This window comes from Methylophaga thalassica (genome assembly GCF_030159795.1).
GTDB classification, from domain to species: Bacteria; Pseudomonadota; Gammaproteobacteria; order Nitrosococcales; family Methylophagaceae; genus Methylophaga; species Methylophaga thalassica.
Genome location: NZ_BSND01000005.1, coordinates 692,059 through 749,729, shown reverse-complemented (window position 1 = coordinate 749,729; position 57,671 = coordinate 692,059). Strand labels below are relative to the sequence as shown.

Here is a 57,671-nt window from a genome sequence, read left to right as displayed (position 1 = left end):
GGTGAAACCTATTACTTCCGGATCGCGACTGGCAAGCTTCGTCTCGGGATGCGTTTGGATGCCTGGATTCCAGAAAATAGTGATCCTGATTCTGGTTTCCATATTCCGGATGAAGCGATCGTCTGGTATTCAGGACAACCATGGGCGTATATCCAACTGGATGACACCAGCTATAAACGCATTCCTTTGAGTGATGGCAAGCTGGTCGCTGGAGGCATTTTTATTCAGGATGAGTTTGAAGAAGGAAATCAACTGGTGATTTCAGGCGCACAAATGTTGTTATCCGAAGAGTTCCGCTGGCAGATTCATGATGAGGACGATGATGATTAAACACGCCTTCTGTAATTGTCTGCTGACTGAGGTGTTGCTGTATGTTGTCTAAAGTCGTTGCTTTCTCAGTGCGCTTTCGGGGGGTGGTCGTGGCGTTAGCCTCCATGCTGTTGATCTATGGCATATATAAGCTATCTAATTCCAGCCTGGATATCTTTCCAGAATTTGCACCCAAACAAGTCATTATTCAAACAGAAGCGCAGGGGCTGACGGCTGAGCAAGTCGAAGTGTTGGTGACCCAGCCTTTAGAAAATGCCCTGGGTGGGCTGGTGGGTATGGAGTCTATCCGCTCACAATCTATCCCAAGCCTTTCGGTACTGATTCTGACGTTTTACGACAGTACAGATATTTATCTGGACAGACAGTTAGTGTCTGAACGCTTGTTAGGCTTGAAAGATGCTCTGCCTGCAGGTGTTGGGTCGCCATTAATGGTGCCGTTAGAGTCCTCGTCGGGCACGATTATGACCATTGGTCTGACCTCGGACTCACAAGACTTAATGACACTGCGCTCACTTGTTGACTGGACGCTTGCTCCGCGGTTATTGAGTGTAGATGGTGTGGCAGATATTAATGTATTTGGTGGTCATGAACGCCAATTACAAATTCAAATTGACCCCAGCAAATTAGCGAAATATGGCATTTCACTCGATGAAGTGATGACTGTGGCCCAGCAAGCCACCGGCATTATGGGAACGGGTTTTATTGAAAATCGGAATCAGCGGATGACCATTCAAGTCAGTGGACAACCGCTTAATGCCAAGCAATTAGCCAAAGTTGTTGTCAGAAAACAGGACAATACTGTTTTACGGCTAGGCGATATTGCAGCAGTGAAAGAAGCACCTGCGCCAACTATTGGTGGTGCGGCTATTGGCGGTAAACCCGCTGTTGTTCTGATGGTGATCGGGCAATACAAAGCGAACACTTTGGCGGTGACCGAAGGTATTGAAGCGGCTTTAGATGAATTCAAAGATGGCTTTGCTGCGGAAGGTGTGGTCTTGCATGATGACTTATTCCGGCCTGCAAATTACATCCAGACCTCCTTGCATAATATTCAAGAGCATCTGATGGTCGGTGGTGGGCTGGTCATGCTGGTGCTGATTTTGTTTTTATTTAATATCCGTACCGCTGTTATTTCGATGACCGCCATTCCTCTGTCATTATTTACGGCCATGATTGTGCTGTTAGAGTTTGGCATCAACATCAATATTATGGTGTTGGGTGGCCTGGCGATTGCGCTGGGTGAAGTGGTGGATGACGCCATCATTGATACTGAGAATATCTTTCGTCGCTTACGACAAAACGCGCTACTCGCGAAGCCAAAACCTGCGATGGAAGTGGTGTATCAAGCGTCGATGGAGGTACGGAGTTCCGTCGTCTATGCCAGCTTTATTGTGATGCTGGTATTTGTGCCCTTATTGACCTTGAGTGGGGTTGCCGGACGAATGTTTGAGCCGTTGGGTGAAGCCTATATTCTGGCTATTTTTGCCTCATTAGCGGTGGCATTAACGGTAACCCCGGCGCTTTGCCATATCTTGCTGACCCGGGCGGGAGATGTCAGTCATGACGAGCCACCATTGGTGAGGATGATTAAACCTGTTTATGGCCGTCTTTTATCATCGATAAGCCGTTTTCCAAGAGTGACATTATTGGGTGTGCTTGGGTTTTGTTTAGCGGGCTTAGCAATACTGCCTTTTTTAGGAGGAAGTTTTTTACCCGAGTTACGCGAAGGTCATTACATTATTCATACTGCCAGTGTGCCTGGGACATCCATTGAAGAATCCTTGCGAATCGGCGGCCGTATTGAGCAACGTGTGGCGGAAATACCCGGTGTTCGTTCAACGTCACAATGGGCGGGGCGTGCTGAGCGTGGTGCGGATACCTTTGGTACCCACTACAGCGAGTATGAAGTGGATCTGGAACCGATGGATGGTCCATCACAACAGCGGGTTCTGGATGAAATTCGTGAGATCTTAGAAGCGTTTCCCGGTGTGAATTCAGAAGTGAATACGTTTTTAACCGAACGTATTGATGAAACGATTTCTGGTTATACCTCACCGATTGTGGTGAATATTTATGGCAAAGATCTGGATGCTTTAGATCAGACAGCACAAGAAGTTGCCAAAGTTATCAGGGACATTGATGGCGCGGCAGATGTACAGTTGCGTGCGCCACCTGGCGAGCCTCAGCTCGAGGTTAGGCTGGATTTAGACAAACTGGCCTATTGGGGCTTACGTCCTGCTCAGGTGATGCAGGCTGTTAAAACAGGCTTTGATGGTGCTGTAGTCGGCCAGGTCTATGAAGGCAATCAGGTGTTTGATGTGGTTGTGGTTCTGCCCGAAAGATTGCGTCGACAACCCCAACAATTAAGAAATTTACCCATTCAGACACCTGATGGGGTGATGTTGCGCTTGCAGGATATTGCGACCATTCAACAGGTCTCTGGACGTCATATGATTCAGCATCGCGGATCACAGCGTTTACAGACCGTCACTGCCAATGTCACCGATCGTGATTTAAGCTCTTTCTTCGCTGAGCTTAAGCAACGGGTTCATGAGGAAGTGGCATTTACAGCGGATATTTATCCCGAATTTACGGGCGCAGCGGTAGCACAAGCACAATCGCGAGAGGATTTAATTGTGCATTCCACCTTGGCGGGTGTAGCGGTGTTATTGTTACTTTTTGTGGCATTACAAAGCTTTCGTAATATGTTGCTGGTGTTAATCAACTTACCGTTTTCTTTAGTCGGCGGCGTGCTGGCCGTAGTATTAACGAATGGCGTCTTGTCTATCGGTTCATTAGTCGGTTTTGTCACTCTTTTTGGGATTACCTTGCGTAATGCGATTATGTTGGTGTCACATTATCAATATATGGTGAAAGAAGAAGGGGCCGAATGGAATTTGGATACCGCCATTCGTGGTGCTCAGGAGCGTTTACCATCGATTCTGATTACCGCTTTAGTGACGGCGCTGGCGATGTTACCGATTGCAATGAACTCAGATAGCCCCGGCCGTGAAATCATGGGACCCATGGCCAGTATTATCATTGGCGGCTTGATCTCATCGACGATATTGAATTTACTAGTGCTGCCAAGCGTGATGTTGCGCTATGGACGATTTAACGCTGACAAGGAAAGCGAGTCAGGTGTAAACACCATTTAATCAAACGGGATTAAAAAGGCCACACCAATAATCAGCAACACAACAACAAAAAAGGCGATTTCTAAAATCATCAGTGAATAGCAAACGTTTCTGCTTGTTCGTTTCGTTGATCAGCAAAGAATTGATAGATTTGTTTTAACTCATCATTGGAGAAGTGAATCAAAATCAGTTGCTGTCCAGGATAGATAAGATCCGGATTATGCCCCATCGTGCTGGTGGTGTAGTTATAGATGTAGCTGGATTCCACTTTATTATTCAGTATCTTGCCAAGAAATGAGCTTAGGCCGGTGGGTAAAGGTTCATCGGCATCAGCAGGAATGGTGACTCGGACCAAATCTTTATTAATGCCTATGCCTTCAAGGGTTAGGCCCTGGCGAAAACGCTGAATCAAACCTGACTGAATAATGCCCCATAATCCCTGACGATCGGCTTCGGTAACGCGATGCAGGTAAAACAATGCGTTGTCATCCAAACCTCCGGATTTGACAATATCATTCACTGACAACTCGATAGAGCCGCGATCGATTTCTGCGTGAATGGCCTGCTTGGGGGAGAGTTCGGATTGTGATAATTGACCAATCGTGGTTTTTTTCTGAATGGGCTGTTTGTTAATCACGGTAATTTGTGCATTTTTATCGACATTATTATCGTTTATTAAATCTATCAATGGGCTTTGTTGCTGGCTGCCGTCAGCTTTTTCTATGGTGACAATCGTGTTTTTATCTTCAGTGCTGTCATCAAGTGCCTGTATGGTCGTCTGTTGTTTTTCGGTCTCGGTGTATTCGATGGTGACAGGGGTGTCAGGACTAAGGCTTTTATCGGCTAGTAGCTGACCGATAGTTGTGTCACGTTTTTCTACTTTTGGAATCACAATCGTACCGTCTTTACGGACGAACTCACCCTGTTTGCCATCCAGCGTGACAGCTTTACTACCCAGGTGGTCAACAAATTGTTCAGCTTCTTTCTCAGTAATCGCTTGTTGATCTTCGGGAGGTGCAACAGGTTCGATGGTGACTTCTTCTATTTGCGGATCTTCAATTTCAATCGGGGGCGAAACGGTGTGCTCGGTGCGGGAGGGTTGTAAGTCAGCAAAAAGTAAATACGCCAATCCGACCAGTACGATTAAGGCAAGAATAGCCGGGACAAGGGATGGGGCTGAACGAGCAGACTTAGCCATAATAGTTCTCTCTGAAGTTATGTCATTATTATGAAGATGAGAATAAGCCAGTCAGTAAGCTGGGATCAAGTTTACGATAGCACTGTGTTTTTTCAATGCTATTACTGAGTACCTGTTCGATAATCGGTTTTGCCTGTTCAAGGTTATGGATCGGATTATCCGGTATTAAGCGTATCAGTTCATCGGTGATTAACGCGTCACTATCGCTGCTTTTGTCATCGAGTATTGCTGCTAAGCGGCTAACTAAATCAGGCAAGGCGACTTGCGATAAAAGAAATGGAATACGTTTAATTGTCAGCGAAGTGTCATCCACTTCAAACTCAATGCCATAAGAAGATAAACGGGTTTTAAAATTCTGGAATTTATTGATGTCTGAGACGGACAGCGGAAAACAAAGAGGGACTAGAATCGGCCTGGAGCTCACAGTGTTGTTGTGAATAGCTTGCTTAAACTGTTGTTGGCGAATACGTTTGTCCGCTTGTTGCAGATCAATCAGCGCCGGTTCTGGAGCATGAACAACAATAAAACGGTTATGTAAAATCGATGCGGCTGACCAGTCAGCTCGAACCGTCATCTTATTTTTAAGACTGGCCGATTTTTCTATCGTTGTTGTTTCTGCCTGATATGTCGACGCCTGCTCATTGATGTGTATATTTTCTGGCAGCGTTAATTCCGTCTGACGACTATTTTCTTCTTTAGTTTCTTGTAGTGCTTCCTGAATTGCCTTGTTGATAAGCCCATGGATTAAACGTGCATCTCTGAAACGGACTTCATGCTTGGTTGGATGAACATTGACATCAACACGGTCTAACGGCATGGTCAGGTATAAAACATAAGCTGCCTGGCGACCAGATGGCAGCAATTCGCCATAGGCTTGACGAATGGCATGATTAATCACCCGGTCCTTGATCACACGGCCATTGATGAAGAAATATTGCACATCGGTTTGAGCTCGGTGGGCAGAGGCTTTGCTGACCCAACCAGATAAATGAATGTCTTCAAAAGACTGTTCCAGGTAGTTGGCATCACGAACAAAGGCCTGACCACAGATTTTTACCAGTCTTTGTGAGTACGTATCAGCTGACTTGAGTGCAGGTAATTTAATCGAAGTCTGTTCATCAAAACGGGCACTGAAACCAATATCAAAGCGACTTAATGCGAGTCGATAGAAGGTGGTAATAAGATGGTGAAGCTCGGTTTTATTGCTTCGCAGAAAACGACGACGTGCCGGTAAATTAAAAAACAGTTCCGCGACACTAACGGTGGTGCCATCTGGATGAGCTGCTGGCTCTGGCTGTAACTGATCTGAACGCACTTGCCAGGCACAGTCTTGTTCGGCTTGCTTGGATGTGAGGCTTAAACGCGTCACTGAAGCGATACTGGGTAATGCTTCACCACGAAAGCCTAAGCTACCGATCACGCTGAGTTGTTCGCTGCTATGTAATTTACTGGTGGCATGACGACTTAAGGCTAAAGCTAAGTCTTCAGGGTGAATGCCACTGCCATTATCGGTGACTTTAATCAGTTGGCTTCCCGCGCCTTCAATGACGATATCAATTTGGCTTGCATCGGCATCAATACTGTTTTCAACAAGCTCTTTGAGTACGGAAGCGGGACGCTCAACGACTTCACCAGCCGCAATCTGATTGGCTAAATGAAGTGGGAGAGCGTGAATTCTGGTTTCGTTCATACGCTAGAGTTTAACGTATGGATTCAAAGAGGTTTAGGGGATTTTTAACACATCACCAATTTGAATTTCGGATGAGGCCAGATTATTGACTGATTTAATGTCTGCCATTTTGACCTGATAGCGCTGAGCAATCATGCTTAGAGTATCACCACGGCTCACAATATGTTGCTGCGGCATACTGGTTCCTGGCAGGGGGTTTTTTTGAAAATAATTACGAATGCCGACCATCATCGCATGTGCCAGTTTATTTTGATGGTTAGCATTTTTCAGTTTCTGCTCTTCTTCCGGATTAGAAATAAACGCTGTTTCAACCAGAATAGAAGGGATATCAGGCGATTTGAGCACCACAAAGGCTGCGGACTCTACATGCTTTTTGTGTACATGCCCTACGCGTTTTAGACCGGATAATACGGTTTCAGCGACTTCCAGACTGCCTTCCAAACTCGCCGTTTGAGAAAGGTCGAGTAACACCGACGCTAATAAATCGTCTTTATCTTCCAGACTGATCCCACCTGCTAAGTCAGCCGCATTCTCGCGGTCAGCAAGGATTTGAGCAGCCTCACTACTGGCACCGCGGCTGGATAGCACATAAACCGAAGAACCTCTGGCATTGCGGTTAGTGAAGGCGTCAGCATGGATAGAAATAAACATATCGGCGCCATTTTCGCGGGCACGACGAATACGTTGTCTTAAGCTGATAAATACATCACTGTCTCGTGTCAGGTAAGAACGCATTCCCGGTTCTTTATCCACCAGGTAGGCAAGCTTTTTGGCAATAGACAGGACAACGTCTTTTTCTTTGGTGCCATGAGGACCTAATGCGCCTGAATCCTGGCCGCCATGGCCGGGGTCGATGGCAATAATGATGTCCCTTCGCGGCAGAATTTTATTGGTTTTAATGATTTTTTGTTGTTGTTCAACTTTATTTGTCACGGTGGCAGCAGGCTTATTCAACGCTTCATCTTTGACTGCAGCAATGGATTGTTTGAGCTGGGCGTTTGTATAGCTTAAATCGACGACTAAACGGTTCGGATAATCTTTTTGTGGCGGTAAGGACTGAACCTGATATTGCACTTCATGTGCTAAATCCAAGACGACGCGCAGTGTGTTTTGATCATATGCGGCATAACGCACGGCTTTAATCGGTGTATTAATTAACGATGGTATGGTTAATTTGTCGCGTTGCTGAAAGCCTTTCAAATCGATGACCAGACGATCAGGATTAGCTAATGTAAACGCTTTGTAGCTGACTTTATTATCAAGATCAAAGACTAAACGGGCACTCTGGTTATCAGCAGATACACGAAGACCTTGAATCGCATCAGCCAAAGCAGGCACTGAAACATATAGTAGAAAAAAACTTAGCAGGAGACGGACCATCTCAACACCCTTATGATCACTTGGGGGTTATTTTCTCTTTGCTTAAAATTAAAATCAAGTTTTCTTTCTAAATAAATGAGATACAAAGGAAAGTTGAACTATTTGTGAAGTTTTCCACAGACTTCTTCACCCAAAGCTGTCATCGCTTGAATATCGACCTGTCTTCCTTTGGATTGATACGTCAATTGAATCATCAGATCGGGTGGCGGTAAAAAATCCTGACCCCGTTGAGCCCACTCGATCAGTGAAATGGCATTTGTGTGGAAATAGTCATCGATGCCCATAAACTCGAGTTCACCTGGGTCACTCAGCCGGTATAAATCAAAATGATAAATATCACGGTTATTGAGCTGATAATGCTCAACCAGGGTATAGGTCGGGCTTTTGACATTGCCCTGATGACCTAAAGCCTGCACAAAGCCGCGGGTAAAGGTGGTTTTCCCGGCGCCGAGTTCACCTTCAAGATGGATAGTAAAAAGCTGGGCAGGCGCAACTAAGGCGAGTTCTCTGCCTAAATCAAGCGTAGCTTGTTCGTTGTCGAGGTATCTATGCACGTTATTTTCTTATTTTGAGTTCAACAGGTGGCGGAGGTGAGGTAATAAGTCTAATGCCAGTAATCCTCGCTCTCCATGTTCTTTAGCCGCTCTGTCGGCTGCCATACCGTGAAGTATGACACCAAGGCTGGCGGCGTCAAAGAGTGACATTTTCTGCGCGAGTAATCCGCCGATAATGCCGGTCAAGGCATCTCCCATACCACCACTTGCCATACCTGGGTTGCCCGCGGTTGAGACTAGCGTTGTTTGACCATCACAAATCAGTGTGCCGGCGCCTTTAAGCACGACCACACCGCCATATTTTTGTTGAATTTGTTTAACTGCCTGAAAGCGATCGGCTTCTATCTCACTGCTGTTGGTGCCGAGTAACCTGGCTGCTTCACCTGGATGGGGCGTGAGTATCCAATTGGGCTTGTTATGGGGATGCTGACTTAATAAATTTAAGGCATCAGCATCAATGACCATCGGCTTATCTGTATTGATAAGTGTGTTAAATAAGGTTTCAGACCATGCATTTTGGCCCAGTCCCGGTCCAAAACTTATCACTGATGCTTTCGCTAATGGCGATGTTAAGTCATCAACTGAATGAATGGCTTTAACCATTAACTCCGGGCGGTCAATATTTAACCAGTTGGCATGTTCAGGATGTGTCGCAATGCTAATAAGCCCCGCCCCTGTTCGCGCGCCAGCTTCTGCACAAATCCTGGCTGCACCTGACATTCCCTGATTACCACCCACAACCAGTAAATGCCCAAAGTCTCCTTTATGGGCTGAGCGTGCTCTCGGGCTTAGAAGTGACTGATAATGTTCGAACAGAGCCAGTTTGGTTGCAGTAGGAATTGTTTCGTATACCGTATCCGGTGCATCCAAATCATTAAAATAAATGCAGCCAGATAGATTAGGTCCATCCCCAGTAAACAAGCCCTGATTCAAGCCTAAAAAACTAACGGTAACATCAGCCTGAACCGCTACTCCCATAATCTTTCCAGTATCCGCATTCAGACCGGAAGGGATGTCGATAGATAACACCGGAGTGTGGGTCTTAGCATTCACGGCTTCAATCGCTTTTGCATACTCTCCAGTGACCGGGCGATCCAAGCCTGTACCAAATAAGGCATCAACGAGGACGTCAGCGTCCTTGATGTCACCATTAAATGGTTGTGCTTGTTGGCCCGTGCTCAAAAAGCCTTGCCTGGCCTTCAAAGCTTCTTCACTCATTTTATCGGGATTACCCAGTTCGATAACATCGACATTGAAACCCTGATTAATGGCTTGATGCGCGAGATCGTAACCATCACCACCATTATTACCGGCACCACACAGCACGATGATGTATTTGGTCCGAGGCCAGGTTTTGACCAAAATATCCAGAGCGGCTTTTGCCGCACGCGACATCAGTTCGCTACCGCTAATGTGATGATCTTCAATGATGCTGCGATCAATTTCACGGGTTTGCGCTGCTGTATATAAATTGTCCGGCAGTGTGTGCATAAGATGAGTCCTGTCATTCAATGCTGACAGCTTATAATAGGTTCATGGACAAACAAAACAGTGATATCAACTGGCAAGATTTTATTGTGCGTATGCAGCGTTGGGCGCGCTCGCTTGGTTTTCAGGCATTGGGCGTCAGTGATCTTGACTTGTCTGCAGCCGATAAGCAGTTACAGAACTGGCTGGAAAAAGGTTTTCATGGCGAGATGACCTTTATGGAAAAGCATGGGAGTAAGCGCACACACCCAGCACAGCTAGTCGAGGGAACACTTAGTGTTATCAGTGTCAGAATGGATTATTGGCCAGGGCAAGCAGCCGAACCGTGGTCGGTGATTAATGACAGTGAAAAGGCGTTTGTATCACGTTATGCCCTTGGCCGTGATTATCATAAATTGATGCGAAAACGTCTCGCAAAACTGGCCGAGCATATTCAAAAAGAGGTCGGTGAGTTTGGCTATCGGGTATTTACAGATAGCGCGCCGGTCATGGAAAAAGCCATTGCCGAAAAGGCTGGACTCGGCTGGATAGGAAAACATACCAATGTACTTAATCGTGATCACGGTTCTTACTTCTTTTTAGGCGAGATTTATACCGATTTACCGCTACCGGCGACGCAGTCTGTTTCTGCTCATTGTGGCAGTTGTTCAGCTTGTATTGATATCTGTCCAACGCAAGCCATTGTTGCCCCATATGAACTGGATGCGCGTCGCTGTATTTCTTATTTAACGATTGAGTTACATGGCGCCATACCTGAAGAGTTTCGACCTTTAATGGGCAATCGAATTTATGGCTGTGATGACTGCCAGTTGATTTGTCCCTGGAACAAATATGCACAGGCCACCACGGAATCAGACTATTTACCCCGCGATGGTTTAGATGCACCTCAGCTTGTTGACCTGTTTATGTGGTCAGAGCACACTTTTTTATCTCGTCTGGAAGGGAGTCCGATACGGCGAATTGGCTATGATTGCTGGTTACGAAATATTGCGGTTGCTTTAGGGAATGCGAAAACGAGCCAGTCAGTTATTGAGGCATTACAGAGCCGCTCAAATCAGGTGTCAGATATGGTGCAGGAACACATTGACTGGGCGTTACAACAGCATCAGGTGTCATAAAGCTGTCATTGAAGCACTTTAAACTCAGCACGTTTTTGACTGCTGAGAAGTTAAGTGAAGTTATCGTTTGTTTCCCGTCTGATTACCTTTGTTATTGTTTTTGCACTTATTCTGTCATCTGCTGTGGCCGTATGGGGATGGTACCAACTGGATAAACCTTATCAAATTACTCAGGAATTCAAGCAGTATCGCAATGCCTTTGACATAGATACACGGATTTTGCTTGAGCGTTACCTGGCTTCAGGACAGGCTAATTTATTACAGGATGCAGAAAATCAGCTCGATACCATGAAAGCAAAGACGTTTGATTGGTTAAGCGAGTCAGATAATAGCGCGATTCAAGAAGGCATCGACGCATTACAAGCAGAAGTGCAGCAGGTGCGCTCTGCAGGCAAACTCTCAGCTAATCCACAAACTTTATTGATGAATAATGAACGCGAACGTAACGGTGACTTGCTGAGTTTGAACCGATATGCGGAAAAAGCAGAAGCCCCCCCTGCATCACAGATTGCTGATTTTCTTCAAGTGTTGGTAGAGCTTGAGCATAGCCTGAATCAAATTTCACTTTATCGTCAACGTTATTTTGAGACTCAGGATAAGGCGATTGAGAAAAGCTTATTAGACGAAAATCAACATTTTGCTGGCCTCGTTAATCAATTAAAAGCGATGCCGCGTTTTGGCGTCTACACAGAAGTCGATGAAGAAGCATTAATACCTGAAGAACCTGATGAGTTAGGTGATCTCAGTATCTCGTCATTGCAAAGTCTGACTCAGCGTTACGAAAAAGAACTTAACAATACTTTGGCTATGCAACAGCAAGTGACAGTCAGTAGAGAAGCGTTAAACCAGAAAATGCTAGCGTTTCAAGCAAGGCTGGCAACGTATGAAGCGCATATAGGTCAGATAAAAGCTGATATCACTCAGCGTTTGCAATGGATGATTTTATTTGCTGGACTCTTTATTGTTCCGGCCCTTTGTCTGCAGTTTGTCATGCAGAGTCGTCTGATGCGGTTTTTGCTTAAACTCGATACCTTTTTTAAAGCCATGCTCAATGGCCATTATCAGCAGAGTCTGGCATCTGAACTCGCTTTTGCTGAAACCAACTCAGTGGTCGAGGCAGCACTTCACCTTCAGCACTATCTTGGCGACTTGATAGATAAATTAGATCACCAGGCTCAGACATTGATTGATGCGAGTCGATCTTTGCAAGAAGAATCAAAGGCGACATCCACTCTTACACAGCAACAGCAGCATAGTACCGATCAAGTGGCTACTGCCGTGATGCAGTTGTCATACTCTTTTAAAGAGGTCGCCAATAATGCAACAGATGCATCAGAGCATGTTATGCAAGCAAACGAGGCAACACATTCTGCCCGGCATAAACTCAGCGAAGCATCAAACGCAACGCAACAGTTAGCTAAGGATCTACTCGATGCAGAAGCGGTTATTCATCGCTTGGAACAAAACAGTCAAAATATTCACTCTGTACTGGAAGTGATTCAGAGTGTTGCAGAACAAACCAATTTATTGGCATTAAATGCCGCTATTGAGGCCGCCAGAGCTGGTGAGCATGGCAGAGGTTTTGCCGTTGTGGCAGATGAAGTTCGATTGCTAGCATCGAGAACCACGGAGTCAACAGAAGAAATCAAAGCCATCATTGAGCAACTCACCAGTTCAGGTGCTGAGGCGACAAATATTATTGGCCGCCAGAGTTCTGCTGCGAAACGATGCGCGACACAGACTGACGAAGCAAATCTCGCCATGGCACCCGTTGTTTCTGCAATGGATAACATCACACAAATGAATTCATCGATTGCTGTGGCCACCCAACAGCAAACTGCGACTGTTGATGATATTGCCAGAGCTGCAGAGCAGATTAAATCAAGCTCCATTGATGTGAATCAACATATTGAGGGTATTGGTCAGTCTGGAAAAGGCTTAACAACTATTAGTGAAGAACTGAAATTATTAGTTGTTGCGCTGAAGCAGTGATCAGGACTCGGCATTGCTTGCTAATGGGAGTTCAAACCAAAAGGTCGAGCCAAGCTGTTCTTTACTTTGGTAGCCAATTCGTCCACCCATTGCCTCAATGAGTTTTTTGGTGATGACCAGGCCTACACCACTGCCTTCAGTGGTCGAATTTTCTTGTCCCAACCGAGAAAAACTTGAAAACAGTAATCGTTGATTTTCATGGGAAATACCTGGCCCGGTGTCAATAACCAGCACACGAAGTGAATCCGCCTGCTTTTTGTATTCGAGCATTAAACGGCCTTCCTGACGATTATATTTGATGGCATTACTGAGTAAATTGATTAGGATTTGTTTTAAACGCATGGGATCAGCATAGACAAATACCGCCGGATCGTCGGCGATCACAAACTTGATCTGCTTCTGCTTAGCCAGTGTGTCTACGAGCGAGATACAATCGGCGACGATGGCACCAATATTTGTCGGCTTGAGCGTCAAATCCAGATGGCCACTTTCGACTTTTGCCAGATCGAGCACTTGATTGACTAATGTTAGTAAGTGTTTGCTTGCTACCATAATATGATCAAGACTTTCAGCCTGCTGAGAACGAAGCGGCATTTTAGGATCGGTGGCGAGTAGTTGAGTGAAGCCTAATATGGCGTTAAGGGGGGTCCTTAACTCATGACTCATGCTGGATAAAAACTCTGTTTTGGCACGATTGGCTGTTTCAGCCTGTTCTTTTGCCATCATAAGCTCAGAAGTTTGTTGCTGAAGAATTTTGGTTAAATAGAGTGACTGCCAGTACTCTGCGTTAGCACGGGTTGCCTGTAGCAGCAAAAAAATCATATATGAAACCAGCCCAAACAATATGCTGATGGTGCTTAAGTTCCATTTAAGCACTGTGGACAAAATGATAGGCAGAAATATCATGCACAAATACATCTGAGCGAGACGTTTCCATATAAATAAACTGGTTAATGCGCCCGCACCAATCCCGATGGTAAACATCAGAATCACCATATTGGTAAACAAGGTTTGATAGAGATAAAGGCATACCGCGACATAGATACCCCATGTGGTCGCGGAAATAAAAAAGACAGCAAACAGTTGTTTTAGCCATTTATCCAGTGCTTGCGGTTGTTTTAAGAATGAAAGCACGACATACAAGCGACATAAAAAAACGATACCCATAAAAGCGAATAAGACGTAGGTAAAAAGCGGGGCATCATCAATGATGGGAGAGTAATACGCTGAAATAAGCAAGGCTAGCAATACAATTACACCACCAGGAATGGTACGTTTTGCCAGATCCTTCGCCGCTTGTTGTTGTAATTGGGTTAGTGCTTTTGGATCCAGCTTCGGCAGAGATGGATCAATATAACCGTCTGATTCACCATAGAACATAAGCGAATCATATGTTAAATCAAACGAATATCAAATACTTAGAGTGATTGTTTTGCCGTTACTTTAATGCATCAAACGCTGATATCGCTTCTTGTCGGGCTTTTTTGTAATCCACAACGGGCTCTGGATAACCAAACTCTTTTCGTTGTGCTGACGTTGGCGAATGTATCTGTTTTGCAGACAGTGATTTTAGCTCCGGTACAAACCGCCGGATAAACTCACCATCAGGATCAAATTTTTCTGATTGTCGCTGAGGATTAAAGACTCTGAAATACGGTGCCGCATCACAGCCGGTGGATGCACTCCATTGCCAGCCCCCATTATTCGCCGCAAATTCACCATCAATAAGGGTTTGCATAAAATATTTTTCGCCCTGACGCCAGTCAATAAATAAGAGTTTGGTTAAAAAGCTGGCGACGATCATTCGTAAACGGTTGTGCATCCAGCCGGTTTGATTTAATTGACGCATGGCAGCATCGACAATGGGAAAGCCCGTGTTGCCGTCACACCAGGCCTTATACGCTGACTCACTATCATTCCACACCAGATTTTCTGTTTCTGGCTTGAAGGGTTTTTCTTTATTTAACTCAGGAAAGTGGATCAGTAACTGCCGGTAAAAGTCGCGCCAGGCGAGCTCTCTTAACCAGTCATTATCCTGCCAATGCAGGTTCTGCTCTGCACAATAATATTGAATGGTATGTAATAACCGTCTTGGACCGATTCGTCCCAGCGTTAAATAAGGTGACAGAGTACTTGTTGCTGGCATCGCCGGATAATCGCGTTTATCCGGATAGGCTTTGAGTTTTTTCTGACAAAACTGTTGAAGCTTTTGCAGGATTTCAGTTTCTTGAGCGAGCCATAAATCGTCACGGTATTTGCCAGCCCAGTCAGGATTGATGTTTTTTACCTTAATAGCTTTACCTTGTTTGGCTGGTTCGTCATAAGGTGGCCGGGCTCGGTCTTCAAGAAGCGTTCGCCAGCTTCGGTAATAGGGGGTAAATACCTTATAAGGTTCCTCCTTTTGAGTAAGCACCGGCACCGGCACCAGTAAATCTGATTCTAGTGCATGGCATTCGATATGGTTTTCTAATAATGTCTGACTGACCTGTTCATCCCGACGGCTTTCATCCAAAGCTGTTTCCTGCTGAAACCACACCGCCTCAATTTTATTTTGCTGGCAAAAAGCCAGTAAAGCGTCTGCTACATCAGCAAAATAATCAACCTCTATCAACGTGAACGCTATGCCTTTCTTGGCAAGATTCTGGCAAATATCATTGATCGAGGCCGCTTTTAGCCCTAATTTGGCATCAGACTCATCATGTTGTCGCCATTGTTTGGCGGTGGCAATAAAAAGAACCTGAATATCGCCAAGTTGCTGGGCCTGTGCAATAGCTGGATTATCATCTAAACGCAGATCATTTCTTAACCAGACTAATTGTGATGCTGACATTAGGCTTCCTTGTTCATTGTATCGAGATGTTGAAATAGCCATTCGGCCCGTTCACGGATGGCTTGTTGTTCGCTGTTTGATTTTTTTGCCCAGTTTTTCGCTTGCATCGCAAGCCGAGGGTTATGGCTGATAAGCTCATTATGTTGATCAATAAAATACCAATACAGTGTAGTAAAAGGACAGGCTTTATCACCAGAAGCTTGTTTCGGATCAAACGGACAATGCTGGCAATAATTCGACATGCGGTTGATATAAGCGCCACTGGCAATATAAGGCTTACTGCCAACGATGCCGCCATCCGCATATTGGCTCATACCGATCGTATTCGGCACCTCGACCCAACTGACCGCATCCACATACATGCCAAGGTACCAGTGATGAATGTGTTTCGGATGAACTTGCCATAGCAAGGCAAATAAACCTGTCACCATTAGCCTTTGAATATGGTGACCATAACCATGATCAAGCACTTGTTTTATGGCTTGATGCAAACACTGCATATCGGTGTCTGCTGTCCAATAGAAATCGGGTAAATCACGCTCGGACTTGAGTGCATTAAACTGAAGCCAGTCTTTTCTATATGCCCAGTACAGCCCCCTAATATATTCACGCCAACCCAATATTTGTCGAATAAAGCCTTCAACGGCATTAAGCGGGGCTTTGTTATTTTTATAGGCTTGTTCAGCGGCCTCAATAACTTCCTGCGGTTGCAGTAATTTAAGGTTCAGGCTGGCGGAGAGTCGGGCATGATACAAAAAAGGCTGTTCAGTCCACATGGCATCCTGGTAATCACCAAAAAAAGGCAGGTAATGATCAATAAAATGCCGTAGTTGAATCAAGGCCTGGCGACGGGTCACTGGCCAGTTAAAAGTATCGATAGTGCCGGGCAATTGAGAGAAGTCTTTTTTTATCGTATCGATGACATCTTGTGTGATCTCATCAATGCCGTAATTAGGACTTTCCTTAATGACATCGGGACCTTGTTTGGAAAAACTTTGCCGGTTTGATTTATCAAAATTCCATTGGCCGCCCTGTGGTTTGCCATTATCTATCAAGATTTGGCGTGACTCTCGCAAATGACGATACCAGTATTCCATAGTGGGCTTTTTACGTTGTTTTAACCAGTGACTGAATTCTCCCCGTTTAGCGATAAAGTGTACGTCTTTTAACCAGTCTATCTCTAGCTGATGATGCTTAACCGCGTGTTCAATTTCCTGCATCACCAGGTAATCACCGGGGAGCACGCAGCGAACTCGATCTATCTTATGTTCAGTAAAGGTTTTTTTGAGGGCATCAGTGAACGAGCTTAAATCATCGGTAATGGGGGAATAAAGCAACTGAAAATGTTTTTTCTGTATGTCTTCGGCAAAGTGGCGCATGGCTGACAGGAACACTACGCTGCGTTGTTTATTGGAGGGCGGCTGCAGTGAGGCTTGCGATATTTCGGCCATCCAGAAAATATCATTTTTCTGATCAATATCCTGCCAGATGAGACTGTCCCAGTTAAGTTGATCACCCAGAATAAGATTGAGTCTCATGACCGTTAACCCCAACCATCCATGATGATAGGTGATTGATGTTCCAGGGGATGAATTGTCAGATAAGGAAAGTTAGCGGCTTTAGCGGGAGTCAAAAACCGTAATAAAATCTTGTAGGTATCGATATCAAAGAATATCGGGCCCTGCTGATTCGTTAAATAGGTTTGTGGCTCACTTTGTTTATCCACTTGCCCCAAATAACACCATTGGTCGATAAGATGATAGTGAGTGACATCAGACTGTGTTGATGTTGATTGTTCTGCAACGATGATGGCCGTTGACCAAGGCCATTGTTGATTTTTGATATGACTCAAGGCCATATCAACACGCAGGTTATAGCGCTGTGCTGGCTCTTTAGCACAACACGCTCCCAGGCATTTTTTTAGTTGGTAAGCAAAACAGCTGCCTGACGATTTCTTTTCAATATGGCAGAGACGTTGACACAATTTATATTGCATAATTAAGGCCAGTAATTTTGTTTGAGCCTGTTTTTTACTGCGAAATAAACCGTATTTGCTAGTGATATCAGAGGCAGCTGTCATATCGGCCAGAATGACATCTAATTCAGCATAACCTTCTTTGTTAATTGTTCTGCTGATTTGGTACAGTTTTTTTATCTTCGTCTGGCGACGGTTATAACGCGGTGAAGTTTGTTTGATATAACTGTTTTCCAGCAACTGCGCGCCAAAGTCGGAGGGTGTTTCTATCCAGTCAATATGATGCAACTGCTGACTGATATCCAGTTCTTTATGATGTCTGTGATCGGCAGAAAAGTGACTGAGCACACGTTCTCTGATATTGACGGATTTTCCAATGTAGAGGAGTGCGCCACTTTCGTCATAAAACTGATATACCCCTGGACTTTCTGGCAATTTTTGTATGAGCTGATTATCTAAATGACTGGGCAGACTGGGGCGTTTTAATATCTCGGCGATGCTCTGTTGTATCAGTATTTCATCAACTTGTTGCTGAATAATTGTGAAATAAGACAGGATGGCATCGGTATCGGCCATGGCGCGGTGTCTGTCAGGAATAGCAATCTGATGACGCTGGATGATTTTATCCAGACTATGGCCCTGATGCTGTGGATAGACCCGCCGGCTCAGTTTTACAGAGCATAAGGTTTTTGCAGAATAATCATAACCAGCACGTTTGAACTCTTGCTTCAAAAAACTGTAGTCAAAACGTGCGTTATGGGCGACCAGAATCGTGCCTTGCAATCGTTCGTACAATTCACTGGCAATCTCATCAAATGTGGGTGAATCAATCACCATCGCATCATCAATTCCGGTGATTTTGCTTATCCAGGGAGGAATCGGCCGCTGAGGATTAATTAAGCTTTGCCATTTATCCTTCACTTCACCATCAATAACTTCGATCAAACCTATTTCTGTAATGCGATCGTGACTGGCACGACCACCTGTGGTCTCACAGTCCAATAGAATCATGTGTTCGGGGAAACTGCTCAGTTTAGTCATAGGCTAATAGTGATGAGCGAGGATGACGACGACAGCGTTGTGAGCAATAAATAACATTGTCCCAGTCGCGTTGCCATTTCTTACGCCAGCTAAAAGGACGTTGGCAGACAGGGCAGATTTTACGAGGAAGAGTGGCTTTATTATGGGTCACAATGGTTCACTAAATAATTTCACAGATAGCTTGTCGCGCTATCTGTGAAATCAATGTGAACTGTGTTTATTCGGCTTCGGGAAGCTTGATGAAATATTCTCGATAGTGTTCCAGCTCACGAATGGAGTCTTTGATATCATCCATTGCCAGATGGGAAGACCGTTTTTTGAAACTCTTTTCCACTTTTGGCGCCCAGCGGCGAGCCAGTTCTTTCAGGCTGCTCACATCAAGATTACGGTAGTGAAAGTAAGCTTCGAGTTCTGGCATGCAGCGCGCCAGAAAACGACGATCCTGGCAGATACTGTTACCACACATGGGTGAGACACCGGCAGGAACGTATTTCTTCAGAAACTCGATGGTTTGTTGTTCGGCTTCAGCCTCGTTGAGCGAGCTGTTGCGAACACGTTCAACCAGACCAGATTTGCCATGTTGGCGAGTATTCCATTCATCCATACCATTTAATATGGCATCATCCTGATGAATGGCTAAAATAGGGCCTTCAGCTAAGACATTGAGTTGTGCATCTGTCACAATGGTGGCAATTTCAATGATATAGTCATTATTGGTATCAAGACCGGTCATTTCCAGGTCGATCCAGATGAGATTATTTTTACTTTTGGCCATGATCTCCGTCTTTTTGTTGAGTTGGGTTTGGACTGATTGAACTAACTTGCCACAGATTGTATCAAAGGCTACTCTGCATGACATTTTATAAAGATTCAAATTGGACATAAATTTATGAACGAATTTAGCTGGATATTTTTAGCGGCTTTGTTTTTGATGACGGCAACGGAACTCTGGTTATCAATGCGGCAAGGTAAACACGTTCAGGCCCATCGCGATAAGGTTCCTAAAGCGTTTGAGGATCAAATCAGTCTGAGTGCTCACCAAAAAGCCGCAGACTATACCGTGGCGAAAGGTCGGTTTGGACGTAAAGAAAATATCTATGGCGTGATTATTCTCCTGGCATGGACATTTGGCGGTGGTCTGGCATTACTTTCTAATGCTTGGGATGGTCTGGGATTGTCGTCCATGCTGACGGGCGTTCTGTTTTTATTGAGCTTTATTGTTATTGGATCGTTATTAGATTTACCTTTTTCTTATTACAGAACCTTTGTTTTAGAAGATAAATTTGGCTTTAACCGTAATACACCCGCATTGTTTTTTTCAGATTTTATTAAGCAAACACTATTAACGCTGATCATGGGCGCTTTACTGATTTGGGTGGCACTGTGGATGATGCAAAGCACCGGTGAGTTATGGTGGTTGTATCTGTGGGCGGCATGGATTGGTTTCGCCTTATTTATGATGTGGGCTTATCCCGCTTTTATTGCACCGCTATTTAATAAATTTACACCGCTGGATGATGCTGCTTTACAGCAACGGGTAGAAAATCTATTAGCGCGATGCGGTTTTAAAAGCCAGGGTATTTTTGTGATGGATGGCTCACGCCGCAGTGGTCATGGCAATGCTTACTTCACAGGGTTGGGGAGTAATAAACGTATCGTCTTTTTTGATACTTTACTTAACACACTGAATGAAGATCAGATCGAAGCGGTTCTTGCCCATGAATTAGGTCATTTCCGTCGTAAGCATGTGGTGAAAAATATGGTGGTTATGGCGGTGATTAGTCTGATCGGCCTGGCGCTTCTTGGCTGGGCATCTAATCAGACATGGTTTTATGGAGGTTTGGGTGTCAGCCAGCAATCAAATGCCATGGCTTTGGCTTTGTTCATGTTAGTTATTCCTGTATTTATGTTCTTTTTACATCCGCTGATGACTTCATTGTCTCGTAAATATGAGTATGAGGCAGATGCCTATGCCGCCTCAGTATCAAGTGCTGATGATTTGATTGCTGCACTAGTAGCTTTGTATAAGGAAAATGCCAGTACCTTAACACCTGATCCGCTAGTTTCTGCTGTTTATGACTCGCATCCTCCTGCAGCAATGCGGATCGCTCACTTACAAACGAATTCTGCCTGAGATGTGGCAAAAAATAATTGTCTTTGCTAGCGGAATATTATTAAGCAGTATTGTGTTTGCTGATGGTAAACAGTTGCATGATACTGCTTGTTTGCAGTGTCATGCTTCCCTTGGAGGCGGGGATCCTTATCAGCTTTATAGTCGAACCGATAAGACAGTGAAAACTCTGGCGGGACTTGAGAAAAGGGTCTCTTATTGTGTCAAAGCGGCTGATGTCACATGGACTGAACAACAAAAACGCACTGTGATCGATTATTTAAATTCGACGTTTTACCATTTTAAATAAAATTTACCTGATTACGACCGCCCGTTTTCGAGCGATAAAGCGCTTGATCGGCGCGTTCAATTAAACTAATCGGGCTATCCTTGTCTTGGTAGCTACTGATGCCTGCTGAAACGGTTACCTGGCCAATAGATTCATTACTGCCTTTTTTCTTCAGTCGGCTTTCAGAAAATTTTTCACGAATGCTCTCTGTAATCATAAACGTCTCTTCGAGACTGGAATGCATGAATATCATGGCCATTTCTTCCCCTCCGAAACGTGCGGCCAAATGAATATCATTACACTGATTTTTTAATAGAGAAGCAAAAAACTGTAGCACCTTATCACCCAATAGATGCCCAAAGCTGTCATTTAAGCGTTTAAAATTATCGATATCAAATAATACAAGCGAGAAACTGTAACCTTTGCTGCATAAATATTGCAGCTCATTGTCAAAGGCGCCACGATTTAATAGTCCGGTCAGACTATCTGTTCTCGCCATTTCTTTTACGCTTTCCAATTCTTGCCGCAGTTTCATAATCTCTTCTGTTGAGCGTGTTAACTCACTCTTCAGTTCGCCACTGCTGCTGCTAATCTGTTGTGTGTTTATCAGGATCTGGTTGACCAGCGTTTTGAGTTCATCAATATCATTACAGGTTTCGAGTTGTGCCTGGCTTTGCATTAAACCCTGGCTGCATTGAGAAGCGGTTGCTTCCACCTTACTCAGGTTTTCCAGAGTATTATCAACAACGAGTTTTAGGCCATTATTGGTATTATTAAGCCGTTCAGGCATCCCCATTAATACATATTTTTCATAAAGATATTGCGTGACTTCTGAGGTAATTGCTTCATTTTTCTTTAAACGGGTATCAATGCTGTTCATCAAAGCCTGATTATCGCCCGAGACGTATTCATACCAAACCGCATAGTTCACAGGGGTGATGGGGGTTTTGTGGCGGTTCGCCAGTAATAGACTTTGGCGTAAGTTTTCTGAGGCCTGTTGAAACTCGTGTTTATAGACGGGGGGAAACGACAATGTTTTACTCACGTGCTGGTATCCATATAGGCAACTGTCCAAGAGAATTCACTAATTCTCTAATTAAGTCAAGTATATCGTGCTTGTTTACTGCGTTGCCACACGAAACAAGCCAACAGTGATGTGATGATGGGCAAAGCCATTAATATCAATTTACTGGACAACATGGCTTGAGCTGCGATGAAAGTAATGACAAGACATGCGGTCATGACAATGTTCTGTACCCAATTATTACCAGCCAGTATGGTACCCAAATGTTGCTCGGGGGAATGCAACTGAATAAGCGCATTTAACGGAATAATAAACAGGCCACCAAAAAGCCCAAAGCTAAAAATCGCCGCCGCAAATGCTGAAACAGTATGTAATGCAGGAATAATAAAAAGAATGAGACTCATCCCGACAGCACCGACAGGGATAAAAGATGTTTTGATATGGCCTTTTTCTCCGGTTCCAGCGACCATAGAGCCAACAACGATGCCGATGCCAGAGCAAGCCAGTAGTCCTTGAATAATCATCGTGTTATTTTCAGCCAGGACGATTTTTGCAAAAGCAGGGAATACGGCAAGAAAGGTTTGCGAAATCCCCCAGAAAAACGATAACCCCAGCACGGAGTACCAAATAATGGGGTTTGTTTTTAGCTGTTTCACATTGGTTTTCAGTAAATGACCTTTTACGTAATCTTTCCAGGGAAATTGATGTGAAGTAGATGCAATGTTGATATCAGCTAAGCGACAAGCCAATCGCCATTCCACAACAGATAAAATCACCAAAAGCCAACCGGCAGGAGCAATGTGTCTGATTAAGCTGGCTTCATTATGATAGGTCTGATCGAGCAGAAGCCATTCAAATAATACGGTAAAGACAATAATACCGGTTAAGATAGCAACAATCGTGGTTGCCTGAATAAAACCATTGGCAGGAGATAAGTGAGCATCACCGCCTAGTTGGCGGATATAGCCATACTTTGCTGGAGAATAAATTGCACTCTGGATGGCAAGTATCAATGTCATGAAAAAGGCGAAAACAAACCATCCTTGATAGTAAGCCAATGTTATTAACAGGGTAATGATGGTGGCTGAGAAAGCCGAGATTCTCATGATAGAGGGTTTGGAAAAGCGATCTGACAGAAAGCCTGCCGATGTAAATAAAAAGATGAAGGGTAAAAGAATAAGTCCGTTAACAACGGCAGTCAGCGCAACCTGCGTTTGATCATCATAAATTTTGAAAATGGTATTTTGAATAATAATCTTATGACCAAGATCAACCATCGCATTGATAAAAGCCACGGCAATAAAGCTCATAAAGCCCGGTAATTTTACCGTGCTCAACAGGTTGGATGATTTCAACGATTAGTCGTCCTTAAGTCTGACAGCGAGAACATCACAGTGAGCGTGATGAAGTACCGCATTAGCTGTTGAGCCCAAAAGGCGCTTAAAGCCATGTCGACCATGTGAACCAACAATAATCAGATCAACATTATTTTCGTCAGCAACACGGACGATGTCATGTCCTGGCGTGCCTAATTCAACCCACTGCTGATTTACAGGAATCGATAAACTTTCAGCCAGCGTCGCCAGTTGTTTTTTACCAGATTCCAATAGGGCATCACGCATATCGATATCGACGCTTATCATTGGTTCATAAGCAAAGTCGGTCAGAGGAAAGTCTTCAATAATATGGCAGATGCTGAGGTTTGCCTGATGCTGTTCAGCGAGTTCACGCGCTTTTGCACAGATCATATCTTTTTGTTTTGAAAAGTCCGTTGCAATCAAAATATGCTGATATTTCATGTTATTCCCTCATGAAAAAGGGGGCTGGTTAAGCCCCCAATCGTATTATTTAATCATTATCCAAAAAGCGTTCTGCATCTAATGCTGCCATACAGCCGGCGCCAGCAGATGTAATCGCCTGACGATAAATAGGATCGGATACATCGCCAGCAGCAAACACGCCAGGGACACTGGTTTGAGTGCCTTTTTTGAGAATGATGTAGTCATGTTCCATCTCTAACTGGCCTTTAAATATCCCGGTGTTAGGTTGGTGACCAATCGCAATAAACACACCGAGAACCGGGACTTCCTGAGTTGAACCATCTTCTGTACTTTTCACCCTGATGCCAGTGACACCAGAATCGTTACCTAATACTTCATCAAGTGTATGGTTCCATAAGATTTCGACATTACCTTCTTCTGCTTTTTTCAGCAGTTTATTCGATAAAATCTTTTCGGAACGAAAGGAGTCACGACGGTGAATAACAGTCACTTTTGAGGCAATATTCGATAGATATAACGCTTCTTCAACAGCCGTATTGCCACCACCAACAACAGCGACATGCTGACCCTTGTAGAAGAAACCATCACAAGTTGCACAAGCAGAAACACCACGACCTTTAAACGCTTCTTCAGACTCCATACCTAAGTATTTTGCAGAGGCGCCTGTCGCGATGATTAAGGCATCGGCTGTATATTCACCCGCGTCACCAATCAAACGAAATGGACGCTGAGATAAATCAGTCGTGTGGATATGATCAAAGATGATATCCGTACCGAAACGTTCAGCATGACGTTGCATCCGCTGCATGAGTTCTGGTCCCTGGACACCTTCATCATCACCCGGCCAGTTATCAACATCGGTGGTCGTGGTTAATTGTCCACCTTGTTCAATGCCGGTAATCAATACGGGCTCTAATGCTGCTCTGGCTGCATAAACCGCAGCAGTGTAGCCCGCAGGACCAGAGCCTAAAATCAGTAAACGACAGTGTTTGCTGTCAGCCATAAGAGGTGCCTCCAAGAGAGTTATAAGATATCTATGGTTAGAGTAACCATTGCAATGATTTTGGACAAGCATCTAACTTCAAAAGCTGTGTTAAAATCAAGCGTTAATTTATTGGCAGGGTTGGAAATATCACAGTGACACAGTCGACACGTGTAAATGACAAGCAGAAACAAGAACTCAACTCTGGCGCAGTCGGCTTCCGTCTGCGTGAGGCAGCACTGATTTTGTCAGTCGCAATAGCGGCATACTTACTGTTGTCTTTATGGTCTTACCAACCGACTGATCCAGGCTGGTCAACTACCGGAACCGATGATGTTATTGCCAATAGTGGTGGCATTGTTGGTGCGTGGTTAGCCGATGCATTGCTGTATGGCTTTGGTTTTCCCGCCTATTTATCGCCACTGATGATTGGCTTCAGTGGTTGGTTATTATTTAGCTGGGGTAAACGTGCTGATACCGAAGATGCGTTGCATTTCTGGGTATTAAAAATGGTGGGTTTATTGATGGCTTTAGCTGCCGCCAGTGGTCTCTCCAGCTTGAGTCTGACTGACTATGCTGCTTTATTACCATTAGGTGCTGGTGGTGTGCTGGGTGAAGTCGTTGGGCATGGATTTGAGTCAGTGTTTGGTGCTTCTGGCACCAGTTTATTATTGCTGGCGGTGTTACTGACCGGAGTCACGCTTTTTACCGGACTGTCTTGGTTGATGGTCATTGATAAGCTCGGTGCTATGGCGATGGTCGTAGCTATTCACGTGGCCCGCTGGTTACGTGAAATCAGAGAAGAACTGGATGCTAAGCGCACTCGTCAAAAACGCGAAGAAACCTTCTTGCAGCAGAAAGAAAAGTTACAGCATAAGGCAAAAGTACGTATTGAGCCTGTCATAGAGAAAAAAGAGCCAAGCAAACGCGAAGAAAAAGAAAAACAAGTGCCTTTATTCGAAACGCCTGATGCGCCAGGCATGCCGGCACTGGCTTTATTGGATATGGCTCAACCCAGTAAGCAGGCCTATAGTGAAGAAGTATTGCAGGCGATGTCACGTCAGGTTGAGTTAAAACTGAAAGACTTTGGCGTGGAAGTTCAGGTTGTTGAAGTTCAGCCAGGGCCGGTGGTGACCCGCTTTGAGTTGCAGCCCGCTCCAGGTATTAAAGTCAGCCGCATCAGTGGACTTGCGAAAGACTTAGCGAGAGCACTTTCCATCAGTAGTGTTCGGATTGTTGAAGTGATTCCAGGCAAACCAGTGGTGGGCTTAGAAATCCCTAATGAGAGTCGGGAAATTGTTCGCCTGCGTGAAATTCTGTCCTGTGAAGAGTATGAAAATAGCAAGTCAATGCTGATGATGGCCTTGGGTAAAGATATTGCCGGCCGTCCGGTAGTCGCTAACTTAGAAAAAATGCCGCATTTATTGGTGGCGGGGACAACAGGGTCGGGTAAATCAGTCGCCGTGAACGCCATGATTCTGAGTTTGTTATATAAAGCCACTCCTGATGATGTGCGTATGATCATGGTCGATCCGAAAATGCTGGAATTATCTATCTATGAAGATATTCCGCATTTATTAGCGCCTGTCGTGACCGATATGAAAGAAGCCGCTAATGCCTTGCGTTGGTGTGTGGCTGAAATGGAACGTCGTTACCCATTAATGGCTGCTTTGGGTGTGCGAAATATTGCTGGTTACAACAAAAAAGTCAGAGATGCGATTGAACGTGGTGAACCGATTAAAGATCCGACCATTGATGTTGAGCCCGGTGAGGTAGGACCTACCTTAGAGCCATTACCGTTTATTGTGGTGATCATTGATGAGCTTGCTGACATGATGATGGTGGTCGGTAAACAAGTCGAAGAATTGATTGCACGCTTAGCGCAAAAAGCACGGGCTTCCGGTATTCACCTTATTCTGGCAACACAAAGACCTTCTGTGGATGTTATTACCGGCTTGATTAAAGCCAATATTCCAACACGGATGGCATTCCAGGTGTCATCGCGAATTGACTCACGTACGATTCTTGACCAAATGGGCGCTGAGCAACTTTTAGGGCAGGGCGATATGCTCTACTTACCGCCAGGTAGCGGACTTCCTGAACGTGTTCATGGAGCGTTTGTTGATGATCATGAAGTACATAACGTGGTCGAGCACTTAAAGAAAAACTCACAACCCAATTATCTTGAAGAAATCACTCAGGATCAGAGCAGTGATGACGGCGATAGTGCGATTGGTGATCCAAGTGATGCTGAGTCAGATCCTCTCTATGATCAGGCCGTGCAGATAGTGGTGGAAAGTCGCCGGGCATCGGTTTCAGGTATTCAACGCAGGTTGAAAATTGGTTATAACCGTGCAGCTCGAATCGTCGAGGCGATGGAAGCGGCTGGGGTTGTATCCGCCATGCAGGGTAATGGTAGTCGTGAAGTTCTGGCACCACCGCCACGCGACTAATTCAGGAACCAGACTGGCAATCCAGAGTCAGTAGAACATGCAATTTATCTTTCGGAGTCATTGAATGACCATAAAAAATTTAGCACAAGGCTTTTTGCTATTGTTGCTTCCTGTTGTTGCCATGGCAGATATGAGCGGCACAGAAAAGCTTGATCATTTTGTTAAACAAGTGAATACATTTCAGGCCCATTTTGAGCAAACCGTTCTGGATCCAGATGGTAATTTAGTTGAACAGGCTCAGGGCGAATTCCAATTGGCAAGACCGGGTAAATTTCGTTGGGATTACAATGACCCATACCCACAGCATATCGTGGCTGATGGCCAGAACGTCTGGTTCTATGATGTCGATTTAGAACAAGTCACCGTCAAATCACAAAATGAAGCCTTAGAGGATACGCCAGCCACCTTATTATCGGGACAGGCGTTACCTGAAGATAGCTACAATATTCGTAACCTGACCTCTAATGATGGTTTAACCTGGGTAGAATTAACACCTAAACAGAGTGGCAGTAACTTTCAGTCTGTGATGCTCGCCTTTAATAAAGATGAGTTACAGCAAATGATCATGCGTGATAGCTTTGATCAAAGAACGCGCTTGATGTTCAGCCAGGTGAAGATTAATCCGCAGTTTAAAAAAGATACCTTTAAATTTAGTGCGCCCGAAGGCATAGACATTGTGGGTGAAGCGCAGCAGTGAGTTTGTTTGATCAAGTTGATGACTTAGCTGGACGGCCCCTAGCGGATCGTATGCGTCCAAAGACGCTTGACCAGTATATTGGACAGACGCATTTACTGGGTGCAGGTAAGCCGCTGCGTCAGGCGATTGCTTCTGGGCATCCTCATTCCATGATTTTCTGGGGCCCGCCCGGAACGGGGAAAACCACCTTAGCTAAACTGATTGCGGGTTATTGTGACGCTGAGTTTATTACTATCTCGGCAGTCTTAGCCGGGGTGAAAGAGGTGAGAGCGGCTGTTGTTCGTGCTCAGCAGTTATTGCAGGAGCGTGGCCGTAGAACCATGTTGTTTGTGGACGAGGTACATCGCTTTAATAAATCGCAGCAAGATGCTTTTTTACCTTATGTTGAAGATGGTACGTTCACCTTTATTGGTGCCACCACAGAAAATCCTTCTTTTGAATTAAATAACGCTTTGTTATCCCGCGCCAGGGTCTACGTGCTCAAATCCTTAGAAGCGGAGGATTTACGCCAGATCATTGATAGAGCGATGTCAGACGAGGAGTTAGGGCTTGCTGACCGAGGCATCGAAGTTGGCGAGTCATTACGTGATCAGTTAGCACAAACGGCAGATGGTGATGGTCGCAGAGTGTTAAATCTGCTTGAAATAGCCGTAGATTTGGCTGACAGCAAAGGTCAAAAAGCGGTGGATGAGCATGACCTTGCTGAAGTCTTATCCGGGACGATTCGACGTTTTGATAAAGGCGGTGAAGCTTTTTACGATCAAATTTCAGCCTTGCACAAATCCGTGCGAGGCTCAGCGCCTGATGCTGCACTCTATTGGCTATGTCGAATGCTGGATGGCGGTTGTGATCCTGTTTATCTGATGCGAAGAGTGGTTAGAATGGCGGCTGAAGATATCGGTAATGCTGATCCCAGAGGCTTACGTATCGCTCTCGATGCTTGGGAAAGCTTTGACAAACTCGGTAGTCCGGAAGGCGAACTGGCGATAGCTCAAGCAGTTGTTTATCTAGCCTGTGCCCCCAAAAGTAATGCGGTGTATACCGCTTTTAAAGCTGCTATGCATGATGCCAAAACCCATGGCTCGGCTGAAGTACCGGTACATTTACGTAATGCGCCCACCAAATTGATGAAAGAGCTGGGCTATGGCAGAGAGTATCGTTATGCACATGATGAGCCTGATGCTTATGCTATTGGGGAAACCTATTTCCCTGAGTCAATGCGTGAGCGGGAATATTATCAACCGGTTAATCGTGGCCTGGAAATAAAAATAGCAGAGAAATTAGAGCGACTCAGAGCTATGGATAAGCAGGCTCGGCAGAAATAATCTAGCTATTGACGTAGAGATCGTAGCGGGTATTTTTACTCTGAATACTGGCGCTTGGCTTCTGATTGCCAACAAACTCAGCACTTTTGGGACGTTTCACCACAACTCGACGCAGAGCTACCTGTCTCGCCACCGAGAGTAATTTTTCACTATTTGTATCTGGTCCGATAAGCTGGTGTAGCGCCTGCATCTCTTTTTTCACTAAGGCCGATTTATCCCGGCTGGGGTACATGGGATCCATATAAATGACATCAGGACGTTCCTGTACAGTCGATAAAAAATCGATGGCATTGGCATGATGGATAGTCATTCGCTGAGTGATGAGTCTCACCTCATCGTCCATCTCTTCTTGTTGTAATGCATCCTCAATCAGCAAACTTATCACTGGGCTTTGCTCAAGCATCGTGACTGTACTTCCTAAAGAGGCTAATACAAAAGCATCCTTGGCAAAGCCAGCTGTGGCATCAATAATTTTGGGGTTATGTCCTTGTTTCATGCCAACGGCTTTGGCTAATGGCTGCCCTTTGCCACCACCGAATTTACGGCGATGATCATATTTGCCAGAGCTGAAATCGATAAAAACAGGCTTACCGATATCAGGCACCTGCAAACTCAATCGCTGCTCTTCAACCAATAGTTGTACAAATGACTTATCAAGTGCCTTAATAGGCACAGAAAGTTTTGTTTCGAGAAGTTTTGCTCGAGGCAGCGCTGCTGAAGTCACTGCCACGAGACTATCTAGTGCATTATTCAACGGTGGTAATAAACTGTCCAAAGGAGCGAGGCCCCTTGCCTGTTTCAATGGAATTAATGACTTGTTCTGTTTTAGTATCAATTACAGAAACGGTATTATTTCCCCAGTTTACCGCATAAAGCTGTGAACCATCGGCGCTAATATCTATACCTTCAGGTGTATCTTCAATCTCAATAGTATTGGTAATGTTGAAAGAGGTGGTATCGACTACAGAGATGGTCGCCTCATCCTGATTGATGACGTAAAGCTTTTTATTATCTTTACTAACAACCGCGCAATAAGGCCATTCTCCGACAGGAATAGTGTTGATGACATTGCCTGTTTTAGTATCAATCGCAGTGACATCGCTGCTTTCAACGTTGACACTATAAACACGAGAGCCATCAGGTGAAATGGCCAGTCCAAATGGTGACTTACCAACATCGATGGTATGGGTAACCTCGTCAGTGTTGAGGTTAATGAATGACACACTGTTATCATCGCGATTAGCCACATATAGCCGCTGATTCTTTGCATCACTGACAAGACCCGCAGGAGACTTTCCAACTGCAATCGTATCGATTAACTCTCCCGAGTCAGGATTAATAATTCGAATATTATTTTCGTACCAGTCTGCTACATAGACGCGTTTACCATCCTTAGAAGATGTCACACCAACAGGTCCAGGCCCGACTTTTATCTGACGGAGTTCAGTAAGCGACTTTAAATCAAGCACAGAAATCGTTTGTCCGTCTGGATTAGTGACAAAAGCCATATCATGATATGGGCTGACACTAATACCAGCTGGGTGTTCACCGACAGGAATGGTTTTGATAACGGTCTGTGTGCTGAGATCGATGACGCTGACATTACTCGATAGTTGATTGGTAATCAGCGCATACTCTGGCTTATCATCAGCACAGCTAGTTAGAATGAAGCAGAATGAAAGAAAAAAGGCGACCCTGAGAAGAGTCGCCTTTTGAGCATTTTGAAACCACATGATGGAATTATTTTTCCAGCATCGCTTTCAGGTTGTTCAGACCTGATGTGTAAACACCTTTAACGGCATTAACAGCATCTTCATCACTTTGACCTTCTGGTACTGGAGGGTTATCCATGAATGAACGATAGAATTTACCTTTCCAAGTGACTTCAGAACCACCATCTTTCGCTTTGACTGATAACCAAGATTTATAGTTATTTACAGGCAGAGTGTAGTAAGGTGTGTCTTTGCTGTTATATGTAATTGTTTTGATAACGCTCATTTTTTCGATTTTGTAGATCATCATCATTTTGTCGTTATCAAGCTTTTCTAATTTTTCAGTGATGGTTGGATGACCTTCACCTTTCAGTGTTAATTTACGTTCGTTATCACTTAGCATTTCAACACTTGCCACAGCTGGGTGCCATTTATCAATTGCGGTAAAGTCGCTTAACACGGCCCATACTTTTTCTGGTGAAGCATTGATAAAGACAGATTCTTTAACAGATTGTCTTGTTGGACCATGTGCAGTTGCAATCATCGGTAATACAGCAAGTGTAATGGCAAAAAACTGTAATATTTTTTTCATTATTTCTATCTCCGTTTTTCAATAAATCCGACAGTGACGTTAACAAAGCCATCCTGAACACAGTCTGAACAAATGTTATCGAACACGTATCACCATAAGTTGGACTGCACACTGTATCGGAACTATTTAACATTTTCCACAAGGATATTTGACTTAGTCACGCATATTAATGAAAATTAACGACCTTTATATTCTACTAGACAAGCGGAGAAGCCTGTGCCACTGATAAAAATCAGGGACTTGCACTTTTATCGTGGTGACCGAGTCATTTTTGATGGCGTAAACATCGACATTCAGCGTGGTAAGGTTACAGCTATCATGGGACCAAGTGGCACCGGTAAGACCACTTTACTAAAGCTGATTGGTGGTCAGTTACGCCCAGATAAGGGAACGATAGAAGTCGATGGACAGGATGTTCATAAGTTATCTCACTCTGAGCTCTATGAGCTTCGTAAACGTATGGGCATGCTATTTCAAAGCGGTGCCCTATTAACGGATATTAATGTTTTTGATAACGTCGCATTTCCGCTACGTGAACATACCAACCTGCCGGAATCGATGATACGCGACTTGGTGTTGATGAAGTTACAGGCCGTAGGGCTTCGTAATGCCCGTCATCTTTCACCAAACGAGTTATCTGGTGGTATGGCCAGACGTGTAGCGTTAGCTCGGGCTGTTGCGCTGGAGCCTATGATGATCATGTACGACGAACCATTTACAGGCCAGGACCCTATCTCTATGGGAACTCTCGTTAATCTGATTCACCGTATTAACGATGCCATGAAATTAACCAGTATTGTTGTCTCTCATGACGTGGCTGAAACAGCTGAAATTGCTGACTATATTTACCTTATGTCAGGGGGTAAAATTATCGAACACGGTTCTCCTGTGCAGTTGAAACGTTCGGGCTCACAATGGGTTCAGCAGTTCATGCAGGGATTGCCGGACGGCCCAGTTCCATTTCATTACGCTGGCCCCGACTTCGCTGAGGACTTACTCAATCCTGAGGATAATGCATGATAAACTATATTCGAAGTCTTGGACGATGGGGACTCGGCTCATTCGAACGTCTTGGACGTGCCCACCTATTATTAGTGGCGATGTTAGCAGGCATACCTGGTCTGTTTTTGAGGTTTTCGCTCGTTATACAACAGTTATTTTCGATCGGTGTTCTTTCGGTGATGCTGATCCTGGTTTCTGGTTTATTTGTCGGTATGGTACTCGGACTGCAAGGGTATAATACGCTTGTCGATTTTGGTGCAGAAGAGTCACTTGGTGTCATGGTTTCTCTGTCTCTGGTAAGAGAGCTCGGACCTGTAGTCAGTGCTCTATTGTTCGCTGGTCGTGCAGGTTCTGCACTCACTGCCGAAATAGGCCTGATGAAAAGTACAGAGCAGTTGTCAGGTATGGAAATGATGGCTGTTGACCCAATAAAGCGAATTATTGCTCCCCGTTTCTTGGCTGGGATTATCTCGATGCCTTTACTCGCTGCCATTTTTAGTGCTGTGGGTGTGTTGGGGGGCTTTTTGGTCGGTCATGGCTTGCTCGGCGTTGACGATGGCGCTTTTTGGTCTCAGATGCAGGCCAAAACAGACTTATTTGAAGATATTTTTAATGGCGTGATCAAAAGTGTCGTATTTGGTCTTGTTGTTACATGGATTGCCTTATTTGAAGGGTATGATGCGGTGCCAACGTCAGAAGGTGTTGGTAGAGCGACAACTCGTACAGTAGTACATTCAGCCTTTGCTATCTTGGGACTGGACTTTGTACTGACTGCGTTGATGTTTGGAGATTAGAGAGAATGATGCAGAGTAAGAGTACTGAAATTACTGTTGGAATGTTTGTCGCGGCGGGTATTGCTGCGTTATTTATGCTGGCAATGAAAGTGAGCAACCTCGGTGACTTAACGGAAGAAAAGGGATACCAGGTAACAGCTGAGTTTGGAAATATTGGTGGTTTAAAAGTTCGCTCACCGGTCACGATGGCAGGAGTGAGAGTGGGACGTGTTGCTGATATCAGTCTTGATCCAAAGACATTTGATGCCAAAGTCACACTTAATATTTATCCCCAGTTTGATAATATTCCGCTCGATACATCAGCCAGTATCTACACTGCTGGATTATTAGGTGAGCAATACATTGGTCTGGTTGCTGGTGCTGAAGATGAATCTTTAAAAAATGGCGATGTCATAACACTTACTCAACCAGCACTGGTTCTTGAACAAGTTATCGGCCAGTTTTTATACAGTAAAGCTGAAGGCAACGAATAAATGAACACGAAAATGATAAGCAAATATATTTTGTCTCTGATGGCAGGCTTTTTTCTTGCAACAAGTTTAACGGTTTCGGCGGATAGTATGCCTGTGCCTCAAGCATTGGTTAAAAATGCATCCGATGAAATGTTAAAAGCACTGAAAGATAATAAAGCTGAGCTAAACCAGAACCCGGATAAGATTTACTCGTTAGTCGAACAAATTCTTATGCCGTATTTTGATTTTGAAAAAATGTCCAAACTGGCTTTGGGTAAAAACTGGCGCCAGCTAGATAATGAACAACGAGTTAAATTCGTTGAAGAGTTCCGACTGCTACTTATCAGAACCTATTCAACCGCTATGCTTGAATATACAAATGAAGAAATCCGCTTGTTACCTTTCCGTGATGATGTCTCCAGAAAACGGGTGACTGTGCCTATGGAAGTCGTTCAACCAGCAGGTCCTCCGATTCCTATGTCATTGGCGTTGTATGAAAATGATGACAATGCATGGAAAGTTTATGACGTGAAAATTGATGGCGTAAGTTTAGTCACAAATTACCGCTCAAGCTTTGCTACACAGATTCGTAACAAAGGTGTTGATAATCTGATCAGTGATTTAGCTGACCGTAATGCAAAATTAAAATCATGAGCGAATTGTTTGCTATCAAATACGAAGAGCACTCTAAGCGTTTTGTAGTGACCGGAGAGATGACACTTGAGTCAGCAAAGATTGCTTTAATAGAATCAAAAGGTGTCTTCGATGCGGTAAACGACATTGAAATTGATTTACAACATGTCACTCAGGCTGACAGCGCAGGTTTGGCTTTACTAGTAGATTGGATGAGAGCAGCTAAAAAAGCCAAGAAATCAATCGCATTCAAGCATTTACCTGAACAGATGGACGCTATTGCTAAAGCATCTGGCTTAGATGAATTGCTGCCACTAAAATAAATTTGAAAGCTATAAACTCATGAAAGCATCTGATATTAAACAAATGATTGAAGCCGGATTACCTGATGCCGAAGTACAGGTATTTGGTGATGATGGACAGCACTTTGATGCTCGCGTCGTCAGTCCATCTTTTGCAGGTAAAACTTTAGTACAACAACATAAAATGGTGAAAGAAACGCTGGGAGATAAATTTACCAGTGGTGAAATTCACGCTCTATCATTAAAAACTTCTGCGGCCTAGCAGTAGACAATACAAAGACTGTTATGGACAAATTGATTATTAGTGGCGGTGTAGCACTAGACGGTGAAATACGTATATCAGGTGCTAAGAATGCTGCATTACCCATTTTAATGGGGGCATTACTGGCTGACTCTGCTGTGCGTATCGGTAATGTGCCACATTTGCATGATATTACCACTACACTTGAGTTACTCGGTCGCATGGGGGTCACACTTACCGTTGATGAACGGTCTGGTGTTGTTATTGACCCAACTACCTTGACTGACACCGAAGCGGCCTATGATCTTGTCAAAACCATGCGAGCTTCTATTCTGGTGCTTGGGCCGTTATTAGCAAAATATGGCAAAGCAGACGTATCACTTCCTGGTGGCTGCGCTATTGGTTCACGTCCGGTCGATCTACATCTGCGTGGCTTACAGCAAATGGGTGCAGACATACGTGTTGAAAATGGTTATATCCGTGCCACAAGTGGTAAGGGGTTGAAAGGGGCGCATATTTTCATGGATCAGGTTACCGTTACCGGTACTGAGAATTTGATGATGGCGGCCACTTTAGCGCAAGGTACTACCACCATTGAAAATGCAGCGAGAGAGCCGGAAGTCGTCGATCTAGCCAATTATCTGAATCAAATGGGGGCAAAAATATCTGGCATCGGAACCGCCACACTTGTGATTGAGGGTGTTAAGTCATTATCAGGTACCAAATATCAGATATTACCAGACCGCATTGAAACAGGTACTTATCTCGTTGCAGCCGCATTGACCCGTGGACGTGTCAAGTTAAAAGATACTGATGCCAATCAATTAGAGTCTGTTTTGTTAAAGCTTGAAGAGGCTGGGGCATCCATCAGTGTCGGTGATGACTGGATTTCTCTCGACATGCATGGCAACAGACCTAAAGCTGTGAATATTAGAACAGCACCATATCCAGCTTTCCCTACGGATATGCAGGCTCAGTTCACTGCGTTGAATAGTATTGCTGAAGGCCAGGCCACTATTGTTGAAACGGTTTTTGAAAACCGCTTTATGCATGTGCAAGAAATGCAACGAATGGGGGCAAACTTACAAATCGAAGGTAACACTGTTGTCTGTAAGGGGCGTGATTACCTGACAGCTGCGCCAGTAATGGCAACTGATTTACGTGCATCTGCCTGTCTGGTTCTTGCTGCTTTGGTTGCCGAGGGTGAAACGGTAGTAGAGCGTATTTACCACATCGATCGTGGCTACGAATGTATTGAAGAGAAGTTGCAGCAGTTAGGCGCGAAGATTCGTCGTATTCCGAGCTCTGCGAGGTCAGATAATGTCTGATACGTTGACGCTTGCTTTATCAAAAGGACGCATTTTCAAAGAAACCTTACCTTTACTTGCAGCAGCAGGAATTGTGCCCGTTGATGATCCTGAAACCAGCCGTAAACTGATTCTTGATACCAACCTGCCTGATGTAAAATTGATTATTGTCAGGGCTTCTGATGTGCCTACCTATGTTGAATACGGCGGTGCTGATATTGGAGTGGCGGGTAAAGATGTTTTGATGGAACATCCGCACGCTGAACTATATGAACCTGTTGATTTGAAAATCGCGCGCTGTAAATTAATGACAGCGGGTAAGCCCGATGTTGATCCGAGCTCTGGTAGATTGCGTGTAGCCACCAAATTTGTTGAGAGTACTCGCCGTTTCTATGCTGAAAAAGGCGAGCAAGTTGAAATTATCAAGCTCTATGGTTCAATGGAGCTGGCTCCGTTGGTTGGTCTGGCAGACCGAATCGTTGACGTAGTCGATACCGGTAACACCTTACGTGCTAACGGTTTGATTCCGATGGAACATATTGCGGATATAAGTTCTAGATTAGTGGTCAATAAAGCATCGATGAAAATGAAACATAAACGAATGCAATCTTTTATTGAACACATTAGAGACGCGGTTAGAGAACAAAACAATGATTGAATTAAAACAGCTCAGTGCATCACAAGCTGATTTCTGGTCTTCCCTTGAAAAAATTCTTGCCTGGGAAGGTGTATCAGATGACAAAGTAACAGACATTGTTAAGGAAATACTTGCAGAGGTGAAATCACGTGGTGATGAAGCCGTGCTTGAGTATAGCCGTCGTTTTGATCATGTCACTGCTGAAAAAATGTCTGATCTTGAGATTTCTCTGGAGCGAGCAAAAGCAGCATTAGAAAATATTCCGGCAGAACAAAGGCAAGCGCTTGAAGCAGCAGCACAGCGTGTGCGTCAATATCATGACCATCAAAAACAGAGTTCGTGGAGCTATACGGAAGAAGACGGTACTTTGCTTGGACAACAGGTGACACCGTTAGACCGGGCTGGACTCTATGTACCTGGCGGTAAAGCCGCTTATCCATCCTCTGTATTAATGAATGCGATTCCGGCAAAAGTGGCTGGGGTACAAGAGCTAATTATGGTGGTACCGACACCGAATGGTGAAGTCAACGAGTTGGTACTGGCAGCGGCAGCTGTTGCAGGCGTCGATCGTATCTTTGCTGTGGGTGGTGCTCAGGCTGTAGCTGCACTGGCCTACGGTACAGAAACTATTCCACAGGTAGATAAGATTGTGGGGCCGGGTAACATCTTCGTGGCTACTGCAAAAGGCATGGTTTTTGGTACCGTTGGTATTGATATGATTGCCGGACCTTCTGAGATTTTGGTGATTTGTGATGGTAAAACCGATCCTGACTGGATTGCCATGGACCTGTTTTCACAGGCAGAACATGATGAAGATGCACAATCGATATTGATATCGCCTGATGCCGATTTCCTGGAAAAAGTGAAAGTTTCAATTGCTAAGCTTTTGCCGACCATGGAACGTAAAGAGATTATCTCCACATCACTCAAAAATCGTGCAGCGCTTATTCACGTTGACGATATGGATGTGGCTGTTGAGGTTGCCAACTTTATCGCCGCTGAACACTTAGAATTATCTGTCGATGAACCGATGGAAATGGCAAAGAAAATCCGTCATGCCGGTGCTATTTTCTTAGGCCGCTATACACCTGAGGCTTTGGGTGATTATTGTGCGGGACCTAACCACGTATTACCGACATCAAGAACAGCAAGATTCAGTTCGCCGCTGGGTGTCTATGACTTCCAAAAACGTTCCAGTTTGATTCAGGTGTCTGCACAAGGCGCACAGAGCTTAGGTCAGATCGCCTCGGTTTTAGCTCGCGGTGAAAGTCTTACAGCCCATGCTCGTTCAGCAGAATATCGTCTTAAGGATTAATCATGAGTCGCTTTTGGAGCGGTTTTGTTAATGAGTTAGACCCTTATGTGCCAGGTGAACAACCTAAACTGGCCAATTTGACTAAACTCAACACCAACGAGAATCCCTATGGCCCATCACCAAAAGTGATTGAGGCTATTCGCATGGCGGCAAGTGATCGCTTACGTTTATATCCGGATCCCACATCGGCCGAGCTACGCCAAGCGATTGCTGATTTTTATCGGATTGATGCTGCTTGGGTATTTGTTGGAAATGGTTCTGATGAAGTGCTTGGGCATGTTTTTAATGCATTCTTCAGACAAGAAGCACCTATTCTATTCCCAGATATCAGCTACAGCTTCTACCCGGTGTATTGTCAGCTTTATCATATAAGCTATGACACTGTTCCACTTAGTCATGATTTTAGTATTAATGTTGATGATTATGATCGCATCAATGGCGGGATTATTTTTCCCAACCCCAACGCGCCAACAGGCTGCTTATTAGCACTGTCTGAAATCGAACGACTGTTACAGAAGAATACTGAGTCTGTTGTGGTAATAGATGAGGCCTATATTGATTTTGGTGGTGAGTCTGCGGTTAGTCTGGTAAAAGATTATCCCAACCTGTTAATCGTGCAGACCATGTCAAAATCACGCTCGCTGGCTGGAATGAGAGTTGGCTATGCGATTGGTCAAGTTGATCTTATTGAAGGATTAATCAGAGTTAAAGATAGTTTTAATTCTTATCCTGTTGACAGCCTGGCTTCTGCAGCTGGTGTTGCTGCAATGAATGATAAAGCTTATTTCAATGAAACCTGCCAAGCGGTGATCGATGAGCGGAATAAAGTGGTAGCAGGTCTTGAGGAGTTGGGATTTGATGTCCTGCCATCTGCTGCAAACTTTGTTTTTGCTTCACACAAGCAGGTAGATGCTGTAGAAATTGCTGCCGGGCTCAGAAAAGAAGGCATTATCGTCAGACACTTCACTAAGCCGAGAATTAATCAGTTTTTAAGAATCTCTATCGGTACAGCGGGTGAAAATCAGCAGTTATTATCTGTTTTAGATACTTTAGTCTAGTTACTGTTTACGTTTAAGCAGGTAATTAAGACGTTCAAGATCGTGCTGATACTTCGACTGTAATTCTGTAATTTCTGCTTTAAGTTCGGTAATAGCTTGTTGTCTGACTTGAATTTCCTCTTTAGCTGCATCTAGGCGTTTTTGCATATTGGCGGTGACTTTCGCCCCACTTAGCTCACGCTGAGCGGCTTCATTTTGTAGTTCATAGAGATATTGTTTGAGCTCAGGGAGTTTTTGTTGATGCATAGCAATTTGTTCTTGCCTATAAGCAATATCACTATCACGAGCGCGAATAAGATCTGCTTCAGAACGATAAGTAATCAGTAAGGTTTTATCGTAAGTTTGTTGCGCCTGTCGAGCTTCTTCTGCCTGTTTGGCCTGTTCTTCTGCTTGTAGACGTGCTTCTTCTTCGACTTTTTGTTTGGCGGCCTGCTCAAGTAGTTCCTGCTCAGTTAAAGCTGCAGGAACGCGTTCAATCAGCCGCATGGTTTCAGAGTCGATAATATCGTAGCCTTTTTGCGATGCGGCTGATGGTAATGTTGTGCTGAGAGTCATGACTCCGTTCTCATCAGGAAAGCGATACAACTGACCTGCACTGACTGAAAGGCTGAATGTAGAGCAAAATATCAACAGGGGTAGTTTACGTATCATGATCTTGTCTGCGTGATTGGAGTCAACAATTGAATTTTCTTGATCAATTTATCTTGTTTTTGGTCTCATTGGTAGCCAATACTTTTTCTGCCTTCTCAGGTGGTGGTGCCGGCCTTATTCAATTTCCCGTTTTAATCTTCCTTGGTTTAAGCTTTTCTGTGGCTTTAGCAACCCATAAAGTGGCCAGCGTCGCTTTGGGTGTTGGAGCTGTTTTGCGATATTTGAAAACAAGTCGTTTGGAACGACAGTTTGTTGTTTTAATGTTACTGACCGGGCTGCCTGGAGTTGTGTTGGGAGGAAATATTATTTTGCTCATCCCCGATCGTATGGCAGAGATAGCACTGGGAATATTGACCGGTGGCTTGGGAATTTACTCCATTTTGAAACCACGGCTGGGTCAAAACTATGAACCTGTACACCGAGACTGGATGGGTTGCGTTAGCGGTGGACTGATCTTGTTCCTGATAGGCTTCTTAAATGGCTCTCTAACCTCAGGTACGGGGCTTTTCGTGACACTATGGCTGGTAGGGTGGTTTGGTATGGATTATCAGCGTGCGGTCGCCTACACGCTGATAATGGTCGGTCTGTTTTGGAATGGTGCAGGCGCTATTACATTAGGGCTGCTGGGGGATATTCGCTGGGACTGGCTACCGGCATTACTACTCGGATCTTTGCTAGGTGGTTATCTCGGATCACATCTGGCAATAAAACACGGTAACCGCTGGATTAAACGTGCTTTTGAAATTGTGACTTTGTTTATATCCGCGAAATTAATTTACGGCTGATGTTCAGGCTACACCAAATTGTTCACGATATGCGGTGACTGCTGGTAAATACTCGCCAAAATCAGGGCTATCTTTAAGGTAACCTAAAAGGTCGTTCAGAGAAATAATATTCAATACAGGAATATTATGTTCGGCCTGAACTTCTTGTATGGCAGAAAGCTCACCCTGACCGCGTTCTTGTCTGTCTAAAGCGATAATAACACCGGCGGGTTCTGCGCCTGCGGCACGGATTATCTCAACAGACTCTCTGACTGAGGTGCCCGCGGAGATAACATCATCGATAATAAGGACTTTACCTTTCAGTTCAGCGCCAACCAGTTGACCACCTTCACCATGATCCTTGATTTCCTTTCGATTGAAGACATAAGGCATATCTTGATTATGCTGATCGGCTAAGGCGACCACGGTGGTAGAGGCTAGTGGTATGCCTTTGTAGGCTGGGCCAAATAACACATCAAACTCAAGTCCAGAGTCAGCAATGGTTTGAGCATAAAACCGACCGAGTTTTGCTAGACTGGCACCGCTATTAAACAAGCCGCTGTTAAAGAAATAGGGGCTTTGACGACCAGATTTCAGTGTAAATGAACCAAACCGCAAAACACCTGTGGCAATGGCAAACTCGATAAATTCTTTTTGATATTGTTTAATCATGTTGTTTTTGAACTCGGTAAATCGCGACCTGACCAAATAAGTTAGGCAGACATCGTATTCCTAAGCTGTCTTTATTGTTGTGGTTAACAATGCTTCTGTTATGAACCTTGAGTTGATGATCAGCACAAAGGTTCTCAAAATCTTGGATTGTGCATAAGTGAATATTTGGTGTTTCAAACCAAGCATTCGGAAGTGTTTTGGAGACCGGCATCTTTCCACCTAGTGCTAGTTGCACACGGCATTGCCAGTGACCAAAGTTAGGGAAACCGATAATGCCATTTTTGCCAACACGAACGATTTCCTGCAATAAAAAGTCAGGGCGCTGAATCGCTTGTAAGGTTTGTGACAAGATAACAAAGTCAAAACTCTGATCGGCAAATTGCGCTAAACCTTCATCCAGATCTGCCTGGATAACATTGATCCCAGCTTCGATACATTCAGCAAATTTACTATTATCAATTTCTAAGCCATAGCCTGTGATGTTTCTTTGTTGCAGATGTTTAAGCAGGCTACCGTTACCACAACCTAAATCCAGCACTTTGGCGCCATCAGGAATCCAGTCACTGATGATTTGCTGATCGACACGTAAGGCCATTATTTCACTCCTTCCGCAGCAATTTGTTGCATATAGGTGCCAAAGATTTCCAAATAGCGAGGTATGGGCATTAAAAACGCATCATGGCCCTGGTGAGCTTCAATTTCGGCATAACAGACGGATTTACCGGCAGCCAGCATGGCGTTGACGATTTCTTTTGAGCGTTCAGGTGAGAAGCGCCAGTCACTGGTAAATGAGATGATAAGCGACTTAGCCTGAATATTCGCAACGGTAGCGACAAGATCATCGTTAAACGCCTGGGCAGGATCAAAATAATCCAGTGCTTTAGTCATTAATAAATAGGTATTGGCGTCAAAGCGTTCAACGAAGCTGGTGCTTTGGTAACGTAAATAACTTTCGATTTGAAACTCAACATCATAGCCATATTGAATAGCACCATTACGTAATTCACGGCCAAATTTTTCACCCATTGCTTCATCTGAAAGATAGGTGATATGCCCCAGCATACGTGCGAGTCCAAGTCCCTGACGTGGCAAGGTATTATGTTTTATGTAATAACCATCGTGGAAATCAGGATCAGATTTTATTGCGGTTCTGGCGACTTCATTAAAGGCAATATTTTGTGCTGATAGTTTAGGGGCGGCGGCAATGACGATAGCATGCCGAACACGCTCGGGCAGGCTGATTGACCACTGTAAAGCTTGCATGCCACCGAGGCTGCCACCAATGACGGCTGCCCATTGCTGAATGCCTAGTCGATCAGCAAGCATCGCCTGACTTCGAACCCAGTCAGGGACGGTAACGATAGGAAAGTCAGGGCCATATAACTCGCCCGTTTCAGGATTAATCGTGTTTGGACCGGTGGAGCCTTTACAACCACCCAGATTATTCAGACACACCACATAAAAATGGTTGGTATCAATCGCCTTGCCGGGACCGATAGCCGTATCCCACCAACCGGGTTTGCGATCTTCCATCGTATGGAAACCGGCGGCGTGGTGATCACCTGAAAGGGCGTGACAAATCAATACAGCATTGCTGCCATTCTCATTCAATGAGCCATAGGTTTCATAGACTAAGTCATAACTTGGTAGTGTCTTACCACAGTCAAGCTGAAGTGGCGTATCGATATGAATTGTCGATGGTTTCACCAGACCAACAGAGTCAGCTGGTATAGATTCCGGCATATATGGTTGATTCCCGTAAAAAAGCGTTAAGTCTAATCAGACTGCCGTGGCAGCGCAATCTGGATCATATATAGCGACCTGCTAATAGCGGCATGACTAACATCGATAAAACTTGTAATCCCAGTAATACAAACAGTGGAGATAAGTCTACACCTGCAACAGGCGGAATGGTTCTTCTAACTGGACGAAGTAAGGGAGCATTCATCTTACCGACTAAGGGCGCCACTGGATTATAACTTCCTGCGGGCGTGACCCAACTTAATATCACTTCGATAATAATGCTGACGGTGAAAATATTGATAAACAGCTGAAATAGTTCTGCAAAGAGTATTGTCAGCCAGAAAAGACCTTTGGGTAATACGCCAGCGAGCATGCCAACGGCAATGATTTTTATCAGTGCTACAACAATCAGTAATACCAGAGTGGCCGTATCCCAACGACCTGCGGCAGGAATAAAACGGCGAAGAAACTTCACCGGTACCTGGGTGAGTTTGATAATAAACTGCACCATAGGATTGTGATACTCCCAGTGGGCCCACTGCATAATCAAGCGCAGCGCAACAACAACCATGTATAAATAGATGAGGGTATCGATAAGAAAAATAAGCGGATTACTGATATAACTACTAGTCATAGTCTTGTCCTAATTGTTCAGCCAGTTCATCAGCCCGCTGCGCTGCCGCTGTGAGTGCTTGTTTAAACAAGCCTCGTAAATCACCTTGTTCAAACACATCTAGGGCACGTTCTGTTGTGCCACCTGGTGAGGTGACTCGCTGACGAAGCACGCAGGCCGATTCATCACTTTCCAGTGCCATTTTAGCAGCACCGAAACTGGTTTCCAGTGCTAATAATCTGGCAGTTTCTTCTGGAAGACCTAACTCCATTCCTGCTGTTTGCAGGGCTTCAAGTACCAGGAAGAAATAGGCTGGTCCGCTGCCAGATAAGGCGGTTACGGCATCCATCTGTTTTTCATCACTAATCCATAATGCCAGACCAACAGCTCTAAGCATGGATTCAGCCAGCTCATGTTGTGCAGATGTCACATAGTCATTGGCACAGAGTGCGGTAGCGCCTGCCTGAACCAGCGAGGGTGTATTTGGCATAGCTCTGACGATAGCAGCACCTTCAAAGTCTAACCAGCGAGAAATGTCATTTAACCTGATTCCAGCAGCGATGGAGATGAGTAATTTATCCTGCTGCCATGCGGGTGCTATTTGACGAATAACCGATTGCAGCTGTTGCGGTTTCACAGCCAGGATGATGACATCTGCATCGGCAATTGCGGCGAGATTATCAGTAAAGGTTTTTACATTGTAGCGTGAGGCTAAATTATCCAAAGCTTCGGTATTCGCATCCGAAACGTGAATGTTTTCTGCAGTAAACTGGTTGCTTATCAGGCCACCAATCAGGCTACGCGCCATATTGCCGCCACCAATAAATGCGATCGTGCATTGTTTCATTTGTTCACCTTGTATCTATTATCGTCTGAGTCTGTCGCATTGAGGAGCTAACGTTTCTCACGTTGTCCAAATAATGCTGTACCAATACGTACCATTGTACTGCCGCAAGCGATGGCTGTAGACATGTCTGCTGTCATTCCCATAGATAAGGTATCTACCTGCGGGTATTTATGACGTAATTGCTGAAAAAGTTCGTAAGCACGTGAGAAGCTGTCTTTTTCATCGGCGACGGAGTTTTTGAGCGAGGGAATCACCATCAGTCCTCTTAGATTGAGCTTATCGAGTGTTGCAATGTAGTCAGCTAATGTCAGTAACTTTTCTGGGCTGGTACCGGACTTGGTCTCTTCTTCGTCAATGTTGATTTGTATGCAGACATTGAGTGGTGCCAGTGAGTCAGGTCTGTGCTCATTTAAACGACGGGCAATTTTTTCTCTGTCGACACTCTGAACCCAGTCAAAATGCCCGGCGATATCTCGGGTTTTATTTGATTGGATAGGACCAATGAAATGCCACTCCAAATCAAGATCGGCTAAAGCGTCAATTTTATCTAAGGCTTCCTGCAGGTAATTTTCACCAAACTGGCGTTGGCCTAATGCGGCTACTTCACGCAGGGCATCGGCTGGCCATGTTTTGCTAACAGCCAGTAACTGCACCGATTGTGGATCACGTTTTGCCGCTGATACCGATGTGCTTATTTCGTGATGAATTTGTTGGAAACGTTTTTTTACATCTGTCATGTTGCAAGCCTCATAAGGGCGCGATACCTTTATACTCATTGCTTAAATTTTGAATTAACTAGACTACACCAAACCGCATAGGAATCGTTGATGGATATTACTGAATTGCTTGCGTTCAGCGCAAAAAACAATGCTTCGGATTTACATGTTTCGTCAGGTGAGCCGCCAATGATTCGTGTGGATGGTGATATCAAGCGCATTAATCTGCCGGCGATGGAACATAAAGATGTCCACGCGATGATTTATGACATTATGAATGATAAACAGCGTAAGGATTTTGAAGAGTTCCTTGAGGCTGATTTTTCATTTGAAGTGCCGGGGCTGGCGCGTTTTCGTGTTAATGCGTTTAATCAGAACCGTGGTGCTGCTGCCGTTTTCAGAACGATTCCATCAAAAGTACTCAGTCTGGAAGAACTGGGCGCTCCCGATATTTTTAAAACCATCGCGGATAATCATCGCGGTATTGTGTTGGTCACCGGGCCTACAGGTTCAGGTAAGTCCACTACGTTGGCCGGCATGATTAATTATCGAAATGAAAAAGATAATGAACATATTCTGACGATTGAAGACCCAATCGAATTTGTGCATCAAAGTAAAAAATGTTTGATTAATCAGCGTGAAGTGCATCGTGATACACATGGCTTTAGTGAAGCACTTCGAAGTGCGCTGCGTGAAGATCCGGATATTATCCTGGTCGGTGAGTTACGTGATCTGGAGACAATCAGACTGGCGCTGACAGCCGCAGAAACCGGGCATTTGGTGTTTGGTACCTTACATACATCTTCGGCAGCCAAAACTATTGACCGGATTATTGATGTTTTCCCTGCTGCGGAAAAAGACATGGTGCGCTCCATGTTGTCAGAATCATTGCGTGCCGTTATTTCCCAGACATTGATGAAGAAAGTGGGAGGCGGACGCATCGCTGCACATGAAATTATGATTGGTACTCCGGCTATCAGAAACCTGATTCGAGAAGACAAAGTACCGCAGATGTACTCGGCTATTCAGACGGGCGGCGCTATTGGAATGCAAACCTTAGATCAGTGTTTGCAGGATTTAGTCAGACGACAAAAGGTCACCAAACAAGAGGCATTACCACGTGCTGTTAATAAAGACTTATTCCGTTAGAGGAGTGTGATATGGAAATTGTCACGATACTAAAAGCCGCTGTGAAACATGATGCCTCAGATGTATTTATTACCGCTGGCCGCCCGGTTACCTTGAAAGTGAATGGCCGAATGGCAACGCTCTCTCAGGAAGCACTGCAGGATGATGAGGCCAGAGATTTAGTACTGAGCACGATGTCAGATGCTCAGAAAAAAACATTTGAACGTGAAAAAGAGTGTAATTATGCACTGGAGACTAAAGGTGCAGGTCGCTTTCGTATCAGCGCGCTTTACCAGCGAAATAAAATTGCTATGGTCATGCGCCGTATCAAAGATGAAATTCCTACCATTGAAGAAATTCATGTGCCTCAGGTCATCAAAGAATTATCGATGACAAAACGTGGCTTAGTGATATTTGTCGGGGCGACAGGCAGTGGTAAGTCAACCACATTGGCGGCGATGATCGGTTATCGCAATCAAAACAGTACAGGCCACATTCTGACGATTGAAGATCCTATTGAGTTTGATCATAAGCATGCCGGATGTGTGGTGACACAAAGGGAAGTGGGGATTGATACTGATTCGTATGAAGTGGCTTTACGCAATTCACTGCGTCAGGCGCCGGATGTCATCATGATTGGTGAGATACGTACACGTGAGACCATGGATTACGGTGTGGCCTTTGCAGAAACCGGCCATCTTTGTTTATCCACCTTACACGCTAATAATGCGAATCAGGCAATGGATAGGATTATCAACTTTTTCCCTGAAGAGCGTCATCAACAATTATTTTTGGATCTTTCATTAAATCTTAAAGCGGTTATTGCTCAGAGACTCATTCCTAAAAAGGATGGCTCGGGCAGGGCTGTTGCGGTTGAAGTACTTCTTAATACGCCGCTGATTGCTGATTTGATTGAGAAAGGCAAGATTTATGAAATCAAAGAAGTAATGAAACGTTCTAAAGAGCTTGGGATGCAGACGTTCGATCAAGCTGTCTATGATTTATATAAAGCAGGTGATATTAGCTACGAAGAAGCTTTACGTAATGCCGATTCAGCCAATGAAGTACGCTTAATGATCAAGCTAGGCATGGAGTCCGGCGAATTAGCCAAAGATAGTTCAGTTTCCAGTTTGTCATTACAAGCTGAACCCGAAGATGTGATAGGGCGTATGTGATTGTTGTTTTTTTGACACAGAGTTCACCCTATGACTTATAAGATCTATTAGACGTCAGGCAAATACTGGTTTAATATGTAGCGAAAGTACCACACTCGGTATTGAGCAAATCAATTTTAAGACGTGTTCGTTTATTTTTCTACGGAAAAGGAAGGCAATATGAAATTAACAAAACTCCTGTCAGCAGCTTTTGCAATAGCATTGCTGGCTGGTTGTGCGGGTAACCCGAAAACAACTAACCAAAACATTATGTGTGCAGTTGGTGGTGCTTTAGCTGGTGGTGCTGCTGGTGCTGCTGTTGGTGACTCTGATGCTTCTGCTGGTGGCGCAGTTGTCGGTTCAATGTTAGCGCTATTACTCTGCCCGAACGGTGATGAAGAACAAGAAGTGGCAGCTGTTGAAAAACCTGTCTGTGCTGTAGAACCACCTCCAGGTGCTTTAGTCGACCAAAATGGCTGCGCATATGACACTGATAAAGACGGTGTTTATGACGGTATTGATATGTGCCAACAAACTCCTCCTGGTGTCACTGTTGACCGTGTAGGTTGTGCGTTAGACTCTGATGGTGATGCAGTGCCTGATTATAAAGATCTGTGCCCTAACACACCGAAAGGCGTTATCGTTGACCAAGATGGTTGCCCATTAGCAGGTGAAAAAGTATTGTCTTTAGAAGGTGTTAACTTCGCATTTGATAAAGCAACTTTGACTGATGATGCGAAACAAATTCTTGAAGAAGCGGTAGCTGTTCTGAAAGATACTGACAGTGTTGTTGAAGTCCGTGTTGAAGGCCACACTGATAGCATCGGTAGTGAAGCTTACAACCAAAAACTGTCACAAGAACGTGCACAGTCTGTTGTTGATTACCTGACTTCACGTGGTATTAACGGTAGCTACCTGATTCCAGTCGGTATGGGCGAAAAATTCCCAGTTGCCACCAACGATACAGAAGCTGGAAGAGCGAAAAACCGTCGTGTTGACTTCGTTGTAAACGAATAAAACAAGACAGCATCAATTGATGTAGAAAAGGCCCTGCTTGCAGGGCCTTTTTTTTATCTGACGTGAGAAGCTTCAGCATGCTTGTCTTAAATATTGCATTTTAATATAGATACTATGGCAATCATTTTCCTCTTTATCTTTGTTGTTTTTGTATATTCAAAAAGAGGTTCTTGTTGCGTGAGTGGATAATTCTGCTGTTGTCGATAAATGAGTGGGAAGGTTCGGGCTTGGATAGGATAAGAACGGTTGTCTGAAAGCCTTAAAATGAGTTTACTGAGAGATAAAGGGAGTTTTTCCTATGTTGAGAGAGCCTTTATTTCTCTATTATTGATACCAGCTTTACGGCTTTCATTGGTTTTCCCTTCGCCCTTTCAGTTTTCTGATGAGGGCTTTTTTTTGCCTTAAGAAAATGAACTTAAAAAGGGATTAGAGAGTGAATAGAGCGGTAACAGAATCTTTATTTGGCACGAAGATAAAATAAACAGATACACATAAAAAAACTCCGATGATATTTCTATCACCGGAGTTTTTTGCACTGTGTCGAGCTTTGTATTACTACGCTGGCATTTTATAAGCTGAATACGCTCAGAACGCCGCCTAATGAAGTCCAGCTTGATAGAGATTTATAGGCACCTACAGCGCCTAAGCCATCAGTATCATTTTCCAGGTTATTGGTCATACCAATACCTGCCCAGCCACCAATACCTGACAATACAGCGATGTACTGTTTGCCATCATGTTTGTAAGTGTTCACGTTACCTACAATGCCTGATGGGGTTTTGAAGCGCCATAATTCACGGCCAGTTTGCGCATCTACTGCTTTTAGGTAGCCTTCCAATGTACCGTAGAAGACAACATCACCGGCCGTCGCCAGTGCGCCTGACCATACAGAGAATCTTTCTTTATCTGACCAGACGATTTTACCTTCGCGAGCATCCCAGGCAATAAAGTTACCCATATTGTCTTTTTCAGCGGCGAACATATTTACTTCAGCACCAACATACGGTTGACCGGCTAAATATTCCACTTGGAACGGTTCCAGATCCATACAAATATGATTGGTAGGTACATAGAACAAGCCGGTTTTTGGTGAATACGCGGCAGGTTGTTGGTCCTTAGCACCATGTGCTGCCGGGCAAATTCCCGTCGTGCTTGTGTCTTCACCGTTATATTCTGGTGAGTACTGTTTATTACGATCAGGTAAACCTGTTTTCAGATTAACGCTATTTGCCCAGTTAACAGAGGGATCAAATTTGTTAGCCACTAATAACTCACCTGATGCACGATCCATGGTGTAGCCAAAGCCGTTACGGTCAAAGTGAACCGCTGTTTTGTACATTTTGCCTTTAACTTTCTGATCGGCCAGAATGACTTCGTTTACACCATCGTAATCCCACTCATCATGTGGCGTCATTTGGTAAACCCATTTAGCCATGCCAGTATCTAAATCACGGGCAAACAATGACATGGTCCATTTATTATCACCAGGCCGTTGTAATGGGTTCCATGTCGATGGATTACCCGTACCGTAGTAGAACAGATTGAGATCAGGATCATAAGAATACCAACCCCAAGTGGTACCACCACCAATTTTCCACTGATCACCTTGCCATGTTTTTAAAGATGAGTTTTCACCGATAGGTTTCAGCATTGAAGTTGTTTTCTCTGGATCCACTAACATTTCTGCATCAGGACCTGTGCTGTAGGCTTTATATAAAGACTTACCATTTAAATCATAAGTCTGAACATAACCACGAACACCAAACTCACCACCAGAGATACCCACTACGATTTTGTCTTTAAATACATGAGCCACACCGGTGTTAGTTGCACCTACTTTAGGATCATCGCGTTTATCAGACCAAACGACTTCACCCGTTTTAGCATCAAGTGCTACCAATGTGGTATCCGCCTGATTAAGGAAGATTTTGCCGTCACCGTAAGCTAAACCACGATTGATGACGTCACAGCACATAACCGGCACGGTATCATCGTAGTTTTGTTTTGGTTCGTATTTCCATTTGATAGCACCGTCATTGTTCAAATCTAATGCATACACAATGTTTGGAAATGGCGTATGAATATATAAGGTATCGCCAATAACAAGTGAATTACCTTCATGACCTCTTAATACGCCTGTAGAAAATGACCAGGCCATATTCAGATCTTTGACGTTATCTTTATTAATATCTGTCAATTCACTATAACGGTGGTTGGCGTAGTTACCTGCTGACATTACCCATTCATTTGGGTTTTTTTGCATAGAAAGCAATTCATCTGCATAACTTGTAATAGGCAGAGCCACTGACATCAGTGCCAGAGATATTGTCGTTTTTTTCATAAATTTTCCCTTCAAACTTAAGATAAAGGAGTGGCGGAAGCTGAAGTCGCCACTCCTGTACCAAACGCTGACGTATAAAAAAACATAGGGCTTTTCTATAAGTCATCATTTACCAAACACAAAATCATGTTTGATAATCCCCGAGGGGTTGGGAAAGACTAACAGTCAAAAAAAGGAATTAATTGCACTTGTTTCCATAAATAAATGCTGTCTGGAATCTCAGACAAGTGGACAGTTTCTATACAACGTTGTTTTTTCTACTTTGAATCTGTTGAGCGGTAATGATCGTAAAGTGTTTGTTTAGTTAGTGTTTTAACTGTAAAAGACAAAGTGATGCTGAGATGATTTAGCCTGATTTTATTCAGATTCGGTCACGGATATTTCGATATAATACATATACTAAAGGCTGATTTCTCTGGTGTTCAGTCTGCTTAATTCAGAATGAGCCAGCTAACGCGACCTCTATCCATTTGAACCATTCAAGAAATAAAAGCCGCTAATATGAGTAAAAAAGATTCTCAAGATATGATTGTAGAGTTCACGCCTCTGGAAAAAATTGAGGCGCTCTATGAAGAGTTACTCGATTGGTATGGTGAGGCAGATAGCAAACAACTCAGAGTAGCGGCCAAGTTTCTGTTGCTGGCTTTAGAGAAGTTTTCTATCCATGGCGGTAATAACTGGCACGAGTTGGTGACAGAATACATTGATATTCTTCACAAAGATCCCGAGAAATTTCAAAAAATTATCGAAGCTAACCGGGGCGAATTAAAAGAAAAAAAATCTAACACGCGCTATCACTAGTCAAGTTTGCAGGAAAGATTGTCTTTTTTGCTCATCTTTCAGCAGTTTGGCAAATTTGCGTGTTTGTTTTGGCAGATAAATAAAATCGTCGACTAATGATTTCTTGCGACGTTTTTTTGTCAGTTCGGCAGGCTCAAAAAAATGTCTGGCATTATCATAAGACAATACAAATGGCTGATATCCTTCCCTCATGAGTAGGTAGCTCATGATTAACGAGCCTGTACGGTGATTTCCTTCCAGAAACAGCTGTGGCTGACTCAAAATATTGGTAAACAATCCCGCTGTTCGTTTCCAGATATTGGTATGTTGGTTTAAGGCTAACCAATCCATGAGTTGACCAATTCCGCCATTGCGAGCTGCATAAAAGTGGGCTTTTGTTGCCTCAAACTGATGTTGAGACTCTTGTTTAGATATTGATGAAGTGTGATAAAGAACAATGTGGTTCAACTCTAACAACAGGTGTGAGTTACCCATAGCGAAAAGTTCTATACCATTAGCCAGATAAAAGTCGATCTTGGCGTAACCTGCGACCAGGTTTTCAATCACTTCTGTTGAAGGCGGCGTTCTTTTTACACTGAGTGTTTCATTAATTTTATCGAAGTTTTTTTTCGTATTAAGCAGACGTGACCTGACAGCGGCAATATCCAGTCGAGCGATATTGCTTGTCAGATCGTGCGTTGCATTGTGAACTGCATTAAATGATGATGACCCCATAATAACGGTTTAGCTTAACTAAACTCACCTCGCACGTATTGTTTAGTTAACAACTGCTGAGGGTCTTCAAAAATCTTCTTAGTTTCATCCATTTCCACCAGATAACCCGTACGGCCACCTTGTGAAATATCCACACCTAAGAACGCGGTTGTATCAGCCACGCGTGTTGCTTGCTGCATATTGTGCGTGACTAAGGCCACACTGTAATGCTGTTTTAATTCCACCATTAGTTCTTCGATCTGACGCGTAGCAATCGGATCCAGTGCAGAACAAGGTTCATCCATTAATAAAACATCAGGTTCTGTCGCAATGGCTCTGGCAATACACAAACGTTGTTGCTGACCACCTGATAGTGATAAACCGCTATTTTTCAGTTTATCTTTAACGTCATTCCAAATAGCTGCACGTTTAAGTGCTTTGACCACCATCTCTTCTTCATCACCTTTATAACCATTTAATCTCAGACCAAATGCGACATTGTCATAAATGCTCATCGAGAAGGGATTAGGCAACTGAAAGACCATACCGATATAACGTCTTACGATTACAGCATCCACTTTTTTGCTGTAAATATCGTGCTTGTGATATTGGATGTGGCCTTCAAAACGGAATGAGTCGATGAGGTCATTCATCCGGTTCATGCTGCGTAGAACTGTACTCTTACCGCAACCTGAGGGACCAATAAAGCCGGTGACTTTATTTTTCTCAATAGGAATCGTGGTGTCTCTGACCGCTCTGAAATCACCGTAGTAAATGTTTTTTACATGGCAGTCTAAAACAACCGGGCCTTTTGGCTCGTACTTTTTAGCAATGAATTCACCGGTATCGGTTTGCATGTTCATAGATTTTCCTTCCGTTATTCTTTAAATTTCGATCTGCCGACAACGCGGGCCAGAATATTGAAAAACAGCACAAGTAAGACAAGTACCAGTGAGGCTGCCCAAGCTAATTCAAGCTGATTTTCAAATGGCATGCCAGAAAAGTTGTAAATCAGTATGGATAAAGAGGCTGTAGGTTCAGCTAGTTCAGCCATGTAGTAGTTACTAAATAAGGCAGTGAACAGCAAAGGCGCCGATTCACCTGCAGCACCTGCTACAGCCAATATCACACCAGTCAGAATGCCTGGTAAAGCCGTCGGTAGCACGACTTTCAAAATCACTTGAGTACGTGTACAGCCCATTCCAAATGCAGCATCTTTCATTTTTTGTGGCACTTGCTTCATGGCTTCTTCAGCGGCCAATGTGACTGTTGGTAACATCAAAACAGCTAATGCCACACCACCTGCCCAAGCCGAGTATGTACCTGTGGTAATAACAATTACAGCGTAGACAAACACACCCGCTAAAATTGAAGGAAAACCAGTCAATACTTTGGCTAAAAAGCGTGACAATGTTGCGATTTTGCTTGACGGGTTCAGTATGGATAAATAAAGCGCAGCCATGATACCAATCGGAATGCTGATGGCTGAGGCAATGCCGACCATGGTTAAAGTACCGACAATCGCGTTACCAAAACCACCGCCCATTTCAAACCCGGCTGGTGGTAAGGCGGTAATCGCTTCCATATCCAGTCTTGCGCCACCCTGAACAATCAGCATATAAATCACTGAAAATAAGGGGATGCTGGCGAGTACCGCCAATACCCAGACCATAGAAGTCAGGAAGTAATTTTTTAAGGCTCTGACCTCAAAAAGATTTTTTTCCAGCGCTGGTAATTCAATTCTGGGAGGTAATACTGGCTCTTCCATTTGTAATTGACTCATTTTTTACCCTCAAATTTACGCATGGTGTATTGCTGCACGGCAAGGCCCGCGACATTTACGATGAATGTGATGAGTAATAGAACTAATGCCGCATACATCAATGCCTGGATTTCAATTTGACCCGCTTCAGGGAAGGTTGATGCAAGAAGTGAGGCTAGGGTATTTGCCGGGGCAAACAACGATAAGTTGATGTTGTTAACGTTACCAATCAACATTGCGAGCGCCATCGTTTCCCCTAAAGCACGTCCAAACCCCAGTACCAGACCAGCCAAGATGCCGGACGAGGCGGTAGGTAACATGACTTTTAAGATCACTTCCCATTTTGTTGCACCCATGCCATAAGCCGCTTCTTTCACTTTATAAGGAATGCGACGGAAAGCATCGGCAGAGATAGCTGCCACGGTTGGTAGAATCATAATGGCTAAAACCAGGGCGGCGGGCGCGAGACCTGGTCCGCTAAGGTCTGTACCAAATAATGGAAACCAGCCCAATGTCTCATGTAACCACTGCGCGCCGGGTCTGATTAATGGGATAAGCACATAGATACCCCACAAACCGTAAACAACAGAAGGAATAGCAGCTAATAATTCGATGATCGTTCTAAAAATCATTTCGAATTTAGCGTGAACAAAGCTCTGGGTTAAGAAAATAGCAATTGCCACACCTAAAGAGCCACCAAGGAGTAGTGCCAAAAACGAGCTATATAATGTGCCCCAGATTTCTGGCAATACACCAAACACACCTTCATTAGTATCCCAGGTGGTGCCGGTAATAAAACTAAGGCCGTGTGTTTTAATGGCAGGTAATGCCTGTGAGCCTAATTCAAAAATGATATAGGCGACCAAAAGAATAATGGATAAGGCGCAAAAATAAGCAAAAGAACGGAATACAGAGTCTTTTAAATAATCAGTGGTAGATGGTGGTGCAGACAGTGTTTTATCACTGCTTGCCTCTTTAAATGGATCGTAAACCATGTGCGTTCCTATCAATTATTCATTCGTATTTGAAACGTGTTTTATGCTGTCTTTAAAACAGAGAAAATGCTGCAAGGTCAAACGTCCTTGCAGCATTTTAATCTGAGTCTTCAACTGCCTGATTACTGAATCATTTTTGCAGCGTTGCGAACTTTCTCAACAACGTTTTCTGGTAATGGGATATAGCCCATAGATTCAGATGATTCTTGACCTTTCGTTACCATGTATTCAATCAAGTCACGCATGGCTTTTGCTTTATCATCGTCTTGATTTTTGTAGACAAGTAACCAAGTAAATGTTGCGATTGGGTAGGCGTCATCACCTGCTGGATCCGTTGCCCATCCGCGTAAGTCTGGCACATCGCTACCTGGCAGAGTTGTTGATGGGAAAGGTGTAGTCGCTAATGCTGCAGCACCACTTTCGCTACCTGCACTCACAAATTTACCTTTTTGGTTTTCAAGAACAGCGGTTGGCATTTTGGTTAGTTTGGCAAAACCATATTCGATATAACCAATTGCACCTGGAGTTTGTTTGATTGTGGCTGTTACACCGTCATTTTTAGGCGCTTTAACAATGGTGCCTGCACTTGGCCAGTTCGGAGATTTAGAACCACCGACTGCTTCTTTGAATTCACTGTTGATCGCTGATAAGTGGTTAGTAAATACAAAGCTAGTACCACTTGAATCAGAACGAACAACGACAGTGATTTTTTCATCAGGCAGTTTCACGCCAGGGTTAGCTGCTTGAATTTTTGGATCATTCCATTTTGTAATTTTACCCATGAAGATTTCAGGATAAACGTCACGAGGCAGTTTCAATTCTTTGATGCCGTCTAAGTTGTATGACAGAACAACTTCACCGGCAGTCATTGGCAATAAAATAGCGCCTTTTTTCACTTGTTCGATTTCGCTGTCTTTCATCGCTGCGTCACTAGCAGCAAAATCAACAGTTTCATTGATAAAGTCTTGGATACCTGCACCACTACCTTTTGATTGATAGTCAATACGTACACCATCAGTTTGTTTGCTGTAGTCCTTGAACCATTTGTTATAAAGTGGAGCTGGGAAGCTGGCACCAGAACCATTTAATTTCAGTTCGGCATGGGCGACAGTTGATGACATAGCACCAACAAGTGCAGTAATAAGAAAGACTGACTTTGCATTTTTTGCAAATAGTTTCATAGAAACTCCTGACTAGTTAATTAAGCAATAAAAATCTTTAACTCGATAAGAGTAACGACCTTAAGTTAAAGATTTATGACAAAAGCAAACTTAGTCAGAAATTTTTATATTGAGATAGAGGGTTAACGCTGAATTCTTAATAAAATTAATAAAGTAGATGCTATTTTAGTAGCCTACATTTTATATATTTCATTTTCTGGAATGCATACCGTTTCATAAAATGAATATAAAAATATGAGGTTAGATTAAAAAGAGCGCCATATATAGGCGCTCTATTACAACATTAGAACGATTTATACGTAACAATCTGTTGCTAAATAGCGAACATCAGAAAGCTGTAGGCAATCCATACAAAACCAATTGTTGTAACAATAAAGCTGAGCGCGGAGAAAATTTTCCAAATAGCTTTATTCCAGAAGTCGGTATCAAAGGCAGCGATGACAAAAATCGTCGGATTGGTAAATCCACCAACAGCAATGCAAAGGCATGCGATCTTTGATAGCTCAATATTGGCGCCTGAAGCTGCACCGTAGAAACCCAAACTAAACAATGCCATAAGCGCATAGTCAACATGCGCTCTGATCATGGTTTTATAATCCACTAAAAAGTCGCCATCAATCCCTTTTATAGGGAACCAGCGAGCAAATGTCATTAACCATGCAGATAAAATCAAGGCTGTAATCATGGCGACAGCACCCAATAACAAAACATTCATTTCTCTCTCCTTATTGTTGGAGAGCGTATTAAAAATGTTTAGATGATATTGAGCAGCTGATAATTACCCCAGATTTTCGGGCAAGTTTCCCAGCATTTGATATGAGAACGTTTGTCACGTCCACAGATAATGAGGAATAGGGTGCTTGAATGTTTTTTGTTTAAAAGTGGCGCGCCTGACAGGAATCGAACCTGTGACCCCCAGCTTCGGAAACTGGTACTCTATCCAACTGAGCTACAGGCGCGTGAAGTTGAGCCGAAGATTATACGGACTTTGCTGATAATCTGCTACGGCTCAAGAGGTGTTTAGCCAAGAGAGTCGTTAACACCCTCTTGGCCGCTCAAAATTAAAACCGTGGATTAATTTTTTCTAATTTCCAGATATCGTTGTTGTACTCTTCCATGGTTCTGTCGGTAGAGAACATACCACTGTTAGCACT

The 57,671-nt window shown here is 44.1% G+C and carries 57 protein-coding genes and 1 tRNA gene (2 of these 58 only partly in view); 24 read left to right on the top strand and 34 right to left on the bottom strand.

Going from position 1 to position 57,671, the window contains the following annotated elements; genetic code table 11:
• Nucleotides 1–330, top strand: partial view of an efflux RND transporter periplasmic adaptor subunit gene (locus QQL60_RS10755; protein WP_284723292.1) — the end only. 762 nt of this gene lie to the left of the window's left edge; the window shows 330 of its 1,092 coding nt (coding positions 763–1,092); the start codon falls outside the window, past its left edge; the stop codon is at nucleotides 328–330.
• Nucleotides 331–371: 41 nt separating this feature from the next.
• A complete protein-coding gene (locus QQL60_RS10750; RefSeq protein ID WP_284723291.1) occupies nucleotides 372–3,488 on the top strand; it encodes an efflux RND transporter permease subunit in 3,117 nt (1,038 codons plus the stop codon).
• A 70-nt stretch (nucleotides 3,489–3,558) separates the two neighbouring features.
• Here QQL60_RS10750 and QQL60_RS10745 read toward each other — a convergent pair whose 3' ends face one another.
• From QQL60_RS10745 to QQL60_RS10725, 5 genes are all read right to left on the bottom strand, one after another.
• Nucleotides 3,559–4,665 (bottom strand): hypothetical protein, encoded by a 1,107-nt coding sequence (locus tag QQL60_RS10745; protein ID WP_284723290.1) that lies wholly within the window; start codon nucleotides 4,663–4,665, stop codon nucleotides 3,559–3,561.
• Between the two features lie 28 nt (nucleotides 4,666–4,693).
• Entirely contained in the window at nucleotides 4,694–6,355 is a 1,662-nt protein-coding gene (gene mutL / locus QQL60_RS10740) for a DNA mismatch repair endonuclease MutL (protein ID WP_284451684.1), read from the bottom strand.
• A 33-nt stretch (nucleotides 6,356–6,388) separates the two neighbouring features.
• Nucleotides 6,389–7,735: an N-acetylmuramoyl-L-alanine amidase gene (locus tag QQL60_RS10735; protein WP_040576642.1), complete on the bottom strand. Its 1,347-nt coding sequence runs from the start codon at nucleotides 7,733–7,735 to the stop codon at nucleotides 6,389–6,391.
• A gap of 98 nt (nucleotides 7,736–7,833) precedes the next feature.
• Nucleotides 7,834–8,289, bottom strand: a complete 456-nt coding sequence (gene tsaE / locus QQL60_RS10730) for a tRNA (adenosine(37)-N6)-threonylcarbamoyltransferase complex ATPase subunit type 1 TsaE (RefSeq protein WP_007147010.1) — start codon at nucleotides 8,287–8,289, stop codon at nucleotides 7,834–7,836.
• Between the two features lie 9 nt (nucleotides 8,290–8,298).
• Nucleotides 8,299–9,780 carry an NAD(P)H-hydrate dehydratase gene (locus QQL60_RS10725; protein WP_284451685.1) on the bottom strand — a complete coding sequence of 494 codons (1,482 nt, stop codon included), beginning with the start codon at nucleotides 9,778–9,780 and terminating at the stop codon, nucleotides 8,299–8,301.
• A 44-nt stretch (nucleotides 9,781–9,824) separates the two neighbouring features.
• Here QQL60_RS10725 and queG point away from each other — a divergent pair, with 44 nt between their 5' ends.
• Together queG and QQL60_RS10715 are read left to right on the top strand one after the other, a co-directional pair.
• On the top strand, nucleotides 9,825–10,895 hold the full coding sequence (queG, locus tag QQL60_RS10720) for a tRNA epoxyqueuosine(34) reductase QueG (protein WP_284723289.1): 1,071 nt from the start codon (nucleotides 9,825–9,827) through the stop codon (nucleotides 10,893–10,895).
• Between the two features lie 54 nt (nucleotides 10,896–10,949).
• Complete coding sequence (locus tag QQL60_RS10715) at nucleotides 10,950–12,887, top strand: methyl-accepting chemotaxis protein (protein WP_284723288.1); 1,938 nt, start codon at nucleotides 10,950–10,952, stop codon at nucleotides 12,885–12,887.
• Here QQL60_RS10715 and QQL60_RS10710 read toward each other — a convergent pair whose 3' ends face one another.
• From QQL60_RS10710 to orn, 6 genes are all read right to left on the bottom strand, one after another.
• Entirely contained in the window at nucleotides 12,888–14,267 is a 1,380-nt protein-coding gene (locus tag QQL60_RS10710) for a sensor histidine kinase (protein ID WP_284451687.1), read from the bottom strand. It abuts the gene before it with no gap.
• 58 nt (nucleotides 14,268–14,325) lie between these two features.
• The gene (gene phrB / locus QQL60_RS10705; protein WP_284723287.1) at nucleotides 14,326–15,717 is read right to left on the bottom strand and encodes a deoxyribodipyrimidine photo-lyase; all 1,392 of its coding nucleotides are present in this window, start codon (nucleotides 15,715–15,717) and stop codon (nucleotides 14,326–14,328) included.
• Nucleotides 15,717–17,255 carry a cryptochrome/photolyase family protein gene (locus QQL60_RS10700; protein WP_284723286.1) on the bottom strand — a complete coding sequence of 513 codons (1,539 nt, stop codon included), beginning with the start codon at nucleotides 17,253–17,255 and terminating at the stop codon, nucleotides 15,717–15,719. Before QQL60_RS10700 ends, phrB begins: the two co-directional genes overlap by 1 nt.
• Nucleotides 17,256–17,260: 5 nt before the next feature.
• The gene (locus QQL60_RS10695; RefSeq protein ID WP_284723285.1) at nucleotides 17,261–18,733 is read right to left on the bottom strand and encodes an exonuclease domain-containing protein; all 1,473 of its coding nucleotides are present in this window, start codon (nucleotides 18,731–18,733) and stop codon (nucleotides 17,261–17,263) included.
• On the bottom strand, nucleotides 18,726–18,884 hold the full coding sequence (locus tag QQL60_RS10690) for a DUF2256 domain-containing protein (protein WP_007147002.1): 159 nt from the start codon (nucleotides 18,882–18,884) through the stop codon (nucleotides 18,726–18,728). Before QQL60_RS10690 ends, QQL60_RS10695 begins: the two co-directional genes overlap by 8 nt.
• Before the next feature lie 66 nt (nucleotides 18,885–18,950).
• Entirely contained in the window at nucleotides 18,951–19,508 is a 558-nt protein-coding gene (gene orn / locus QQL60_RS10685) for an oligoribonuclease (protein ID WP_007147001.1), read from the bottom strand.
• 114 nt (nucleotides 19,509–19,622) lie between these two features.
• Here orn and QQL60_RS10680 point away from each other — a divergent pair, with 114 nt between their 5' ends.
• Both QQL60_RS10680 and QQL60_RS10675 read left to right on the top strand, forming a co-directional pair.
• Nucleotides 19,623–20,867 (top strand): M48 family metallopeptidase, encoded by a 1,245-nt coding sequence (locus QQL60_RS10680; protein ID WP_284723284.1) that lies wholly within the window; start codon nucleotides 19,623–19,625, stop codon nucleotides 20,865–20,867.
• 1 nt (nucleotide 20,868) lies between these two features.
• Nucleotides 20,869–21,153, top strand: coding sequence for a c-type cytochrome (locus QQL60_RS10675; RefSeq protein WP_284723283.1), 285 nt, complete (start codon nucleotides 20,869–20,871; stop codon nucleotides 21,151–21,153).
• On the opposite strand, the gene QQL60_RS10670 is transcribed toward QQL60_RS10675, so the two are convergent.
• From QQL60_RS10670 to trxB, 4 genes are read right to left on the bottom strand one after another with little or no spacing between them, the layout of a single operon-like run.
• Nucleotides 21,146–22,177: a diguanylate cyclase gene (locus tag QQL60_RS10670; RefSeq protein WP_284723282.1), complete on the bottom strand. Its 1,032-nt coding sequence runs from the start codon at nucleotides 22,175–22,177 to the stop codon at nucleotides 21,146–21,148. The two genes, QQL60_RS10675 and QQL60_RS10670, sit on opposite strands and share 8 nt — an antisense overlap.
• Nucleotides 22,178–22,233: 56 nt before the next feature.
• The gene (locus tag QQL60_RS10665; RefSeq protein WP_284723281.1) at nucleotides 22,234–23,511 is read right to left on the bottom strand and encodes an MFS transporter; all 1,278 of its coding nucleotides are present in this window, start codon (nucleotides 23,509–23,511) and stop codon (nucleotides 22,234–22,236) included.
• A gap of 3 nt (nucleotides 23,512–23,514) precedes the next feature.
• On the bottom strand, nucleotides 23,515–23,955 hold the full coding sequence (locus QQL60_RS10660; RefSeq protein ID WP_284452137.1) for a universal stress protein: 441 nt from the start codon (nucleotides 23,953–23,955) through the stop codon (nucleotides 23,515–23,517).
• A gap of 49 nt (nucleotides 23,956–24,004) precedes the next feature.
• Nucleotides 24,005–24,940 (bottom strand): thioredoxin-disulfide reductase, encoded by a 936-nt coding sequence (gene trxB, locus QQL60_RS10655; RefSeq protein ID WP_007146995.1) that lies wholly within the window; start codon nucleotides 24,938–24,940, stop codon nucleotides 24,005–24,007.
• A gap of 134 nt (nucleotides 24,941–25,074) precedes the next feature.
• On the opposite strand from trxB, the gene QQL60_RS10650 reads away from it, so the two are divergent.
• From QQL60_RS10650 to QQL60_RS10640, 3 genes are all read left to right on the top strand, one after another.
• Nucleotides 25,075–27,372: a DNA translocase FtsK gene (locus QQL60_RS10650; RefSeq protein WP_273178631.1), complete on the top strand. Its 2,298-nt coding sequence runs from the start codon at nucleotides 25,075–25,077 to the stop codon at nucleotides 27,370–27,372.
• A 64-nt stretch (nucleotides 27,373–27,436) separates the two neighbouring features.
• On the top strand, nucleotides 27,437–28,069 hold the full coding sequence (lolA, locus tag QQL60_RS10645) for an outer membrane lipoprotein periplasmic chaperone LolA (protein WP_284723280.1): 633 nt from the start codon (nucleotides 27,437–27,439) through the stop codon (nucleotides 28,067–28,069).
• A complete protein-coding gene (locus QQL60_RS10640; protein WP_284723279.1) occupies nucleotides 28,066–29,394 on the top strand; it encodes a replication-associated recombination protein A in 1,329 nt (442 codons plus the stop codon). The genes lolA and QQL60_RS10640 overlap by 4 nt, the downstream gene beginning before the upstream one ends.
• Nucleotide 29,395: 1 nt before the next feature.
• On the opposite strand, the gene QQL60_RS10635 is transcribed toward QQL60_RS10640, so the two are convergent.
• The 3 genes from QQL60_RS10635 to QQL60_RS10625 are packed head-to-tail and all read right to left on the bottom strand — an operon-like array spanning nucleotide 29,396 to nucleotide 31,698.
• Nucleotides 29,396–30,169 (bottom strand): class I SAM-dependent methyltransferase, encoded by a 774-nt coding sequence (locus QQL60_RS10635; protein ID WP_284723278.1) that lies wholly within the window; start codon nucleotides 30,167–30,169, stop codon nucleotides 29,396–29,398.
• Nucleotides 30,141–31,127, bottom strand: a complete 987-nt coding sequence (locus tag QQL60_RS10630; RefSeq protein ID WP_284723277.1) for a YVTN family beta-propeller repeat protein — start codon at nucleotides 31,125–31,127, stop codon at nucleotides 30,141–30,143. Before QQL60_RS10630 ends, QQL60_RS10635 begins: the two co-directional genes overlap by 29 nt.
• Nucleotides 31,128–31,134: 7 nt before the next feature.
• The gene (locus tag QQL60_RS10625; protein WP_273178639.1) at nucleotides 31,135–31,698 is read right to left on the bottom strand and encodes an SRPBCC family protein; all 564 of its coding nucleotides are present in this window, start codon (nucleotides 31,696–31,698) and stop codon (nucleotides 31,135–31,137) included.
• Nucleotides 31,699–31,914: 216 nt separating this feature from the next.
• On the opposite strand from QQL60_RS10625, the gene QQL60_RS10620 reads away from it, so the two are divergent.
• The 10 genes from QQL60_RS10620 to hisC are packed head-to-tail and all read left to right on the top strand — an operon-like array spanning nucleotide 31,915 to nucleotide 39,439.
• Nucleotides 31,915–32,718: an ABC transporter ATP-binding protein gene (locus tag QQL60_RS10620; RefSeq protein ID WP_007146988.1), complete on the top strand. Its 804-nt coding sequence runs from the start codon at nucleotides 31,915–31,917 to the stop codon at nucleotides 32,716–32,718.
• Nucleotides 32,715–33,494 (top strand): lipid asymmetry maintenance ABC transporter permease subunit MlaE, encoded by a 780-nt coding sequence (mlaE, locus tag QQL60_RS10615; protein ID WP_007146987.1) that lies wholly within the window; start codon nucleotides 32,715–32,717, stop codon nucleotides 33,492–33,494. The genes QQL60_RS10620 and mlaE overlap by 4 nt, the downstream gene beginning before the upstream one ends.
• Nucleotides 33,495–33,499: 5 nt before the next feature.
• Entirely contained in the window at nucleotides 33,500–33,967 is a 468-nt protein-coding gene (gene mlaD, locus QQL60_RS10610; protein ID WP_007146986.1) for an outer membrane lipid asymmetry maintenance protein MlaD, read from the top strand.
• Nucleotides 33,968–34,600, top strand: coding sequence for an MlaC/ttg2D family ABC transporter substrate-binding protein (locus tag QQL60_RS10605; RefSeq protein WP_284452140.1), 633 nt, complete (start codon nucleotides 33,968–33,970; stop codon nucleotides 34,598–34,600).
• Nucleotides 34,597–34,902, top strand: coding sequence for an STAS domain-containing protein (locus tag QQL60_RS10600; RefSeq protein ID WP_284723276.1), 306 nt, complete (start codon nucleotides 34,597–34,599; stop codon nucleotides 34,900–34,902). Before QQL60_RS10605 ends, QQL60_RS10600 begins: the two co-directional genes overlap by 4 nt.
• A gap of 19 nt (nucleotides 34,903–34,921) precedes the next feature.
• Nucleotides 34,922–35,143 carry a BolA family protein gene (locus QQL60_RS10595; RefSeq protein WP_007146983.1) on the top strand — a complete coding sequence of 74 codons (222 nt, stop codon included), beginning with the start codon at nucleotides 34,922–34,924 and terminating at the stop codon, nucleotides 35,141–35,143.
• A 23-nt stretch (nucleotides 35,144–35,166) separates the two neighbouring features.
• On the top strand, nucleotides 35,167–36,450 hold the full coding sequence (murA, locus tag QQL60_RS10590) for a UDP-N-acetylglucosamine 1-carboxyvinyltransferase (RefSeq protein WP_273178645.1): 1,284 nt from the start codon (nucleotides 35,167–35,169) through the stop codon (nucleotides 36,448–36,450).
• On the top strand, nucleotides 36,443–37,087 hold the full coding sequence (hisG, locus tag QQL60_RS10585; protein ID WP_284723275.1) for an ATP phosphoribosyltransferase: 645 nt from the start codon (nucleotides 36,443–36,445) through the stop codon (nucleotides 37,085–37,087). Before murA ends, hisG begins: the two co-directional genes overlap by 8 nt.
• Complete coding sequence (hisD, locus tag QQL60_RS10580) at nucleotides 37,080–38,381, top strand: histidinol dehydrogenase (RefSeq protein WP_284723274.1); 1,302 nt, start codon at nucleotides 37,080–37,082, stop codon at nucleotides 38,379–38,381. Before hisG ends, hisD begins: the two co-directional genes overlap by 8 nt.
• Nucleotides 38,382–38,383: 2 nt before the next feature.
• Nucleotides 38,384–39,439: a histidinol-phosphate transaminase gene (gene hisC / locus QQL60_RS10575; protein WP_284723273.1), complete on the top strand. Its 1,056-nt coding sequence runs from the start codon at nucleotides 38,384–38,386 to the stop codon at nucleotides 39,437–39,439.
• Here the strand turns inward: hisC and QQL60_RS10570 are convergent, their stop codons facing one another.
• Complete coding sequence (locus QQL60_RS10570; RefSeq protein WP_273178651.1) at nucleotides 39,440–39,994, bottom strand: DUF4124 domain-containing protein; 555 nt, start codon at nucleotides 39,992–39,994, stop codon at nucleotides 39,440–39,442.
• 125 nt (nucleotides 39,995–40,119) lie between these two features.
• Here QQL60_RS10570 and QQL60_RS10565 point away from each other — a divergent pair, with 125 nt between their 5' ends.
• Entirely contained in the window at nucleotides 40,120–40,875 is a 756-nt protein-coding gene (locus tag QQL60_RS10565) for a sulfite exporter TauE/SafE family protein (RefSeq protein ID WP_284723272.1), read from the top strand.
• A 3-nt stretch (nucleotides 40,876–40,878) separates the two neighbouring features.
• Here the strand turns inward: QQL60_RS10565 and pyrE are convergent, their stop codons facing one another.
• The 6 genes from pyrE to QQL60_RS10535 all read right to left on the bottom strand — a co-directional run bounded on the left by pyrE (nucleotide 40,879) and on the right by QQL60_RS10535 (nucleotide 45,466).
• Nucleotides 40,879–41,526, bottom strand: a complete 648-nt coding sequence (gene pyrE, locus QQL60_RS10560) for an orotate phosphoribosyltransferase (RefSeq protein ID WP_007146976.1) — start codon at nucleotides 41,524–41,526, stop codon at nucleotides 40,879–40,881.
• Entirely contained in the window at nucleotides 41,519–42,121 is a 603-nt protein-coding gene (gene metW, locus QQL60_RS10555; RefSeq protein ID WP_007146975.1) for a methionine biosynthesis protein MetW, read from the bottom strand. The genes pyrE and metW overlap by 8 nt, the downstream gene beginning before the upstream one ends.
• Entirely contained in the window at nucleotides 42,121–43,269 is a 1,149-nt protein-coding gene (gene metX / locus QQL60_RS10550) for a homoserine O-succinyltransferase MetX (protein WP_007146974.1), read from the bottom strand. Before metX ends, metW begins: the two co-directional genes overlap by 1 nt.
• A gap of 64 nt (nucleotides 43,270–43,333) precedes the next feature.
• A complete protein-coding gene (locus tag QQL60_RS10545) occupies nucleotides 43,334–43,903 on the bottom strand; it encodes a YggT family protein (protein WP_007146973.1) in 570 nt (189 codons plus the stop codon).
• Nucleotides 43,896–44,729 carry a pyrroline-5-carboxylate reductase gene (gene proC / locus QQL60_RS10540; RefSeq protein ID WP_284723271.1) on the bottom strand — a complete coding sequence of 278 codons (834 nt, stop codon included), beginning with the start codon at nucleotides 44,727–44,729 and terminating at the stop codon, nucleotides 43,896–43,898. Before proC ends, QQL60_RS10545 begins: the two co-directional genes overlap by 8 nt.
• Before the next feature lie 47 nt (nucleotides 44,730–44,776).
• A complete protein-coding gene (locus QQL60_RS10535; protein ID WP_284723270.1) occupies nucleotides 44,777–45,466 on the bottom strand; it encodes a YggS family pyridoxal phosphate-dependent enzyme in 690 nt (229 codons plus the stop codon).
• Nucleotides 45,467–45,556: 90 nt separating this feature from the next.
• Here QQL60_RS10535 and QQL60_RS10530 point away from each other — a divergent pair, with 90 nt between their 5' ends.
• The 3 genes from QQL60_RS10530 (at nucleotide 45,557) to QQL60_RS10520 (ending at nucleotide 48,744) form a co-directional block, all read left to right on the top strand.
• Complete coding sequence (locus QQL60_RS10530) at nucleotides 45,557–46,594, top strand: type IV pilus twitching motility protein PilT (RefSeq protein WP_007146970.1); 1,038 nt, start codon at nucleotides 45,557–45,559, stop codon at nucleotides 46,592–46,594.
• Nucleotides 46,595–46,605: 11 nt separating this feature from the next.
• Nucleotides 46,606–47,748, top strand: a complete 1,143-nt coding sequence (locus QQL60_RS10525; RefSeq protein ID WP_007146969.1) for a PilT/PilU family type 4a pilus ATPase — start codon at nucleotides 46,606–46,608, stop codon at nucleotides 47,746–47,748.
• A 159-nt stretch (nucleotides 47,749–47,907) separates the two neighbouring features.
• Complete coding sequence (locus tag QQL60_RS10520) at nucleotides 47,908–48,744, top strand: OmpA family protein (RefSeq protein ID WP_007146968.1); 837 nt, start codon at nucleotides 47,908–47,910, stop codon at nucleotides 48,742–48,744.
• 568 nt (nucleotides 48,745–49,312) lie between these two features.
• On the opposite strand, the gene QQL60_RS10515 is transcribed toward QQL60_RS10520, so the two are convergent.
• Nucleotides 49,313–51,085 (bottom strand): methanol/ethanol family PQQ-dependent dehydrogenase, encoded by a 1,773-nt coding sequence (locus QQL60_RS10515; RefSeq protein WP_284452145.1) that lies wholly within the window; start codon nucleotides 51,083–51,085, stop codon nucleotides 49,313–49,315.
• 501 nt (nucleotides 51,086–51,586) lie between these two features.
• Between QQL60_RS10515 and QQL60_RS10510 the strand changes: the two genes are divergently transcribed.
• Nucleotides 51,587–51,886, top strand: coding sequence for a hypothetical protein (locus tag QQL60_RS10510; protein WP_284723269.1), 300 nt, complete (start codon nucleotides 51,587–51,589; stop codon nucleotides 51,884–51,886).
• Here QQL60_RS10510 and QQL60_RS10505 read toward each other — a convergent pair whose 3' ends face one another.
• The 8 genes from QQL60_RS10505 to QQL60_RS10470 all read right to left on the bottom strand — a co-directional run.
• Entirely contained in the window at nucleotides 51,887–52,600 is a 714-nt protein-coding gene (locus QQL60_RS10505; RefSeq protein WP_284723268.1) for a hypothetical protein, read from the bottom strand. It abuts the gene before it with no gap.
• Between the two features lie 14 nt (nucleotides 52,601–52,614).
• The gene (gene pstB, locus QQL60_RS10500) at nucleotides 52,615–53,442 is read right to left on the bottom strand and encodes a phosphate ABC transporter ATP-binding protein PstB (RefSeq protein WP_007146963.1); all 828 of its coding nucleotides are present in this window, start codon (nucleotides 53,440–53,442) and stop codon (nucleotides 52,615–52,617) included.
• A 14-nt stretch (nucleotides 53,443–53,456) separates the two neighbouring features.
• The gene (gene pstA / locus QQL60_RS10495) at nucleotides 53,457–54,362 is read right to left on the bottom strand and encodes a phosphate ABC transporter permease PstA (RefSeq protein WP_007146962.1); all 906 of its coding nucleotides are present in this window, start codon (nucleotides 54,360–54,362) and stop codon (nucleotides 53,457–53,459) included.
• Entirely contained in the window at nucleotides 54,359–55,336 is a 978-nt protein-coding gene (gene pstC, locus QQL60_RS10490) for a phosphate ABC transporter permease subunit PstC (protein ID WP_284723267.1), read from the bottom strand. Before pstC ends, pstA begins: the two co-directional genes overlap by 4 nt.
• Nucleotides 55,337–55,458: 122 nt before the next feature.
• Nucleotides 55,459–56,517 carry a phosphate ABC transporter substrate-binding protein PstS gene (gene pstS, locus QQL60_RS10485; protein WP_007146960.1) on the bottom strand — a complete coding sequence of 353 codons (1,059 nt, stop codon included), beginning with the start codon at nucleotides 56,515–56,517 and terminating at the stop codon, nucleotides 55,459–55,461.
• A 313-nt stretch (nucleotides 56,518–56,830) separates the two neighbouring features.
• A complete protein-coding gene (locus QQL60_RS10480; protein ID WP_007146959.1) occupies nucleotides 56,831–57,232 on the bottom strand; it encodes a hypothetical protein in 402 nt (133 codons plus the stop codon).
• A 167-nt stretch (nucleotides 57,233–57,399) separates the two neighbouring features.
• Nucleotides 57,400–57,476: transfer RNA gene (locus tag QQL60_RS10475), tRNA-Arg, on the bottom strand.
• Nucleotides 57,477–57,578: 102 nt separating this feature from the next.
• A protein-coding gene (locus QQL60_RS10470; protein ID WP_007146958.1) for a glycogen/starch/alpha-glucan phosphorylase crosses the window boundary here: on the bottom strand, nucleotides 57,579–57,671 show its end. It continues 2,409 nt past the right edge of the window; 93 of the gene's 2,502 nt are visible here — the last part of the coding sequence; its start codon lies beyond the right edge, outside the window — the gene reads right to left on this strand; it ends in the stop codon at nucleotides 57,579–57,581.

Bases quoted from the DNA above. Each gene is read 5' to 3' on its own strand.
- QQL60_RS10750 (WP_284723291.1), top strand. From the start codon at position 372: ATGTTGTCTAAAGTCGTTGCTTTCTCAGTGCGCTTTCGGGGGGTGGTC.
- QQL60_RS10745 (WP_284723290.1), bottom strand. From the start codon at position 4,665: ATGGCTAAGTCTGCTCGTTCAGCCCCATCCCTTGTCCCGGCTATTCTT.
- mutL (WP_284451684.1), bottom strand. From the start codon at position 6,355: ATGAACGAAACCAGAATTCACGCTCTCCCACTTCATTTAGCCAATCAG.
- QQL60_RS10735 (WP_040576642.1), bottom strand. From the start codon at position 7,735: ATGGTCCGTCTCCTGCTAAGTTTTTTTCTACTATATGTTTCAGTGCCT.
- QQL60_RS10725 (WP_284451685.1), bottom strand. From the start codon at position 9,780: ATGCACACACTGCCGGACAATTTATATACAGCAGCGCAAACCCGTGAA.
- queG (WP_284723289.1), top strand. From the start codon at position 9,825: ATGGACAAACAAAACAGTGATATCAACTGGCAAGATTTTATTGTGCGT.
- QQL60_RS10710 (WP_284451687.1), bottom strand. From the start codon at position 14,267: ATGTTCTATGGTGAATCAGACGGTTATATTGATCCATCTCTGCCGAAG.
- phrB (WP_284723287.1), bottom strand. From the start codon at position 15,717: ATGTCAGCATCACAATTAGTCTGGTTAAGAAATGATCTGCGTTTAGAT.
- QQL60_RS10700 (WP_284723286.1), bottom strand. From the start codon at position 17,255: ATGAGACTCAATCTTATTCTGGGTGATCAACTTAACTGGGACAGTCTC.
- QQL60_RS10695 (WP_284723285.1), bottom strand. From the start codon at position 18,733: ATGACTAAACTGAGCAGTTTCCCCGAACACATGATTCTATTGGACTGT.
- orn (WP_007147001.1), bottom strand. From the start codon at position 19,508: ATGGCCAAAAGTAAAAATAATCTCATCTGGATCGACCTGGAAATGACC.
- QQL60_RS10680 (WP_284723284.1), top strand. From the start codon at position 19,623: ATGAACGAATTTAGCTGGATATTTTTAGCGGCTTTGTTTTTGATGACG.
- QQL60_RS10675 (WP_284723283.1), top strand. From the start codon at position 20,869: ATGTGGCAAAAAATAATTGTCTTTGCTAGCGGAATATTATTAAGCAGT.
- QQL60_RS10660 (WP_284452137.1), bottom strand. From the start codon at position 23,955: ATGAAATATCAGCATATTTTGATTGCAACGGACTTTTCAAAACAAAAA.
- trxB (WP_007146995.1), bottom strand. From the start codon at position 24,940: ATGGCTGACAGCAAACACTGTCGTTTACTGATTTTAGGCTCTGGTCCT.
- lolA (WP_284723280.1), top strand. From the start codon at position 27,437: ATGACCATAAAAAATTTAGCACAAGGCTTTTTGCTATTGTTGCTTCCT.
- QQL60_RS10630 (WP_284723277.1), bottom strand. From the start codon at position 31,127: ATGTGGTTTCAAAATGCTCAAAAGGCGACTCTTCTCAGGGTCGCCTTT.
- QQL60_RS10625 (WP_273178639.1), bottom strand. From the start codon at position 31,698: ATGAAAAAAATATTACAGTTTTTTGCCATTACACTTGCTGTATTACCG.
- mlaE (WP_007146987.1), top strand. From the start codon at position 32,715: ATGATAAACTATATTCGAAGTCTTGGACGATGGGGACTCGGCTCATTC.
- mlaD (WP_007146986.1), top strand. From the start codon at position 33,500: ATGATGCAGAGTAAGAGTACTGAAATTACTGTTGGAATGTTTGTCGCG.
- QQL60_RS10605 (WP_284452140.1), top strand. From the start codon at position 33,968: ATGAACACGAAAATGATAAGCAAATATATTTTGTCTCTGATGGCAGGC.
- QQL60_RS10600 (WP_284723276.1), top strand. From the start codon at position 34,597: ATGAGCGAATTGTTTGCTATCAAATACGAAGAGCACTCTAAGCGTTTT.
- QQL60_RS10595 (WP_007146983.1), top strand. From the start codon at position 34,922: ATGAAAGCATCTGATATTAAACAAATGATTGAAGCCGGATTACCTGAT.
- murA (WP_273178645.1), top strand. From the start codon at position 35,167: ATGGACAAATTGATTATTAGTGGCGGTGTAGCACTAGACGGTGAAATA.
- hisG (WP_284723275.1), top strand. From the start codon at position 36,443: ATGTCTGATACGTTGACGCTTGCTTTATCAAAAGGACGCATTTTCAAA.
- hisD (WP_284723274.1), top strand. From the start codon at position 37,080: ATGATTGAATTAAAACAGCTCAGTGCATCACAAGCTGATTTCTGGTCT.
- hisC (WP_284723273.1), top strand. From the start codon at position 38,384: ATGAGTCGCTTTTGGAGCGGTTTTGTTAATGAGTTAGACCCTTATGTG.
- QQL60_RS10570 (WP_273178651.1), bottom strand. From the start codon at position 39,994: ATGACTCTCAGCACAACATTACCATCAGCCGCATCGCAAAAAGGCTAC.
- pyrE (WP_007146976.1), bottom strand. From the start codon at position 41,526: ATGATTAAACAATATCAAAAAGAATTTATCGAGTTTGCCATTGCCACA.
- metW (WP_007146975.1), bottom strand. From the start codon at position 42,121: ATGGCCTTACGTGTCGATCAGCAAATCATCAGTGACTGGATTCCTGAT.
- metX (WP_007146974.1), bottom strand. From the start codon at position 43,269: ATGCCGGAATCTATACCAGCTGACTCTGTTGGTCTGGTGAAACCATCG.
- QQL60_RS10545 (WP_007146973.1), bottom strand. From the start codon at position 43,903: ATGACTAGTAGTTATATCAGTAATCCGCTTATTTTTCTTATCGATACC.
- proC (WP_284723271.1), bottom strand. From the start codon at position 44,729: ATGAAACAATGCACGATCGCATTTATTGGTGGCGGCAATATGGCGCGT.
- QQL60_RS10535 (WP_284723270.1), bottom strand. From the start codon at position 45,466: ATGACAGATGTAAAAAAACGTTTCCAACAAATTCATCACGAAATAAGC.
- QQL60_RS10530 (WP_007146970.1), top strand. From the start codon at position 45,557: ATGGATATTACTGAATTGCTTGCGTTCAGCGCAAAAAACAATGCTTCG.
- QQL60_RS10525 (WP_007146969.1), top strand. From the start codon at position 46,606: ATGGAAATTGTCACGATACTAAAAGCCGCTGTGAAACATGATGCCTCA.
- QQL60_RS10520 (WP_007146968.1), top strand. From the start codon at position 47,908: ATGAAATTAACAAAACTCCTGTCAGCAGCTTTTGCAATAGCATTGCTG.
- QQL60_RS10515 (WP_284452145.1), bottom strand. From the start codon at position 51,085: ATGAAAAAAACGACAATATCTCTGGCACTGATGTCAGTGGCTCTGCCT.
- QQL60_RS10510 (WP_284723269.1), top strand. From the start codon at position 51,587: ATGAGTAAAAAAGATTCTCAAGATATGATTGTAGAGTTCACGCCTCTG.
- QQL60_RS10505 (WP_284723268.1), bottom strand. From the start codon at position 52,600: ATGGGGTCATCATCATTTAATGCAGTTCACAATGCAACGCACGATCTG.
- pstB (WP_007146963.1), bottom strand. From the start codon at position 53,442: ATGAACATGCAAACCGATACCGGTGAATTCATTGCTAAAAAGTACGAG.
- pstA (WP_007146962.1), bottom strand. From the start codon at position 54,362: ATGAGTCAATTACAAATGGAAGAGCCAGTATTACCTCCCAGAATTGAA.
- pstC (WP_284723267.1), bottom strand. From the start codon at position 55,336: ATGGTTTACGATCCATTTAAAGAGGCAAGCAGTGATAAAACACTGTCT.
- pstS (WP_007146960.1), bottom strand. From the start codon at position 56,517: ATGAAACTATTTGCAAAAAATGCAAAGTCAGTCTTTCTTATTACTGCA.
- QQL60_RS10480 (WP_007146959.1), bottom strand. From the start codon at position 57,232: ATGAATGTTTTGTTATTGGGTGCTGTCGCCATGATTACAGCCTTGATT.